We start from the raw sequence: 55,954 nt of genomic DNA on the forward strand, positions 1-55,954 counted from the left end.
TTCAACCGCAACGGCGTCCAGATCGAGCAATGCGGAGGCTGCCGGGGCATCTTCCTCGACTACGGGGAGCTGGAGGCCCTCACGCGCCTGGAATCGCAGTGGTCGCAGCCCGCCGGACCGCCTCCGGCCGCTCCGTACGGTCAAGGGGGCGGTCCCGTGCCTCAGTCGCCGCAGTCGTATCCCACGGGACCGGCCTGGGGTGCGCCGCACCACGGTCACCACGGCCATCACCGGCACGGGCACAAGCGGGGGTTCGGGCACATGCTCTTCTCGTCATGAGCCGCTTCCCGGTCGTGTACGGGCAGTGAGCATGCCGCACGGGGCCGGGAGTGACGGGAGGCCGGAGAAGCCGCGCCACCGCGTGAACGTCTCTGAGTGAACGCCTCTGACACGAGTGCCCCGGTCGTCGCCGACCGGGGCACTCGGATCTCGCTGTGGACGATACTGGGATTGAACCAGTGACCTCTTCCGTGTCAGGGAAGCGCTCTCCCGCTGAGCTAATCGTCCTCTGCTGTGGACTCCCACAGCTCTCGGAGAGCAAAAGGGCCCCGTGGGGCCTTCCGCGTGCGCGGTACTGGGATTGAACCAGTGACCTCTTCCGTGTCAGGGAAGCGCTCTCCCGCTGAGCTAACCGCGCAGTCCCTATGCCGTAGCAGAGGGAAGGGCCCTTGCGGGCCCGGTGGACGATACTGGGATTGAACCAGTGACCTCTTCCGTGTCAGGGAAGCGCTCTCCCGCTGAGCTAATCGTCCTTGGAGGTGGAGACGGGATTTGAACCCGTGTAGACGGCTTTGCAGGCCGTTGCCTCGCCTCTCGGCCACTCCACCTAGGCGGGGGTCGGTGAACCCCCACTCAGAGCGGACGACGAGATTCGAACTCGCGACCCTCACCTTGGCAAGGTGATGCTCTACCAACTGAGCCACGTCCGCAGGTTGTCGTCCGTTCTGCTTCCGCGTCCCGGCGACGTGGTGAACTCTAGCGGATATCGGTGCCAGCTCAAATTCTGTTTGCCCTCCGTGCACGCTCGTACGCACCGCCGAACTGCGACGGCGGCCTCACGAAACGCGGCCCTTGCGCCCCGTCGCGGCCGCGCGGCACGGCCGGCCCGGACGGCCGCGACGGGGCGCAAGGGCCGGGTCCCTGCCGTCGGCCCACCGCTGGGATCACGCCATGATCGACCCGGTTCGGGGTGATCGCGGAGGCGAAGCCGAAGGCTTTCGCCTGCTCAAGGTAGCGTCGGAGGCGCGGCACAGGACGGGGCGATCGGAGGAGAGGCCCATGAGGATCTGGCTCGACGGCGGGCTCCAGGACGTCGACGGCGCACGCGTCTCGGTGCTCGACCACGGACTGACGGTCGGCGACGGCGTCTTCGAGACGATCAAGGTCACTGACGGGCGGCCCTTCGCGCTGACCAGGCACATCGACAGGCTCGGGGTCTCCGCCCGAGGCCTCGGCCTGCCGGAGCCCGACCGCGACGAGGTGCGCCGCGCGTGCGAGTCCGTCACCGAGGCGGAGCCCCTGGCGCTCGGCCGGCTGCGGGTCACTTACACCGGAGGGACCTCACCGCTGGGGTCCGAGCGGAGCGGGGCCCGGCCGACCCTCGTCGTCGCCCTCGCGGAAGCCGCACGGCGCCCCGACTCCACCGCGGCGGTCACGGTCCCCTGGACGCGCAACGAACGCGGAGCGCTCGCCGGCCTGAAGACGACGTCATACGGCGAGAACGTGCTCGCCCTATCCCGAGCCCACCAACATGGAGCCAGCGAGGCGGTGTTCGGCAACACGCGCGACAGGCTGTGCGAAGGCACCGGCACCAACGTCTTCGTCGTCCTCGACGGCCAACTCCACACTCCGCCGCTGGAGTCGGGGTGCCTCGCGGGCATCACCCGGGCGCTCGTGGCGGAGTGGGCCGGAGCACGCGAGACCGACCTGCCCCTGGACTCCCTCGAGCAGGCCGAGGAGATCTTCTTGACCTCCTCGCTCCGCGACGTCCAGGCCGTGCACCGCATCGACGGCCGCGAACTGCCCGGCGCCCCGGGGCCCGTCACCGCCAAGGCGATGCGCCTCTTCGCGGAGGGTTCCGCCGCCGACATCGACCCGTGAGCCGGTGAGCGCCCCGGAACCCGCGGCCGATCCGGTGACGCCGGGCGCCGCGCGCGGGTAGAACTCGACCGTGACCACCACGCTGCGCCCCAGGGGCCCCGAGCAGTTCGACGCCGAAGGCGTCCGCTCCCGCTGCTACGACATCTGCGTCAACAGCCGACCCGTCGGCTCCCTGGAGCTGAGCACCGACCCGCAGAAGGGGCCCACGACGGGCCGCGTCGTCCGCCTCGCCGTCGACGAGGGGGAGCGGCGGCGCGGACGGGGCGCGGTCGCGGCTCTCTCCGCCGAGGAAGTGCTCCGCCGCTGGGGCTGCAACCGCGTGGAGACGAGCATTCCCGCCGATGCGCACGCCGCCCTCGGTCTGACCGGGAGCCTGGGCTACCAGGAGCGCGGCCGCAGCATGCTGAAGGAGCTCCGCGACAGGCCGCGGCTGCCGCCCGGCAGCGAGGACCGCGCGATGACGCAGGCGGAGTTCCCCGCCTGGCGCGAGCGCGGGCAGCCGCTGCAGCAGCGGCTCCTGGCCGAGCGGGGCGTACCCGCGCACGAGGTGGTTCGCAGAGCGGCGGAGTCCTTCGACGGTCTGCTGCCCCAGGGCGCCGCCACCCCGACCGCCGCCCTCCGCGTGCTCGTCCACGACGGAGAGGAGGTCGGCGTCGTGTGGGTCGAGCTCGAACACAGCCCCCATAGGGACGCCGGCGCCTACGTGTACGAGGTCGAGGTCGACGAGGCGCACCGGGGCCGGGGGCACGGCCGTTCGCTCATGCTGGCCGCCGAGCGCGAAGCCCTCGACGCCGGAGCCGGAGTCCTCGGACTGCACGTCTACGCGTATAACACCCCGGCGCTGAACCTGTACTCCTCACTCGGCTACCGCCCGGTGGAGCTCCACTTCTTCAAGCCGCTGCTGTGAGCGTTCAGTTACGCCCGCTCTCCAGCAGACCGTCTGCGATCTCCTCGATCTGCTCCCGTAGCCCTTCCTGGCTCTTCCCGCCGTCCAGCCGGCGGCCCGCGATGACATACGTGGGCGTGCCCGTCACGCCGATCGCCTTCCCCTCGGCCTGGTCGGCGTCGACCATCAGCAGGTGGCGCCCGTCGATGAGCGCGGTCTCGAACTCATCGGCGTCCAGGCCGAGTTCGCGGGCGACGTCGAGCAGCAGGGCCTCGCCCCGCGAGGCCAGTTCGGCGTGGCGCTCCAGCACGGCGGCGGCGAACTCGTCGCCTTTGCCCTGCTCGTACGCCTCCTCGGCGGCCTGGGCGGCGGCGTAGGCGTGCTTGTGCTTCTCCAGCGGGAAGTGCCGCAGTCGGATCTCCAGCCGCTCCCCGTACCGCTCGCGTAGCGCGTCCAGGTCGTGCTGCGCCTTGTGGCAGTCGGGGCACTGAAGCTCGCACCAGTAGTCGAGCACGGGGCGGGAGGCGGCGTCGTCCATGAGGACAGTCTCTCAGCCGCGAGGACCGCCCCGGACCCCGAGATCTCCCTGAATCGGGCTGCAGGCATGGCTTCTCACCTGCTGCTCGTAGCAGACTGGAGGCATGCTCACCACGACCGTCTGCGCCGCGCTCTCGGCGGCCGGCCTGGCCGTCGCCTTCCTGACGGCCTTCCGGCGGCGTTTCGCCGCCGCCACCCGCATCGCCGCGATCGCGCTGGTGCCGATCGGACTGGCGATGGCCGGTCTCGTCGGCCTGGGCGGGAAGATCGTCAGGGCGGTCGGCAGCTGGGCGGCGGACCTCGTGCTGAACCCCACGGTCTGGGCCGGCTTCGCGGTGCTGGCGGTCGCCTTCGTGCTGTATGTCATCGGGCGCGTGGCCGGGCGCAACAGCCCCAGCCGCAAGGAGCGCCGGGCCGCGGCCCGTGCGGAGAGGTCCCAGGCGGCTGCCTCCGGCACCGCGGGCGCGCCCGCCCTCGGGGGCCCGCCGGCGTCCACGGCCGGCAGGACGGGCACGGGCAGCGGCCGTGAGCCCGCCGCTCAGGGGAAGAAGCCCGGCTCCGACGCCGGAGGGGAAGACTTCTCCGATATCGAGGCGATCCTCAAGAAGCACGGAATCTGACCTCCTCGACCTGTTCACGAGCTGGGCTTCCGCTCCGGCCGGCGAGGCCGGGGCTCCGGTCACCGATCACGCGGTCGATCTTGCATCCGTCTACGGCGGCGGAGCCCTCGGAGCCCGTTGCGTAGGGCGTTCGGTGAGTCAAGGACGCGTATCCGGCGGCAAGGTGGCGGGCCGGGTACGGAACCGCCGACGAAGCCACACTTCCGGAAGCCGTGGTCAGAGCCCGGCCGCGGGCACCGCCGGCGGTTCGGGGGGCGACGGCCGGGGATGCGCAGGAAAAGCGTCGTGGATGAGACACTGACGCAGCCCCCGAGAGAGGCCGCGGCAGCTACCCACGCCGCAGGATCTCCCGGGGCGGGTTCATGGGAGACGCCCGGACGACGAGGCCCTCCCATCGACCCGGAGACACCCTGGCAACACCCGACGCCAGGGGCACGGTTCCCGAACCTGGGTGAAACGGCCCGTAGAGACCCAGGTCGACGCCCTGACGTCAGGCTTCTCGATATCGAGGCGATCCTCGAGGAGCACGGGCTCCGACACCCCGCCCCCACGCTGCACGTACGCAAGACCGGCCGCCTGTACCACGTCTGCCGCACGAGTATCGGAAGTCTCGGCAACTCCACCGTCACGTGGGCGTGTTGACCTTCATCAGGGTTGCCGGCTGCGTCATCATCACCGCGAGATGGACATGACGCCGAATTTCCCGGCCGAGCTCGAAGAGCCGCCCTCCGCGCCCGCCGCGACCGCCCCTGCCGTCCCCGTCCTGCACGACTTCCAGGACCACCAGCGCGAACTGACGCAGCTGGCCGAGGCGAAAGGCTGCCTCTACGCGATCTCCCAGCCGCCGCTGATGCTTTTCCTGGCGGTGATCGCTCTGCTCCTGGCCGTCACCGGGGTCTACGACCTCTTCCTGCTGTGAGCGGGCCGCGTACGGACCGCGACGCGACAGCTCAGTTGCGAGCGGTCTGCGCGGACTCCCGCTGCCGTGCGCGGTAGGCGGCCACGTGCAGCCTGTTGCCGCACGTACGGCTGTCGCAGTACCGCCGCGAGCGGTTGCGGGAGAGGTCGATGAAGGCCCGCCCACAGCCTGGCGCGGCGCATCTGCGCAGCCTGTCGCGCTCCCCGGCGACGATGATGAAGGCGAGGGCCATCCCGCCGTCGGCGGCGAGGTGGTCCGCGGCGGAGGCACCCGGCGCGAAGTAGTGCACGTGCCAGTCGTAGCCGTCGTGGTCGGTCAGCTGCGGCGTGGTGCCGGCCTCGGCCACCAGCGCGTTGACCAGCTCCGCAGCCGTACGGGCCTCCTCGGCGGCGAAGACCTTCGCGAACCGCTCCCGCACGGAGCGCACCGCCTCCAGGTCGCGCTCCGTGAGCGTTCCCAGCCCGCTGAGGCTGTGGCTCTCGACGTAGGCCGTGAGATCGCCCACGGAGACGAGCTGGTCGGGCCGGTCGCCCTCAGCGGCGGTGTTGATCAGATCGACCACGTCGTCGAGGGCGCACCGGGTGTCGTGGTTGATCTGCACGGGTCGCTCCTCGGGTTCTGCCCTGCGGTTCCGGTGGGCAGAGACTAGCGCCTGCACGGCACGACGACGCCGCCATCGCCGAGGCCTCCCGGTTGTGCTGGGAGGTCCCGGCGGTGACGGCGTCGTACGTGCCGATCACGGCCGAGGGAGGCGCAGCCGTCGCCCCGAGTCGGACGGCTGCGCGGACAGGTGGGCGGCTCAGCTCTCCGCGAGGATGTGGGAGAGCTCTGTGTCGAGGTCGAAGTGGCGGTGCTCGGTGCCGGGCGGCACGGCCGCGTCGGTTCGCTTGAGGAAGGACTCCAGGGCCCGCGCCGGGGCCTCGAGCAGAGCCTCGCCCTCAGGACTGCTGAGAGCGATGCAGACCACGCCCTGGCCGTGACTCCTCGACGGCCATACACGGACGTCACCGGTGCCTGTGGGGCGGTGCAGCCCCTCGGCGAGGAGATCGCGGGCGAAGACCCACTCGACGGTCTCCTCGGCGCCGGTGTGGAAGGTGGCGTGGACGGCGTAGGGATCGGCCGTGTCGTACCGCAGCCCCGCGGGTACCGGCAGTGATGACTCGCTCGAAACAACGAGGCGCAGGTGCAGCTCGCAGCTGACCGTGGTGTTCATAAGCGCCAGGGCCTTTCGCTCAGTGTGCGCTCGGGGGTTCGCACGTCGGCGAAATCGACATGCCACGTACTCGTCGGTTGTAAACCCCTCTGACCGTTTTGCCAGTAATGCAGCCCTTGATATGGCCTGTCGCCTTTCTGGGCTGTACGGCTATTCCGGTGACCCCCGGCGCGTCGGTTAGGTTGGCACCATGTGCGCAGAGCGTGACGAGAAGCCTTTGGGGTCTCGTGCCCCGAGGTTCATCAAGGCATCGCGGCCTCTCCACCTCAGCTGGCGCGTGGTGATCTTCGTGCTCGGGCTGGCGGTCGTGGGCGGCGGCATCGTGCTGCTTCCGCTGCCGGGTCCGGGCTGGCTGATCATCTTCGCGGGCATCGGTCTGTGGGCCACCGAGTTCTCCTGGGCGCAGCGCGTGCTGCGCTGGACGAAGCGCCAGGTGAGGGAGTGGTCGCACTGGTGGAAGGTCCGCCGCGAGGAACGGAGGCAGCTCAAGCGGGAGGCCGGGCGGCGGTGACGGTCCGCTCCGCCGCCCGGGTCATCGGCACCCGCTGACATGCGGTAATCTTGTGCGCGCAGCGGGCGATTAGCTCAGCGGAAGAGCGCTTCGTTCACACCGAAGAGGTCACTGGTTCGAACCCAGTATCGCCCACTTCCCGCGGATCATGCCGGGGTGCGAGCCGAAAGGCAGCACCCCGGTTTTTCGTATGCGCATACCTTCGGCCGTGCCGCATTCCGTCGGCAGGTCCTCTTCCGTTTTCCCGAGGTCTCCCCGTGGACGGAATTCGCCCCGGGCGGCGAGAACTTGGGAATGGTCTCCGTGCCGAATGGGCGAACCGGCGGTGTGCGGCGGAAATTGGGGAGGGGGCTCGTGATGGGGCCGCCGGATCTGCCGCCGCGAGCGGGGGAGTGGGTTGCGGACCCGGAATGCGGGGGACTGGAGCGCCCATGGACTCGAAGCTGTACAGGTTCCGGTTCCGGAGCGTGTGGCGCCTTTCCGCACCGCCTGAGCGGGTCTTCGCGGTGCTCGAACGAGGTGAGGAGTACCCCGCGTGGTGGCCGCAGGTGAAGGAGGTCCACGACTCGGAGGGCGGGCCGGACGAGGAGGGGAGAGCGCGTATCCGCTCGTTCCTCCCGTACGACCTGTGGATCACGGGCCGGGGGACGCGGCGCGATCCGGTTGCCGGGGTCCTGGAGATGGAGATCGGCGGCGATCTGGCGGGCTGGGCGCGCTGGACGGTCGGACGCTCCTCCGTCGGACGGGGTGGGAGCACCGCCGTCTACGAGCAGCAAGTGGAGGTGCGGAGGCCGCTGCTGAGGCTGCTGACGCCGCTGGGGCGCCCCCTTCTCCGGGCCAACCACGCGTGGATGATGCGGGCCGGCCGGCGGGGCCTGCAGCGGCGGCTGGGAAGGGGTTTGGATGATGGCTGAGCGGCACTGTATGGTTCTGCCCGTGCCGCGAGCGGGCGATTAGCTCAGCGGAAGAGCGCTTCGTTCACACCGAAGAGGTCACTGGTTCGAACCCAGTATCGCCCACGTGATGCGTAAGGCCGGTCCGTCAACCGACGGGCCGGCCTTCGCCGTTGGCAGGCGCGGCTTCGCGGGCCGTCCCGGGCCGCTCAACCGGCGGTCATGGGCCGCAGCGGCCACGCGGGGTAGCTCTTCGACCGCGTGCACGGCGCGAACCAGGCGGCGGAACCGCGGGCCTCGCCGGCGTACCAGACGGCCTGCAGCGCGTGCAGCACCGGAGGCGTGAGCCGTCCCAGCTGGGGAGCGTAGCGGCGGCCGAGCGCCCGTACGAGCGCCAATGTTGCGACGGCCGTGGGTCCGGGGTCGGCGAGGGGTTCCGCAAGAGGGTCGGTCTCCGGGTCGCGCTGCAGCGGGACGCCGTAGTCGGCACACAGGTCGGCAAGGCGTCGGCGGCCACCGGTGCTGTTCAGCCGGCGATCGAGGAGCACGGGATCGACGACGCACAGGCTGCGGTGGCCGAGGTAGGCGGTCAGGGGCCGGTTCCGGTGACGTCTCAACTCGCGGTCGAGCAGCGTCAGATCGTAGGGAGCCTGCGCGACGGCGAGCGGCCCGGCGACGGCCCCGGCGAGGTTCCTGGCGACCGCCTCCACGACGGGCCCGGCCGGTGCGCCGGGCGTGGAAGGCCAGCTGTGCACCTCGGCGTGGGCGTGCGGCGCCTCCTGCACGGCGAGCGCGGCGGCCGTCAGTGCGTCGTGTTCGGGGTCGGGACCGCCCTGCGTGCCCGCGCCGGGCAGGTCCGGCTGCCTGGCACGTACGGTCAGCGCGACGAGCGGCCCTTCGTACCACGGCGTCATGGCACCACTTCCCGTCCGTGGGAGCGTCCTCGCAGCTGATACCGCAGAGTGGCCCGGGTCAACCCCTGCTACCGGTACCGGATCACCGGCGCGCTCCGGAGAGCGGGAAGAAGCCGGGCGGAGCGTGCGGGAGCGAGCGGAAACCGTTTCGCGGAGCGGGGCGCGGGCTCGGTACGATTCGAGCGTGCCCGGCACTCGCCGGCGCACCCCAGTTAAGAGTCAGGAGAGACCGGTGACCGACGTCCGTGTGATCATCCAACGCGATTCCGAGCGGGAAGAGCGCGTGGTGACTACGGGCACGACGGCCGGCGCTCTCTTCGAGGGCGAGCGCTCCGTCATCGCCGCCCGCGTCGCCGGTCAGCTCAAGGACCTGGCGTACGAGATCGCGGAGGGCGACGAGGTCGAGCCGGTCGAGATCTCCAGCCCTGACGGGCTCGACATCCTGCGGCACTCCACCGCGCACGTCATGGCGCAGGCCGTGCAGGAGCTGTTCCCCGAGGCGAAGCTCGGCATCGGCCCGCCTGTCCGCGACGGCTTCTACTACGACTTCGACGTGGCCGAGCCTTTCACCCCGGACGATCTGAAGCTCATCGAGAAGAAGATGCAGCAGATCCAGAAGCAGGGGCAGCGCTTTTCCCGCCGCGTCACGAACGACGAGGACGCCCGCGAGGAGCTGGCGGACGAGCCGTACAAGCTGGAGCTGATCGGGCTGAAGGGCTCCGCCGCCGAAGCCGCCGAGGGCGCCTCCGCGGAGGTCGGCGCCGGTGAGCTGACCATCTACGACAACCTGGACGCCAAGTCGGGCGAGCTGTGCTGGAAGGACCTGTGCCGCGGTCCGCACCTGCCGACGACCCGGGCCATCCCCGCGTTCAAGCTGATGCGCAGCGCCGCCGCGTACTGGCGCGGCAGCGAGAAGAACAAGCAGCTGCAGCGCATCTACGGCACCGCGTGGCCGACCAAGGACGAGCTGAAGGCGTACCTGGAGTTCCTCGCCGAGGCCGAGAAGCGCGACCACCGCAAGCTGGGCGCCGAGCTCGACCTCTTCTCCATCCCGGAGGAGCTGGGTTCGGGGCTGGCCGTCTTCCACCCCAAGGGCGGCGTCGTACGCAAGGTGATGGAGGACTACGCGCGGCGACGGCACGAGGAGTCCGGCTACGAGTTCGTCAACACCCCGCACATCTCGAAGGAGCAGCTCTTCGAGACCTCGGGGCACCTGCCGAACTACGCGGAGGCGATGTTCCCGCCGCTGGAGTTCGACGGGCAGAACTACCGGCTGAAGGCCATGAACTGCCCGATGCACAACCTGATCTTCAAGGCGCGGGGGCGTTCGTACCGCGAACTGCCGCTGCGGCTCTTCGAGTTCGGGACGGTCTACCGCTATGAGAAGTCGGGCGTCGTCCACGGCCTGACCCGTGCGCGGGGGTTCACGCAGGACGACTCGCACATCTACTGCACCAAGGAGCAGATGGCGGACGAGCTCGACAACCTGCTGACCTTCGTGCTGAACCTGCTCCGCGACTACGGCCTCAACGACTTCTACCTGGAGCTGTCCACCCGCGAGGAGGGCAACTCCAAGTTCATCGGCGAGCCGGAGGAGTGGGAGGAGGCCACCCAGGCGCTGCGGGAGGCCGCCGGCAAGCAGGGCCTGGAGCTGGTGATGGACCCGGGGGGTGCCGCCTACTACGGGCCGAAGATCTCCGTGCAGGCCAAGGACGCCATCGGCCGGACCTGGCAGATGTCCACCCTCCAGGTCGACTTCCAGCAGCCCAAGCGGTTCGGCCTGGAGTACACCGCGGCCGACGGCTCGCGGCAGCAGCCGGTGATGCTGCACCGCGCGCTCTTCGGCTCCATCGAGCGCTTCTTCGCCGTCCTGCTGGAGCACTACGCGGGGGCGTTCCCGGCGTGGCTCGCCCCCGTGCAGGCGGTGGGCATCCCGATCGGCGACACGCACGTGCCGTATCTGGAGGAGTTCGCCGCAGAGGCGAAGAAGAAGGGCCTCCGCATCGAGGTCGACTCCTCTTCGGACCGGATGCAGAAGAAGATCCGCAACGCCCAGAAGGCCAAGGTCCCCTTCATGATCATCGCGGGGGACGAGGACGTCTCGGCCGGCGCGGTCTCCTTCCGCTACCGGGACGGCTCCCAGAAGAACGGGGTGCCGCAGAACGAGGCGGTCGCGGAGCTGCTGGACGCCGTCGAGCGCCGCGCGTAGGCCCGCGGCGGCGCCGCCCCGGGGCCGCCGTTCCCCGCCCCGTTCCCGACGTGCGCTGAGCGGGGCCCCAGGGTCACCCTGGGGCCCCGCGCCGTACCGCGGAAGTTCTATGCTGGCCCGCATGACGAGCGAGCCGGAACAGCAGATCGGGGTCGGAACGCCGGACGCGTTCCAGCGCCTGTGGACACCGCACCGCATGGCCTACATCCAGGGTGAGAACAAGCCCACCGGCCCCAACGCTGAAGACGGCTGCCCCTTCTGCACCATCCCCGCCAAGAGCGACGAGGACGGCCTCGTCCTGGCCCGTGGCGAGCACGTCTACGCGGTGCTGAACCTCTACCCGTACAACGGCGGGCACCTCATGGTCGTCCCGTTCCGCCACGTCGCCGACTACCCGGACCTGACGGCGGAGGAGACCGGTGAGCTCGCGGAGTTCACGAAGGACGCCATGAGGACGCTGCGTTCCGTGTCCGGCGCGCAGGGCTTCAACATCGGGATGAACCAGGGCTCCGTCGCGGGCGCCGGCATCGCCGCCCACCTGCACCAGCACATCGTCCCGCGGTGGGGCGGCGACACCAACTTCATGCCGGTCGTCGGACACACCAGGGTGCTGCCCCAACTCCTCGGCGAGACGCGCAGGATGCTCGCCGACGCGTGGCTCGGGAAGAGCTGACCGGCCCGCGACGGGAGGCCGCCGGCACGTACGCGTGTGCCCCGGACCCCGCGGGTCCGGGGCACACGCGCGGGCGTCAGGCGTCGTAGGCGTCGGCCTGCTTCGGTTCCGCTCCCTGCACCTGTCCGCTGAGGACGAGCGAACGGGCGCCGAACGCCTCGGTGTTGCAGCCGTTCTCCTCCAGCACGCGCATCGCCGCGGAGTGCACGACGCGCAGCACTGGGGTCGCCGCGCGGAGGGCGTCGTCCGCCATGAAGCGGTGCCGCCAGGGCTTGTCGGCCCAGGCGTGGCGCAGCCCGAACGGTTCGGGGAGCGTGAGCTTGCCGCCGAGGAAGTCCATCACCGGCGGGAACCACGTGAAGGGCGCCCGCGCCGCGAGCCTGACGACCTCCGGGGCCTCCACCAGCGGCAGGCTGACCTCCTTGGTTTCCCAGAACCGCACGCTCTTGGAGACCTCCTTGGTCTTCGCCTTTGGCTTCGTGGTGAACAGCGGGTGGACCGGGCCCAGCGCATGGCCGGTGACCTCGATGCGCAGCGTGTGGTGCAGCACCGTCACCGTGATGAGCAGGGTGATCACCAACTGGCCGTCCCAGAGCACGAACTGGACGCCCAGGTAGTGCCGGTTGCCGCTGCCGAACTGCTGCTCGTTGCAGATGCGCTGTATCTCGAAGTCCTTGATGCGGTAGCCCTCGACCTCCTGGCCTTCGGGCCGCTTGACCTCCGAGGCGCCCTCACCGATGGGGGAGACGATCCAGTGGCGTATGGAGGGCCGGGGGAAGCCGCCGGTGTGCAGGGGGCCGCGCTCCAGCATGCGCAGCTGGTCGGAGATCGCGCGGATCACGTCCCAGCTGCGGAAGGGGTTGATGTCGCCTCCGGGGTCCGCCGGCACGAGCTCCTCCGCGAGCTGCCAGCTTCCCCAGCGGGTGCCCATGCCCAGTATCCCCTTGGGGCCCGCGTAGTAGACCAGGTTGCTGGCCTGCTCGGCGCTGAGCTTCGCCAGCCCCAGACGGATGCGCTCGGCGCCCGCGTCGTTCGGGTCCTGCGGGACCGCCTCGGGGATCTTCGCTCCGACGCCGCCGCCTCCCAGCAGCTGCTCCCACTGGCCGCGCAGCATCTTCGCGGAGCGCTCGCACACCTGCTTCGCCCACAGCCAGCCGACGACCGGTGCGATCAGCATGCCCCGGAGGTAGAGGGCCAGCAGACCGGTGAAGGGCAGCTTGAGGACGAACAGGACCGCCAGCCCGCCCAGCGCCACCATGGCCGCGACGCCGAACGCGCCGACCCGCTTGTTCTGGGACCCGGCGAGGGCCCGGCGCAGCTGGAAGGCGAGCAGCCAGAGAAGGGTGCCGGGGAGGAAGAGCACCCCGAAGATCGACATGATGACGGTGAGCCGGGTGTCGCGGTCCTTGCGGATCCTGGTGGCCGCGAGGCAGTGCTCGACGACCGTCTGCGGTTCGATGCCGAAGGACTGGATGAGCGCCTTGCGGGCGCCGCCGAGCAGCCGTACCTGCACCGCGCGGGAGAAGGCCTCTCCCAGGTTCGGCTCGAACAGCGACAGGCGGGGCGCCTTGACCTTGGCACCGTCGTTGGCCGCGATCAGGTCGGTGACGGGGCCGTCGCGGTAGGCGGCCGACGCGAGCGCCTGAGTGGCGGCCGTCTGGCCTCCCGAGCCCGAGAGCGGCACCTGGGCTCCGGGACTGAAGTCCGACGCGGCCTCGATCCCTTCGAAGTCCTCGAATCCGGCCACTGAGCCCCCACTTCGCTATGCCTCGCCTTGCGCGTGCCCCCACGGCCGCATGTCCGCGACGCTGCCGTGCCCACGTGCGTGCCGACCACGGCACATTCCCAACTACCGTGGCCGGCACACTTATTCACGCGCCTTTTCCCAGCGTAGCGGTGATCAGCCGCCGTTCTGGGCCGCTTCCAGGATCTTGCTCGCCAGTTGCTGCGGCATCGGTTCGTGGCAGGCGTAGGAGCGCGTGAAACGGCCCGTCCCGTGGGAGAGCGAGCGCAGCTCCACGGCGTAGCGGCTGATCTCGATCTCGGGGACCGACGCCCGTACGAGCGTGTGGCCTTCGGACGCCTGCTCCGTGCCGGAGACCTTCCCGCGCCGTCCGGACAGGTCGCTCATCACCGATCCGACGTACTCGTCCGCCACCGTCACGCCCAGCTCCGCGACGGGCTCCAGCAGATGGATGCGGGCCTTCGAAGCGCAGTCGCGCAGCGCCAGGGCGCCGGCCATCTGGAAGGCGGCGTCGGAGGAGTCCACCGAGTGCGCCTTGCCGTCGTGCAGCGTCGCGCGGAAGTCCACGAGGGGGTGGCCGGCGGCGACGCCCTTGGCGGCCTGCGCCCTGATGCCCTTCTCGACGGAGGGTATGAACTGCCGCGGCACCGCGCCTCCGACCACCTTGTCGACGAACTCGATGCCGGAACCGCCGGGCAGCGGCTCCACGGTGATCTCGCAGATCGCGAACTGGCCGTGCCCACCCGACTGTTTGACGTGCCGTCCGCGCCCCGACGCCTCCTCGGCGAAGGTCTCCCGCAGGGACACCTTGTGCGGCACGGAGTCGACGTTCACGCCGTACCGGCTGCGCAACCGCTCCAGGGCGACGCCCATGTGGGCCTCGCCGAGGCACCACAGGACGAGCTGACCGGTGCCGGAGTCGTGTTCCAGCCGCATCGTGGGGTCCTCGGCGACGAGCCGCGCCAGGCCCTGCGAGAGCTTGTCCTCGTCCGCCTTGCTGTGCGCCTGGATGGCGACAGGCAGCAGCGGATCGGGCATGGCCCACGGCTCCATCAGCAGCGGATCGTCCTTGCCGGACAGGGTGTCGCCGGTCTCCGCGCGCGACAGTTTCGCCACGCAGGCGAGATCCCCGGCGACCGCCTTCGACAGCGGCCGCTGCTGCTTGCCGAAGGGCGCCGACAGGGTGCCCACCCGCTCGTCGACATCGTGGTCCTCGTGGCCGCGGTCCTCCAGCCCGTGGCCGGAGACGTGGACCGTCTGATCGGGGCGCAGCGTGCCGGAGAAGACCCGGACGAGCGATACGCGCCCCACGTACGGGTCCGAGCTTGTCTTGACGACCTCCGCCGCCAGCGGCCCCTCCGGGTCGCAGGTGAGTGCCGGCCGGGGCTTGCCCTCGGGCGTGGTGACGGCGGGGATCTCTCGCTCCAGCGGCGTCGGGAAGCCTCCGGTGATCAGCTCCAGCAGCTCGACGGTGCCGAGCCCTTGCGTGCTGCCGCCGGCGGCCGGCGCGGCGGCGAGCACGGGATGGAAGACGCCTCGGGCCACGGCCTTCTCCAGGTCCGTGATGAGGGTCTTGATGTCGCAGTCGCCGCCTTCGAGGTACCGGTCCATCAGGGACTCGTCCTCGCTCTCGGCGATGATCCCCTCGATGAGGCGGCCCCGGGCGTCCTCGATCAGCGGCAGCTGGGCGGGGTCGGGGTCGCGCTCGGTGCGCTTTCCCGACGAGTAGTCGAAGATACGCTGTGAGAGCAGCCCGATGAGGCCCTGTACGGGCGCGTGCCCGTCGGCTCCCTGCTCGCCGCGCAGCGGAAGGTAGAGGGGGAGGACGGCGTCGGGGTCGTCGCCGCCGAAGACCCGCCGGCAGGTGTCCACCATCTCCTCGAAGTCGGCGCGTGAGGCGTCGAGATGGGTGACCACGATGGCGCGCGGCATACCGACGGCGGCGCACTCGTCCCAGACGAGGCGGGTGGCGCCGTCCACACCGTCCGCGGCCGAGACGACGAAGAGGGCCGCGTCCGCTGCCCGCAGACCGGCCCTCAACTCCCCGACGAAGTCGGCGTATCCAGGAGTGTCCAGTACGTTGATCCGGATGCCGTCCCACTCGACAGGCACCAGGGAGAGCTGCACCGAACGATGTTGACGGTGCTCTATCTCGTCGTAGTCCGAGAGCGAGGCGCCGTCCTCGACCCTGCCCGCTCTCTTCACCGCCCCGGAAGCAAGGGCCAGCGCCTCGACGAGGGTGGTCTTGCCCGATCCGCTGTGGCCGACCAGTACCACGTTGCGCAGTTTGGACGGATGGCCGGCCGCCACCGCCCTGCCGGCGGCTCCGGGGTGTGCACTCGCTTTGTCGCCCATGTGTCCCGCCTTCCGGTCGACACTTCCGGGTCCGTCGCGGTGACCGCGGTACTTCGAGCTTTCCACCGCTGCCAGCATGCGTCCATACGTGACGCAGGGGGCGATTCGGACCTGGGCGGGAGCAGCGCAGCAGGGGCCGGAACGGCCTTCCGGCAGCAGCGGACGCGGTGGCGGCACCTCACCGTCCGCCGCCATGCCGCTCACGATGCGCAGCCGTGGAGCGCACGCGGCGAGGACGGTGCGACGCAGCGTCACCGGGGGTGCCGACCGGGCGGCTGGAGGTCTCCCCGGGGAAGGCGCAGCAGCAGCGAGGGCGGTCTCCCGGGCGGCCGGCCCGCAGGGCGCCCGTCCGTGCGGCCCCGAGGCTGCGGGTCCGTGGACTTGAGCCCTCGCGAGGCTGACTACGATGGGCTCCCCGGTGGCCCGAATCCGTCACCGGGAGCCGTCGAACTCCGGGACAACCATGCTGAACAAGTACGCGCGTGCGTTCTTCACGCGTGTCCTCACTCCGTTCGCCGCCCTGCTGCTGCGCCTGGGAGTGAGCCCCGACACGGTCACCCTGATCGGCACCGGCGGGGTGGTGGCGGGCGCGCTGGTCTTCTACCCGCTGGGCGAGTTCTTCTGGGGCACCGTCGTCATCACGCTCTTCGTCTTCTCCGACCTCGTCGACGGCAACATGGCGCGGCAGCTCGGCCGTTCGAGCCGCTGGGGCGCCTTCCTCGACTCCACACTCGACCGCGTCGCGGACGCGGCGGTCTTCGGCGGTATCGCCCTGTGGTACGCGGGCGGAGGAGACGACGTGCTGATGTGCGCCGTCGCCATCTTCTGCCTGGCCAGTGGGCAGGTCGTCTCCTACACCAAGGCCCGCGGCGAGAGCATCGGGCTGCCGGTCGCCGTCAACGGCCTGGTGGAGCGGGCGGAACGGCTCGTCATCACGCTCGTCCTGACCGGATTCTCCGGGCTCGCCAAGTTCGGCGTGCCGCACATCGAGATCCTCCTTCCCGTCTCGCTGTGGATCGTCGCGCTCGGCAGCCTCGTGACGCTGGGGCAGCGGGTCGTGACCGTCCGCCGGGAAGCCGCGGAAGCCGCCGAGGCAGAAGGGACGGGCACGGCGTGACCGCCCGCGAAAAGCTGACGGACTCCCTGTACGGCCTGGGCTGGGCCTCCGTGCGCAGGCTTCCCGAGCCCGCCGCGGCGGCCCTGGGGCAGCGCATCGCGGACACCGCCTGGAAGCGGCGCGGCCGGGGTGTGCGCCAGCTCGAGGCGAACCTCGCCCGCGTGGTGCCCGACGCGACTCCGGAGCGACTGCACGAGCTGTCCCGCGCGGGCATGCGCTCCTACCTGCGGTACTGGATGGAGGCCTTCCGCCTGCCCTCGTGGAGCGAGGAGCGCATAAGGGGGAGCGTGCGGATCACCGATCTGCACCGGCTGACGGACGGCATCGCGTCCGACAGGGGCGTCATCCTCGCCCTGCCCCACCTGGCGAACTGGGACCTGGCCGGCGCGTACGTCACCGCCGGTCTCAAGACCCCCTTCAGCACCGTCGTGGAGCGGCTGAAGCCCGCCTCGCTCTTCGACCGCTTCGTCGCCTACCGCGAGAGCCTGGGCATGGAGGTGCTGCCGCACTCCGGCGGCACCGCCTTCGGGACGCTCGCACGGCGGCTGCGGGAGGGCGGCCTGGTGTGCCTGGTGGCGGACCGCGACCTGTCCGCGTCCGGTGTCGGCGTCACGTTCTTCGGTGAGCGCACGCGCATGCCGGCCGGGCCCGCCCTCCTCGCGCAGCAGACCGGTGCGCTGCTGCTCCCCGTCACCCTCTGGTACGAGCGGCCGCCGGTCCTGCGGGGACGCGTGTACCCGCCCGTCGAGGTGCCCGCGGACGGCACGCGCCAGGAGAAGACGGCGGTGATGACGCAGGCCGTGGCGCGCTGCTTCGAGGAGGGCATCGCCGAACACCCGGAGGACTGGCACATGTTGCAGCGTCTGTGGCTCTCCGACTTCCCGCAGCCGGACGGCTCCGGCGGTACGGGAGAGGCCCGTGCGGCGGGCGCGGCCGACACGGGGGGCGACGGCGTCGCGGCGCCGTCGAAGGAGGACCGGGAGGCATGAGGATCGGGATCGTCTGCCCGTACTCGTGGGACGTGCCCGGCGGCGTCCAGTTCCACGTCCGCGACCTCGCGGAGCATCTGACGGGCCTCGGCCACGAGGTGTCCGTGCTGGCCCCCTCGGACGACGAGACCCCGCTGCCGCCGTACGTCGTCTCGGCGGGACGTGCCGTGCCCGTGCCGTACAACGGCTCCGTCGCCCGGCTCAACTTCGGCTTCCTCTCCGCGGCGAGGGTGCGGCGCTGGGTGCACGACGGCCGCTTCGACGTGCTGCACATCCACGAACCCGCCACACCCTCCCTCGCGTTGCTCGCCTGCTGGGCGGCGGAGGGCCCCATCGTCGCGACGTTCCACACCTCGAACCCCCGCTCCAGGGCGATGATCGCGGCCTACCCGATCCTGCAGCCCGCGCTGGAGAAGATCAGCGCACGCATCGCGGTGAGCGAGTACGCCCGGCGGACCCTGGTCGAACACCTCGGCGGGGACGCGGTCGTGATCCCCAACGGCGTGGACGTCGACTTCTTCGCCCGCGCCGAACCCAAGGCCGAGTGGCAGGGCGGCACGATCGGCTTCATCGGCCGTATCGACGAGCCGCGCAAGGGACTTCCCGTCCTGATGGAGGCCTTCCCGCGCATCCTGGAGGCGCTGCCGGAGACCAGGCTCCTCGTCGCCGGACGCGGTGACGAGAAGGAAGCGGTCGAGGGGCTGCCCGCACCCATGCGCGAGCGAGTGGAGTTCCTCGGCATGATCAGCGACGAGGACAAGGCGCGGCTGCTGCGCAGCGTCGACCTGTACGTGGCGCCGAACACCGGCGGGGAGTCCTTCGGCATCATCCTCGTCGAGGCGATGTCCGCGGGGGCGCCCGTCCTGGCCAGCGATCTGGACGCCTTCACGCAGGTGCTCGACGGGGGAGAGGCGGGAGAGCTCTTCGTGACGGAGGACGCCGGAGGCCTCGCCGAGGCCGCGGTGCGGCTGCTGGGCGACGGGGCGCGGCGCGAGGAGCTGCGCGCATACGGCAGCAGGCACGTACGCCGCTTCGACTGGGACACCGTCGGCGCCGACGTCCTCGCCGTCTACGAGACGGTCGCCGACGGAGCCGCCGCGGTGGCCCCCGACGAGCGCATCGGACTGCGTGTCCGCTTCGGGCTGGCCGCGCGGGACTGAAGCCCGGTCGGACAGCCGTCCCGAGGGACGTACGACGCCATTCGCCAGACAGGATCTAGAAGAACGCCGGAGCGATGCCCACCACGACCACTCTGATCCTCCTCGCCGTCGCCGTGCTCCTGATCGGCGTCTACCTCAGTTGGACGGCGGGCCGTCTGGACCGGCTGCACGCCCGTATCGACGCCGCCAAGGCGGCCCTCGACGCGCAGCTGCTGCGCCGCGCCTCCATCGCACAGGAACTGGCGACCGCCGGCGTGCTGGACCCGGCGGCCTCGATGGTCCTCTACCAGGCCGCGCACGACGCCCGGCAGGCCGAGGAGGACCAGCGGGAGGTCGCCGAGAGCGAGTTGAGCCAGGCGCTGCGTGCCGTGTTCGACGAGAGCGCCCAGGTCGACGCCGTGCGCGCGGCGCCGGGCGGGGAGGACGCGGCCGGCGAGCTGGCGGCCGCGGTGCGGCGGGTGCCGATGGCGCGGCGCTTCCACAACGACGCGGTACGGGCCGCGCGGGCACTGCGCCGCCACCGCACGGTCCGGTGGTTGCGTCTGGCGGGTTACGCGCCCTTCCCGCTTGCGTTCGAGATGGACGACGAGCCGCCGCCCGCCCTCGCGGACAGGGGCAACGGGGCTCCCTGACAGCCGGCTTGGGACGGGACGCGCGGGCGCGGAGGCCGGCGCGCAGGGCCGGCATGTGCGAGGCGGCATCGGGTGCGGCGGCTGCGTCGTGCAGGCCACTGCAGCGGAATTGGCCCTTTTCCAAGGCCACCCCTTTCGGTGACCGTGTATTCAGCGGACCTACCATGGTCCTGTCGTACTTTCGCGTCGAGTGAGGTCATAGCGTGTCCACCCCGTCTTCCGAGTCCCCCGTCACCCCCGCCCCGGGGCCCGAGACCGGCACCGCGCGCGTCAAGCGCGGCATGGCCGAGCAGCTCAAGGGCGGCGTGATCATGGACGTCGTGACGCCCGAGCAGGCGAAGATCGCCGAGGACGCGGGCGCCGTCGCGGTCATGGCCCTCGAGCGGGTCCCCGCCGACATCCGCCAGCACGGCGGCGTCGCGCGGATGTCCGACCCCGACATGATCGAGGGGATCATCGAGGCCGTCTCGATCCCCGTGATGGCCAAGTCGCGCATCGGCCACTTCGTCGAGGCGCAGATCCTGCAGGCCCTCGGCGTCGACTACATCGACGAGTCCGAGGTCCTCACCCCGGCCGACGAGGTCAACCACAGCGACAAGTTCGACTTCACGACGCCCTTCGTCTGCGGTGCCACGAACCTCGGGGAGGCGCTGCGCCGTATCGCCGAGGGCGCGGCCATGATCCGCTCCAAGGGCGAGGCGGGCACCGGCAACATCGTCGAGGCCGTCCGCCACATGCGGCAGATCAAGGGCGAGATCGGCAAGCTCAGGGCGCTCGACAACCACGAGCTGTACGCCGCGGCGAAGGAGCTGCGCGCGCCGTACGAGCTGGTGAAGGAGGTCGCCGAGCTGGGCAAGCTGCCCGTCGTGCTCTTCTCCGCCGGCGGCGTCGCCACCCCAGCCGACGCGGCTCTCATGCGTCAACTGGGCGCCGAGGGCGTCTTCGTGGGCTCCGGGATCTTCAAGTCGGGCGACCCGGCGAAGCGTGCCGCGTCCATCGTGAAGGCCACCACCTTCTACGACGACCCGAAGATCATCGCCGACGCGTCCCGCGGCCTCGGCGAGGCGATGGTCGGCATCAACTGCGACACGCTGCCCGAGGGCGAGCGCTACGCCTCGCGCGGCTGGTAGCAGCCCCGCGGGTCATCCCGCCGTCGAGCCGGCACCCGGTCCCGCCCGCCGCACCGTCCTCGGCCGGGGCCGGTGCCGGCCTCACCGCAGCAGCATCCGTACGAGAGGCATCAAGCCGTGAGCACTCCCAAGGTCGGCGTCCTCGCCCTCCAGGGCGATGTACGCGAACACTTCGCCGCGCTCTCCGCTGCCGGCGCCGAGGTGAGTGCCGTGCGGCGTCCCGAGGAGCTGGCGGACGCCGACGCACTGGTCCTCCCCGGCGGCGAATCGACCACGATGTCCAAACTGGCCATCGCCTTCGGCCTGATGGAGCCGCTGCGCGAGCGCGTGCACGCGGGCATGCCCGCCTACGGCTCGTGCGCAGGGATGATCATGCTCGCCGACAAGATCCTCGACCCGCGCTCGGGCCAGGAGACCGTCGGCGGCATCGACATGATCGTGCGGCGCAACGCCTTCGGGCGGCAGAACGAGTCGTTCGAGGCTCCGCTGGAGGTGCGCGGCGTGGAGGGCGGCCCTGTCGAGGGCGTCTTCATCAGGGCGCCGTGGGTGGAGTCGACCGGTGCGCGGGCCGAGGCGCTGGCCGTCTACGACGGGCATCCCGTCGCCGTACGCCAGGGCCGCCTGCTGGCGACCTCCTTCCACCCCGAACTCACCGGAGACCACCGGGTCCACGCCCTCTTCGTGGACATGGTGCGCGACGCCCTCGACTGATCACGCCGGGACGCCGTACGGGGAGTGCATGCGAGCCCGGGCCGCGGAAGCGGGGGCGAACGGGGCGGAACGCGGGGCGGTCAGTGCGCTGAGCCGCTGACGGTAGGATCTCCGCGTTGGTTCATGTCGGTGACGTCGAAGGAGCGAGGCTGTGTCCGGCCACTCTAAGTGGGCAACCACCAAGCACAAGAAGGCCGTGATCGATGCCAAGCGCGGCAAACTCTTCGCCAAACTGATCAAGAACATCGAGGTCGCCGCCCGCACGGGCGGAGCCGACCCCGAGGGGAACCCGACGCTCTACGACGCCATCCAGAAGGCCAAGAAGAGTTCGGTGCCCAACAAGAACATCGACAGCGCGGTGAAGCGGGGCGCCGGCCTGGAGGCGGGCGGCGCCGACTACGAGACGATCATGTACGAGGGCTACGGCCCGAACGGCGTGGCAGTGCTCATCGAATGCCTCACCGACAACCGCAACCGCGCCGCGTCGGACGTGCGTGTCGCCATGACGCGCAACGGCGGCTCCATGGCCGACCCCGGCTCCGTCTCCTACCTCTTCAACCGCAAGGGCGTCGTCATCGTCCCGAAGGGGGAGGACGGGCTCTCCGAGGACGACGTGCTCGGCGCGGTGCTCGAGGCCGGGGCCGAGGAAGTCAACGACCTGGGCGAGAACTTCGAGGTCATCAGCGAGGCGACCGACCTCGTCGCCGTCCGCACGGCGCTCGTGGACGCCGGGATCGACTACGAGTCGGCCGACAACAGCTTCCTGCCCAGCGTGCAGGTGCCGCTGGAGGAGGAAGGCGCCCGCAAGATCTTCAAGTTGATCGACGCGCTGGAGGACAGCGACGACGTGCAGAACGTCTTCGCCAACTTCGACGTGGCGGACGACGTCATGGCCAAGGTCGACGCCTGACGGCGCACTCGGCCCCTTCCGGCGCCTGAGGCTCCGGCCGCCCGAGCGGGGAGGCCGGAGCCGGAGCATGACCCGTCCGCCCGCCGCGCGTTCGTCCGCTGCCCCGCCCTCCGGCGAGGGGTTTCACCTGCCCGCTCCGCTGCGGCCCCCGCGGCGTTGTCGGTACCTGCCGATAGCCTGTGGGGACTGTCGGCAGAAGGCCTTGAAGACCCGAAGGCGAACGAGGAGGACCTGGGTGCGTGTGCTCGGTGTCGACCCGGGACTGACCCGCTGCGGGATCGGCGTCGTCGAAGGCGTCGCCGGGCGGCCCCTGACGATGCACGCGGTCGGGGTCGTACGCACGCCAGCGGACCTGGAGATCCCCGCACGCCTCGTCCTCATCGAGCGGGGCGTGGAGGAATGGCTGGACGCGCACAGTCCGGAAGCGGTCGCCGTGGAGCGGGTGTTCAGCCAGCACAACGTGCGTACGGTGATGGGCACGGCTCAGGCCAGCGCCGTCGCCATGCTCTGCGCGGCGCGCCGGGGCCTGCCCGTCGCACTGCACACGCCGAGCGAGGTGAAGGCGGCGGTCACCGGCTCGGGAAGCGCGGACAAGGCGCAGGTCGGCGCCATGGTCACCAGGCTGCTCCGGCTGGACGCCCCGCCGAAGCCCGCCGACGCGGCCGACGCGCTCGCGCTCGCCATCTGCCACATCTGGCGCGCACCGGTGCAGCAGCGGCTCAACCGCCTCCAGCAGGCCCACGCGAAGCACGCCGCGGGCCGGGCGTCCGGCTCCGGTGCGCAGGGCGGCAACGGACAGGCCGCCGCACGCTCGACTGCCGCCGCAGCGGCGGCAGACGCCTCCACCCGAGCTCCGAAAGGCACCAGCCGATGATCGCCTTCGTCTCCGGACCTGTCGCCGCGCTGGGGCCGGACACCGCAGTGATAGAGGTCGGCGGCGTCGGCATGTCGGTCCAGTGCACGCCGGACACGCTGGCGCAGCTGCGCGTGGGCAAACACGCCAGACTCGCCACGTCCCTCGTCGTCCGCGAGGACTCGCTGACGCTCTACGGCTTCGCGGACGACGACGCGCGCCAGACCTTCGAGTTGCTGCAGACCGCCAGCGGCGTCGGCCCCCGGCTCGCGCAGGCCATGCTCGCCGTGCATTCGCCGGACGCCCTGCGCCTGGCCGTCGCCGAAGGAGACGAGAAGGCGCTGACCGCCGTGCCGGGCATCGGCAAGAAGGGTGCGCAGAAATTGCTGCTGGAGCTGAAGGGCCGCCTGGGCGAACCCGTTCCGGGCGCCGGCGGCCAACTCGCCGCCCGGGGCGGGACGTCGGCTCCCGGCGGAAGCTGGCGCAACCAACTCCACGCGGCGCTCGTCGGGTTGGGGTACGCCACTCGCGAGGCCGACGAGGCGGTGACCGCCGTCGCACCGCAGGCGGAGGCCGCGGCTGCCACCGGGACGGAGCCGCCCGTACCGCAGTTGCTGCGCGCGGCCCTGCAGACGCTGAACCGGGCGCGGTGAACCGGGCGGGACGCCCTTCGCGGGGCGGACGGATCAGGCACGTGCACACGCGGATGCGGCAGAGGCGGACGTCATGAGCAAGGGCGCAAACGAGGAGTACGCGGCGGGTCGGGGCGCCGGGGCGGAGGCCGGAGCAGACCGCCTCGTCGGCCCCGAGGCGGACAGCGAGGAGAGCGCAGTCGAAGCGGCCCTGCGCCCGAAGGAACTGGGCGAGTTCATCGGCCAGCCCAAGGTGCGCGAGCAGCTCGACCTCGTACTCAAGGCCGCCCGGCAGCGCAACGGCACGGCCGACCACGTACTGCTCTCGGGCGCACCGGGGCTGGGCAAGACGACCCTGTCCATGATCATCGCGGCGGAGATGGCCGCGCCGATCCGCATCACCTCCGGTCCGGCCATCCAGCACGCGGGCGACCTCGCCGCGATCCTCTCCTCGCTCCAGGAGGGCGAGGTGCTCTTCCTCGACGAGATCCACCGGATGTCCCGCCCCGCCGAGGAGATGCTCTACATGGCGATGGAGGACTTCCGCGTCGACGTGATCGTCGGAAAGGGCCCCGGAGCCACGGCGATCCCCCTGGAACTGCCGCCGTTCACCCTCGTCGGCGCCACGACCCGTGCGGGCCTGCTGCCGCCGCCGCTGCGCGACAGGTTCGGCTTCACCGCGCACATGGAGTTCTACGAACCGCACGAGCTGGAGCAGGTCGTGCACCGCTCGGCCCGGCTGCTCGACGTCGAGATCGACGCGGAAGGCGCAGCCGAGATCGCCGGGCGCTCCCGGGGCACGCCCCGCATCGCGAACCGCCTGCTGCGCCGCGTCCGGGACTACGCCCAGGTCAAGGCCGACGGCTCCGTCGACCGGGACATCGCCTCCCGGGCCCTGGGCGTCTACGAGGTCGACGAGCGGGGCCTGGACCGGCTCGACCGGGCCGTGCTGACCGCTCTGCTGAAGCTCTTCGGCGGCGGCCCCGTCGGTCTCTCCACGCTTTCCGTCGCGGTCGGCGAGGAGCGTGAGACGGTTGAGGAAGTGGCCGAGCCGTTCCTCGTACGCGAGGGCCTGCTTGCCCGTACTCCGCGGGGCCGCATCGCCACACCGGCGGCATGGGACCACCTGGACATGCCGAGGCCCCCGCAGAATCCGCCGCAGTCACCGGGCGGAACGGGACAACAGGGGTTGTTCGGAGCGTGACCGGGCAGATACTCGCGCGCTCAGGAACCCCAGTGCCATGCTTGACGTTGTTCCATCGGCGAGGGCTCGCTTAGACTCCGCCGACGTCGTTCCTCGTAGGTGCGGCGCGCCCACCCCGAAATCTTGGCCGCTGAGACGCGGTCGTGTGAAGGACATTCTTCCGCCGTGAATATCGTTACTCTCCTCCCCTTCATCGTGCTCATCGGGGCCATGTTCCTGATGACCCGGTCCGCAAAGAACAAGCAGCGTCAGGCCGCCCAGATGCGGGACTCGATGCAGCCCGGCACCGGCGTCCGGACCATCGGGGGCATGTACGCCACCGTCAAGGAGATCCGCGATGACACGGTCCTCCTCGAGGTTGCTCCCGGTACGCACGCGCTCTTCGCGAAGAACGCCGTGGGCGCCGTCCTGGAGGCCGACGAGTTCGACCGGATCGTGAACGCCACTCCGGACGACCTCGAGATCGGGAAGTCCGTCGTTCCGGACGACGCCTCTTCTCTGACCTCGGACGACTCCTCCTCCGACGACGCGAAGGTGGACTTCGCCAAGTCCGAGGCCGACGACGACGCCGACGACACCGCCGAGAGCGGTTCGAAGGACGCCGCGGCCACGACGGACGAGAAGTCCGGTGACGTCAAGCGCAAGGGCGAGTCCGGCTCGGAGTAAGGTCGGCGCCGCCGGGCCGGTGACCGGGCCCGGCGGCGGAGCATGTCCGAAGACCACTTGTGCGCCGCGTGGCGGCCCGACTCGACTCCTGGGCCGGCACCGGCGGTTGGGACAGGAGAGACGAGAAGGTGGCAGCACCGAAGAAGGGCCGCAGGAGCCCGGGCGCCCACGGGAAGCCGGGGCGCTCGCTGATTCTGATCCTGCTGGTCTTGGGGGGTCTGACCGGGGGCATGTTCCTCTCCGGGCACACCACTCCCCGGCTCGGCATCGACCTAGCCGGGGGCACGAGCATCACGCTCGAGGCCAAGAACCAGCCCGGCAAGGCCGACGCGATCAACCCGACCAACATGAAGACCGCCGTGGGCATCATCGAGCGGCGCGTGAACGGTCTGGGCGTCTCCGAGGCCGAGGTCCAGACCCAGGGCGACCGGCACATCATCGCCAACATCCCCCGGGGGACGAACGAGAAGCAGGCCCGTGAGCAGGTCGGCACGACCGCCAAGCTGGCCTTCCGTCCCGTTCTGACCTACGCGCCGTCCACGCCGCAGCCCAAGCCCTCGCCCCCTGAGTCGGGCGGCAAGAAGGACGGTAAGGGCGACAAGGCCGAGGAGGGCGACAAGGGCGAGCAGGGCCGTGCGGTGACGGACGACCTGCGCGCCGCGCCCGCGGACGACGACAAGCCCTCTCCCAAGCCCGACCAGACGAAGCCCCCCACGACCCCGCCGCAGCAGCAGCAGCCTCCGGGCGTCACCCCGGAGTTGGCCAAGAAGCTCGCGAAGGCCCAGTGCAACACCAAGGAACAGCGGGCCAAGACGAGTGAGCAGGCCGCGGCGACGGAGCCGGACAAGCCGATCATCGCCTGCGACGCCAAGCAGAAGCTCAAGTACGTGCTGGGCCCCGTCGGGGTCGACGGGAAGAACGTCACCGACGCCAAGGCCCAGTTCGACCAGAAGCGCGGCCAGTGGATCGTCACCATGTCGTTCGACGACAAGGGGTCGAAGAACTTCGGCGACACCACCGGCGAGCTGAGCAAGAAGCAGCAGCCGCAGAACCAGTTCGCGATCGCGCTGGACGGTGAGGTGGTCTCCGCCCCGTCCGTCGACCAGCGGCTGACGGCGAACGCCGAGATCTCCGGCAGCTTCACCCAGGAGTCCGCCGAGGAACTCGGCAACATCCTCAGCTACGGCGCCCTTCCCCTGACCTTCGAGGAGTCGGATGTCACGACGGTGACCGCGGCCCTCGGCAGCGATCAGCTCAAGGCGGGGCTCATCGCGGGTGCCATCGGCCTCGCCCTGGTGATCATCTATCTCGTGGCGTACTACCGGGGGCTGTCGTTCATCGCGATCCTCAGCCTCCTCGTCTCGGCGGTGCTCACCTACACGCTCATGTCGCTGCTCGGTCCGGCCATCGGATTCGCGCTGAACCTGCCCGCGGTCTGCGGTGCGATCGTGGCGATCGGTATCACCGCGGACTCGTTCATCGTGTACTTCGAACGCATCCGGGACGAGATCCGCGAGGGCCGCACGCTCCGGCCCGCCGTCGAGCGGGGCTGGCCCCGCGCGAGGCGCACGATCCTGGTCTCCGACTTCGTGTCGTTCCTCGCGGCGGCGGTGCTCTTCATCGTCACCGTCGGAAAGGTGCAGGGCTTCGCGTTCACGCTCGGCCTCACCACGCTTCTCGACGTCGTCGTGGTCTTCTTCTTCACCAAGCCCCTGATGACGGTGCTGGCCCGGGGGAAGTTCTTCTCCAGCGGCCATCCCTGGTCCGGCCTGGACCCGACGAGGCTCGGTGCCAAGCCGCCGCTGCGCCGCGGCCGCCGCTCGTACGCCGTCAGCACCGACCCGAAGGAGGCATGAGATGTCGCGACTCGGCAACCTCGGTGCCCGGCTCTACCGCGGCGAAGTCGGCTACGACTTCGTCGGCAAGCGGATGTTCTGGTACGGCGTCTCGATCCTCATCACGATCACCGCGATCGTCGGCCTCGGCGTCCGCGGGCTGAACATGGGCATCGAGTTCGAGGGCGGCGCCGTCCTCACCACGCCGAAGACCTCGGCGTCGGTGGCGCACACCACCGAACTCGCGGAGAAGACCTCCGGCCACACCGCCATCGTCCAGCAGCTGGGCAACGGCGGCATGCGCATCCAGATCGCGGGTCTGGACACGGCCAAGTCGACGCAGGTCAAGGAGGAGATCTCCGGTGAGCTGAAGGTCGACCCGAACAAGATCGACACTCAGCTCGTCGGCCCGAGCTGGGGCGAGCAGATCGCCAACAAGGCCTGGCTGGGCCTGGGGATCTTCATGGTCCTGGTGGTGATCTATCTCGCCATCGCCTTCGAGTGGCGGATGGCGCTGTCCGCCCTGATCGCACTGATCCACGACATCACCATCACCGTCGGCGTCTACTCCCTCGTCGGGTTCGAAGTCACGCCGGGCACGGTGATCGGTCTGCTCACCATCCTCGGCTACTCGCTCTACGACACCGTCGTCGTCTTCGACGGCCTGCGAGAGGGCAGCCGGAACGTCACCAAGCAGACCCGCTACACCTACAGCGAGATCGCCAACCGCAGCATCAACTCGACTCTGGTGCGCTCGATCAACACCACCGTCGTGGCGCTGCTGCCGGTCGCCGGCCTGCTGTTCATCGGCGGCGGTCTGCTCGGCGGCGGCATGCTCAACGACATCGCGCTCTCGCTCTTCGTGGGCCTGGCGGCCGGTGCGTACTCCTCGATCTTCATCGCGACCCCCCTCGTGGCCGACTTCAAGGAGCGCGAGCCGCAGATGAAGGCCCTCGCCAGGCGCGTGCGGGCCAAGCGTCTCAAGGCCGAGGAGCGCGGCGGAGCGGAGGCGCAGGAGGACGCCGAGGAGCACGACCACGAAGGCGGTGCCCCGCAGGACGGCGGCGACCCCGCGCCGCAGGGCGCGGCCGCCGGCGTCGTCGGGCCCCGCGGCGGACGTGAGGCCCCCGGCCCGCGCCCCCAGCGCCGTCAGCCCGCGTCCCGCGGCCGCGGCGGCCGTAACCGGCCCTCCGGAAAGCGCAGGTGAGCGAAGTGACGGGAATGAGCGAGGCCGCCTCACCGGTCTCGGCCGAGGAGCGGGAGCTGCTCCTGAGCCGCATCCGGGACGTGGCGGACTACCCGCTGCCGGGCGTGATGTTCAAGGACATCACCCCGCTGCTGGCCGATCACCAGGCGTTCACGGTGCTCACCGACTCCCTGGCGCGTATCTGCACCGAGCGGGGCGCCACGAAGGTCGTCGGCCTGGAGGCGCGCGGCTTCATCCTGGGCGCCCCCGTGGCGGTGCGGGCGGGCGTCGGGTTCGTCCCCGTGCGCAAGGCGGGCAAGCTCCCCGGGGCGACGCTCGCGCAGTCCTACGAGCTGGAGTACGGGACCGGCGAGATCGAGGTCCACGCGGAAGACCTGGACGCCGGGGACCGCGTGCTGATCGTCGACGACGTACTGGCCACGGGCGGCACCGCGGAGGCGTCCCTGCAGCTGGTCCGCCGGGCAGGCGCGCAGGTCGCCGGGTTCGCGGTGCTGCTGGAGCTGGGCTTCCTCGGGGGCAGGGAGCGGCTCACCCCGTCCCTGGAGGACGTCCCGCTGGAGGCGTTGGTCACGGTCTGACCACGAGAGACCGGTACAAGGCGGTCACCCGGTACGTTGCTCGCACGAGCGCCGGGTGGCCGCCTCCGTCATGCCTGCCCATGCGGCCGTGGGCGAGGGGACGGCGGGGGTCGATACCATGGCAGTCCGACCTGGGGTCCACCGAGGAGTGCATTTGCCAGACGAGGCCCAGCCGCTGAAGTCGGCACAGCCGCGAGACGCCGAGCCCGGCGGGCCCGGCGCGGCTGCCGCGGCCACGCACGAGGCGGGCCGGGACGTCGCGGAGGGCAGAGCGGCCGCCGCGGGCGGTGCCGGGCGCCCGGACGGCGCCCCGTCCGGGGGAGCCCCCCAGCAGGGCACCGCGGTCGACGACGGTGCCGCCCGCAGCCGGGCAGAGGCCGAGCACTCGGAGCGTACGCAGCGCGACGTCCGCGCCGAGCGGGCCGAGGCCGCCCAGAGGGCGCAGAGCGAGCGAGTGGCGCCCGCCCGTGCCGTCTCGGGGGTCTCGGGCCGTTCCGGTTCCTCGAACCGCGTACGGGCGCGTCTGGCGCGCCTCGGAGTGCAGCGCTCCAGCCCCTTCAACCCCGTTCTCGAGCCGCTGCTGCGGATAGTGCGCGGCAACGACCCCAAGATCGAGTCGGCGACGCTGCGCCAGATCGAGCACGCCTACCAGGTCGCGGAGCGCTGGCATCGCGGCCAGAAGCGCAAGAGCGGCGACCCGTACATCACGCATCCCCTCGCGGTGACCACGATCCTCGCCGAGCTCGGCATGGATCCGGCGACGCTCATGGCCGGCCTGCTGCACGACACCGTCGAGGACACCGAGTACGGCCTGGACACGCTGCGCCGCGACTTCGGCGAGCAGGTGGCCCTCCTCGTCGACGGCGTCACGAAGCTCGACAAGGTCAAGTTCGGGGAGGCGGCGCAGGCCGAGACCGTGCGCAAGATGGTCGTCGCCATGGCCAAGGACCCGCGGGTGCTGGTCATCAAGCTCGCCGACCGGCTGCACAACATGCGCACCATGCGCTATCTGAAGCGCGCCAAGCAGGAGCAGAAGGCCAGGGAGACGCTGGAGATCTTCGCTCCGCTCGCGCACCGGCTCGGCATGAACACCATCAAGTGGGAGCTGGAGGACCTCGCCTTCGCGATCCTCTACCCGAAGATGTACGACGAGATCGTGCGGCTCGTCGCCGAGCGGGCCCCGAAGCGGGACGAGTACCTGGCCGTCGTCACCGACGAGGTGCAGGCCGACCTGCGGGCCGCGCGCATCAAGGCCACCGTCACGGGCCGGCCGAAGCACTACTACAGCGTGTACCAGAAGATGATCGTCCGCGGCCGCGACTTCGCGGAGATCTACGACCTGGTGGGCATCCGGGTCCTCGTGGACACCGTCCGCGACTGCTACGCCGCGCTGGGCACCGTGCACGCCCGCTGGAACCCGGTCCCCGGCCGGTTCAAGGACTACATCGCGATGCCCAAGTTCAACATGTACCAGTCGCTGCACACGACGGTCATAGGGCCCGGCGGCAAGCCCGTCGAACTGCAGATCCGCACGTTCGACATGCACCGCCGGGCCGAGTACGGCATCGCCGCGCACTGGAAGTACAAGCAGCAGGCCGTCGCCGGTGCCTCCAAGGTCCGTACGGACATCCCGAAGGGCACGGGAAAGAACGACGAGCACGTCAACGACATGTCCTGGCTGCGGCAGCTGCTGGACTGGCAGAAGGAGACCGAGGACCCGGGGGAGTTCCTCGAGTCCCTCCGCTTCGACCTGTCGCGCAACGAGGTCTTCGTCTTCACGCCCAAGGGCGACGTGATCGCCCTCCCCGCCGAGGCGACTCCCGTCGACTTCGCGTACGCCGTCCACACCGAGGTCGGGCACCGCACCATCGGCGCCCGCGTCAACGGCCGTCTCGTGCCGCTGGAGTCGACGCTCGACAACGGCGACACCGTCGAGGTCTTCACGTCGAAGGCCTCGGGCGCCGGGCCGTCGCGTGACTGGCTGAGCTTCGTCAAGTCACCGAGGGCGCGGAACAAGATCCGGGCCTGGTTCACCAAGGAACGCCGCGACGAGGCCATCGAGCAGGGCAAGGACTCCATCGCACGCGCGATGCGCAAGCAGAACCTGCCGATCCAGCGCATCCTGACGGGCGACTCGCTCGTCACGCTCGCACACGAGATGCGCTACCCGGACATCTCCGCCCTCTACGCCGCCATCGGCGAGGGCCACGTCTCCGCTCAGAGCGTGGTGCAGAAGCTCGTCCAGTCGCTCGGCGGTGAGGACGCCGCCAACGAGGACCTTGCCGAGACCGCTCCGCCCATGCCGGCGGCGACGCGCCGCGCGAAGCGCAGGGCCAACTCCGATCCGGGCGTCGTCGTCAAGGGAGTCGACGACGTGTGGGTCAAACTCGCGCGCTGCTGCACGCCTGTGCCCGGCGATCCGATCATCGGCTTCGTCACCCGCGGCAACGGCGTCTCCGTGCACCGCACGGACTGCGTCAACGTCGACTCGCTGACCAAGGAGCCCGAGCGGATCATCGACGTGGAGTGGGCGCCGAGCCAGTCGTCGGTCTTCCTCGTCGCCATCCAGGTGGAGGCGCTCGACCGCTCCCGGCTGCTGTCGGACGTCACACGCATCCTCTCCGACCAGCACGTCAACATCCTCTCGGCCGCCGTCCAGACGTCCCGCGACAGGGTCGCCACCTCCCGCTTCACCTTCGAGATGGGCGACCCCAAGCATCTCGGGCACGTGCTGAAGGCGGTGCGGAGCGTCGAGGGCGTCTACGACGTCTACCGCGTCACGTCGGCCCGCCGGCCGTCCTGACGAGCCTTCGCCGGCCCGGCCGCAGCCATCGCGCGGGCAGGGCCGGGCGTGACAGCGGTGTGCCGCCCGCACGACATGTGCGGGCGGCACACCGGTCGTCCGGTGACGGGCCCGCGCGGGGCCCGCCGTGACGTCAGCCCCCGAACTCCTGCAGGCCCTTGAGCGCTTGGTCCAGCAGCTCCCGCCGCCCGGCCAGCTCCTTCTCCAGCTTCTCGGCCTTCGCCGTGTTGCCCGCCGCCCGCGCCTGCTCGATCTGCTTCTCCAGCTTGTCGACGGCGTCCTGCAGCTGGCCGGCCAGACCCGTCGCGCGGGCCCGCGCCTCAGGGTTCGTACGGCGCCACTCGGCCTCCTCGGCCTCCTGGATCGCCCGCTCCACCGCGTGCATCCGGCCCTCGATCTTCGGCCTCGCGTCCCGCGGCACGTGGCCCACGGCGTCCCAGCGCTCGTTGAGCGCCCGGAACGCGCCGCGCGCGGCCTTCAGATCGGTGACGGGCAGCAGCTTCTCCGCCTCGGCGGCCAGCTCCTCCTTGCGCGCCAGGTTCTCCCGCTGCTCGCTGTCGCGCTCGGCGAACACCTCGCTGCGGGCCTGGAAGAAGACGTCCTGGGCGCCGCGGAAGCGCTGCCACAGGTCGTCCTCGTGCTCCCGCTGGGCGCGCCCCGCGGCCTTCCACTCCTGCATGAGGTCCCGGTACTTGGCCGCCGTCGGCCCCCAGTCGCGGGAGTCGGAGAGCGCCTGCGCCTCGGCGACCAGCTTCTCCTTGCGCTGCCGCGCCTCCTCGCGCTGCGCGTCCAGCTGCGCGAAGTGCGCCTTGCGGCGCTTGGAGAACGCCGAGCGGGCATGCGAGAAGCGGCGCCACAGCTCGTCGTCCGTCTTGCGGTCCAGCCGGGGGAGGCTCTTCCAGGTCTCGACCAGAGCACGCAGCCGTTCACCGGCCGCACGCCACTGCTCGCTCTGCGCGAGCTCCTCGGCCTCCGCGACCAGCTCTTCCTTCGAACGGCGCGCCTGCTCGTTCTGCTTGGCCTTCTCCGCCTTGCGCTGCTCGCGGCGCTCCTCGACCACCCCCGCGAGCGTGTCGAGCCGCTTGCGCAGCGCCTCCAGGTCGCCCACGGCGTGGTGGGCGTCCACCTGCTCCCGCAGGTGCTCGATGGCGGTGCCGGCGTCCTTGGCGGACAGGTCGGTGGTCTTCACACGGCGCTCGAGGAGGCCGATCTCCACCACCAGGCCCTCGTACTTGCGCGTGAAGTAGGCGAGTGCTTCCTCGGGAGAGCCTGCCTGCCACGATCCGACGACCTTCTCGCCGTCGGCTGTACGCACGTACACGGTCCCCGCCTCATCGACGCGGCCCCACGACGGGTCGCTGCTCACAGCGCCTCCTCCACATGATGCCCGGACTGGTTGTGAAGCCGCCCCCGGCATCGTCCACAGATCTCGTCACTTGCCAACATAGGCGAACCCCTGCCGCGCTGTCCGCATGCGGACGGAGCGAAATTCAGCAGCCCGCGAAGCGCGGCAGGGCGCCTGCCGGGGACACCGCGCGCTGCCGGTGCCCCCGGATCCCGCCGATCAGTTCTTGCTCACCGTCGCCTTCTCGATCACGACCGTCGCGTTGGGCGGGGTGTTCCGCGTCTTGGGGTCGGGCGTGGATCCGGCCTTGGCGACCTTCTTCAGCACGTCCATACCCTCGGTGATCTTGCCGAAGGGCGTGTAGTCCGGGGGCAGCGTGCTGTCTTCGAAGACGAGGAAGAACTGGCTGCCGCCGGTGTCCCTGCCCTTCTTCGTCCGGGCGTCGTACCGGTTCGCCATGGCGACCGTCCCCGCCGGGTACGTGCCGCCCTTGAGGCGGGAGTCCTTGAGGTTCTCGTCGGGGAGGGTGTACCCGGGGCCGGACTTGCCCGTGGCCGTCGGGTCTCCGCACTGCAGGACGTGGATGCTCTCGTCGACGAGGCGGTGGCACTTCGTGTGGTCGAAGAACTTCTCACGGGCGAGGAAGTCGAAGCTGTTCACGGTGCGCGGTGTCTTGGCCGCGTCCATCTCGAACGCGATGTCCCCGCACGTCGTGGCCAGCTTCATCGAGTACTTCGCCGACTCGTCGACGGCCTGCTCCGGCTCCTTCTTCCACTTCTTCCCGTTCGGCTTGCCCTTGGACGGCTTCTCGCACGGGTCGTAGGACTTGCTGGGGGAGGGGGACGGCGTGCCCTGCTTGCCGGCGTCCTCGTCCTTCTCGTCCCGGTTCAGGCCGCCGGTCACCGCGTAGGCGACGGCAGCGCCGAAGACGAGCACACCCACGACCGCGAGTGCGATGTTCCGCAGCCGGGCTCTGCGGCGCCGCGCGGCCCGGCGTTCCTGCTGGCGCAGGTACTTCTCACGGGCGAGCTGCCTTCTTCGCTGATCACTGCTGACCACCGGGTCGTCTCCTTCAGGGTGCGTGCGATGAGTGCGTACGTACCAGAGTCCGGCCGTACCGTATACGGGTTCGCGGCGCCCGCGCCGCCGCCGGTAGGCTGTGACCAGCTTGATCGGCGAAGAACTACCTCTTCGCCGTGACCGATTGCCGGACGACAGAAGGACGATCGTGCTCGTTGCGGGGTTCCCCGCCGGGGCCTGGGGGACCAACTGCTATCTGGTCGCCCCCGCCGCCGGCGAGGAGTGCGTGATCATCGACCCTGGCCACCAGGCCACCGAAGGCGTCGAGGAGGCCGTCGCCAAGCACCGGCTGAAGCCTGTCGCCGTCGTGCTCACCCACGGCCACATCGACCACGTCGCCTCCGTCGTGCCGGTCTGCGGAGCGCACGACGTTCCCGCCTGGATCCACCCCGCCGACCGCTACATGATGAGCGACCCCGAGAAGGCGCTCGGCCGCAGCATCGGGCAGCAGCTGATGGGAGAGCTGACCGTCGGCGAGCCTGACGACGTCGAGGAGCTGACCGACGGAGCGACGCTGCGCCTGGCCGGGCTGGAGCTGACCGTCTCGCACGCCCCGGGCCATACCAAGGGGTCGGTGACCTTCAGGATGCCCGAACAGGCCGACGTTCCGCCGGTGTTCTTCTCGGGCGACCTGCTCTTCGCCGGCTCCGTCGGACGCACCGATCTGCCCGGGGGCGACCACGAGGAGATCCTGCAGTCGCTGGCGCGCGTGTGCTTGCCGCTGGAGGACGAGACCGTGGTGCTCTCGGGGCACGGCCCCCAGACCACCATCGGCCAGGAGCGCGCCACCAACCCGTTCATGAGGCAGGTGGCCGCCGGGCCGGGAGGCGCCGCGACGGGCGCCTCCCCCCGACGAGGATTGTGACGAGACCTTCCGTGAGCACCTTCAAGGCCCCCAAGGGCACCTACGACCTGATCCCGCCGGAGTCGGCGGACTTCCTCGCCGTGCGCGAGGCGCTCTCCGCGCCGCTGCGGCGCGCGGGCTACGGCTACACCGAGACCCCCGGCTTCGAGCAGGTCGAGCTCTTCGCGCGCGGCGTCGGGGAGTCCACCGACATCGTGACCAAGGAGATGTACACCCTCACCACCAAGGGCGGCGACGAACTCGCCCTCCGCCCCGAGGGCACCGCATCCGTCCTGCGCGCGGCTCTGGAGGCCAGCCTCCACAAGAGCGGCAACCTGCCCGTGAAGCTCTGGTACTCGGGCTCGTACTACCGCTACGAGCGCCCGCAGAAGGGCCGCTACCGGCACTTCTCGCAGGTCGGCGCCGAAGCGATCGGCGCCGAGGACCCGGCGCTCGACGCCGAGTTGATCATCCTCGCGCACGACGCGTACCGGTCGCTCGGGCTGCGCGGCTTCCGCATCCTGCTCAACTCCCTGGGAGACAAGGAGTGCCGGCCGGTCTACCGCGCCGCGCTCCAGGAGTTCCTCCGCCGTCTCGACCTCGACGAGGACACCCGCCGCCGCATCGACATCAACCCGCTGCGCGTCCTCGACGACAAACGGGAGAGCGTGCAGCGCCAGTTGACGGACGCGCCCATGATGCGCGACCACCTCTGCGAGGGCTGCAAGTCCTACCACGAGCAGGTGCGCGAGCAGCTGACGGCGGCGGACGTCCAGTACGAGGACGACCCGCGTCTCGTGCGCGGCCTCGACTACTACACGCGCACCACCTTCGAGTTCGTGCACGACGGCCTCGGCTCCCAGTCGGCCGTCGGAGGCGGAGGACGCTACGACGGCCTGTCGGAGATGCTCGGCGGGCCGCCGCTGCCCTCTGTCGGCTGGGCCCTCGGCGTGGACCGCACGGTCCTGGCGCTCCGGGCAGAGGGCGTCGAGCTGCAACTTCCCTCCTCCACGGACGTGTTTGCGGTGCCGATCGGCGAGGAGGCGCGGCGTGCACTCTTTCGGGTGGTCACCGCCCTTCGCCGGGAGGGCGTCGCCGCCGACTTCGCGTACGGCGGCAAGGGCATGAAGAACGCCATGAAATCGGCCAACCGCTCCGGCGCCCGCTACGCGCTGCTGGCAGGCGAACGGGATCTGGCCGAATCGGTGGCGCAGCTCAAGGACTTGCAGAGCGGCGAGCAGACCGCAGTGCCGCTCGATCGAGTGGTCTCCGAGGTGCGCGCGAAACTCGCCTGAGCGCAAACACCTTGGTGCACAATGAGCGGCACACGGGGCAGACCAGGACCGGACGACGGGATACAAGGGCTATGACCATGACGGCACCCCTCGACGAAGCTCGCACGGACGCGGACGAGCCCTCCGGGGGTGCCGTCGGCGCGAGCCGCGCCTTCGCCGTGATGCTGGTGATCACAGGGCTGGCGGGCATCCTCGCGTCCTGGGTCATCACGCTGGACAAGTTCTCCCTGCTGAAGGACCCGGACTTCGACCCCGCGTGCAGCCTCAACCCGATCGTCTCCTGCGGCAGCGTCATGAAGAGCGAGCAGGCGGAGGCCTTCGGCGCACCGAACCCGATGATCGGGCTCGTCGCCTACGCCGTCGTCGTCTGCGTCGGCATGAGCCTGCTCTCCCGCGCGCGGTTCCCCCGCTGGTACTGGCTGACGTTCAACGCCGGCACGCTCTTCGGCGTCGGCTTCGTCACCTGGCTCATGTACCAGTCGCTGTACAACATCAACGCCCTGTGCCTGTGGTGCTGCCTGGCGTGGGTCGCCACGATCGTCATGTTCTGGTATGTCACGGCGCACAACGTCCGCAACGGCTTCCTGCCCGCTCCGGCGGTGGTGCGCGGCTTCGTCGAGGAGTTCCCGTGGGTGCTGCCGGTACTGCACATCGGGGTCATCGGCATGCTGATCCTGACCCGCTGGTGGGACTTCTGGACCAGCTGACGGTCCGCGGTCGGGGCCGGGGCAGGAGGCCGGCCCGGGCGCCCGGCCCGGCTGTCACACCCGTGACTTAGGGTTTCGGGCGTGGAACCCGACCTGTTCACCGCAGCCGCCGAGGAACGCCAGGCCCAGGACCCCACGGCCAGTCCGCTGGCCGTGCGCATGCGCCCCCGCACCCTGGACGAGATCGTCGGCCAGCAGCATCTGCTGCGCCCCGGCTCCCCACTGCGCCGCCTCGTGGGCGAGGGCGTCGGAGGCCCGGCAGGGCCTTCCTCCGTCATGCTGTGGGGCCCTCCGGGCACGGGCAAGACCACGCTCGCGCACGTCGTCAGCAGGGCCACAGACAAGCGCTTCGTGGAGCTGTCGGCCATCACGGCCGGGGTGAAGGAGGTGCGGTCCGTCATCGAGAGCGCCCGGCGCTCCTCGGGCGCGTACAGCAAGGACACGGTCCTCTTCCTCGACGAGATCCACCGCTTCAGCAAGGCCCAGCAGGACTCGCTGCTGCCCGCGGTGGAGAACCGCTGGGTCACCCTGATCGCGGCGACGACGGAGAACCCGTACTTCTCGGTGATCTCCCCGTTGCTCTCCCGGTCGCTCCTGCTCACCCTCGAAGGCCTCACCGACGACGACGTGCGGGCGCTGCTGCGCCGTGCCGTGGCCGAGGAGCGCGGCCTGGGCGGCGCGGTGACGCTTCCCGGCGAGTCGGAGGACCACCTGCTCCGTATCGCGGGCGGCGACGCGAGGCGTGCGCTTACGGCGCTGGAGGCGGGAGCGGGCGCCGCCCTCGCCAAGGGCGAGAGCGAGGTCGGCCTGGCCACGCTGGAGGAGGCCGTCGACCGCGCCGCGGTGACGTACGACCGCGACGGCGACCAGCACTACGACGTGGCGAGCGCGCTCATCAAGTCCATCCGCGGCTCGGACGTGGACGCCGCGCTGCACTATCTGGCGCGCATGATCGAGGCGGGGGAGGACCCGCGGTTCATCGCGCGCCGCCTGATGATCTCCGCCAGCGAGGACATCGGCATGGCGGATCCGCAGGCGCTGCAGACGGCCGTCGCGGCGGCCCAGGCCGTCGCCATGATCGGTTTCCCGGAGGCCCGCATCACGTTGGGTCAGACGGTCGTCGCCCTCGCGCTGGCCCCCAAGTCGAACGCCGCCTATCTGGCCATCGACGCCGCGCTGGCGGACGTACGGGCGGGTCTGGCGGGGCCGGTGCCCGCTCACCTGCGCGACAGCCACTACAAGGGCTCCGCGAAACTGGGCCACGGCGAGGGCTACAAGTATCCGCACGACCTTCCGGGCGGGATCGCCGCCCAGCAGTACGCCCCGGACGCCGTCCACGGCAAGCGCTACTACGAGCCGACGCGGTACGGCGCCGAGGCCCGCTACGCCGAAGTCGCCGAACGGGTACGGGAGAGGCTGCGCGGTGCGGGCCCGCCGCCGGGCGAGCACTGAGTCCGACAGCGCGCCCGGCCTGCCTCCCGCGCGGCACGGCCCCTCGTCGGACGCGACGCCCCTGCCCTACTGGCTGCCGGGCCGTTCCGCGGCGGTCTCGAAGAGCAGCCGCATCGCCTGCCGCAGCCGCGCAATGCCGTCCACGGGATCGGGGAACTCGAAGCGGGCGTCGAAGTAGGCGTCGCTCCTGAAGCCCTCCAGACCGCAGAAGCGCACCCGCATCCCGTAGCGGTCCACGGAGAGCGGCACCGCGCATCCGCCGGCGGCCGCACAGGCCGCCTCGCGGTCGCCGAGGAGACCGCACAGCCCGCGCATCTGCTCTGAGTGGGAGGCGGCCAGGTGCTGCAGCAGTTCCGCCTCGTGCGGCGCGAGCGGGTCGGGCGCGGCGGCGGCGAAGTCGTCCGGCTCTACCTGCTCCGCGCCCCACAGATCGTCGACGAAGGCCTCCCCGACCTCCAGGCGCAGCAGCGTCCAGGCGGGGTCGGAGGGCATCGGCCCGGCGGGGTGGCGGTCGGCGACGAGCCGCGCGCAGGCGGCCCGCTGCTTGTTCCGTACGGGCGTGAGCCAGCCGGCGATCCAGGCCCGGCCGCGGATGCGGTGGGGGACCGCCACCGGCGCGACGTCCGTGATCTCCATCACCGCGGTCACCTCGTCGCCCGCCGCGTGCTCGACGAGCTGGGCGGCCGGAGAAGCCGCGGGTACCAGCAGGACCACGTCGCCGTCGGGGGTGACGGCGCGGGCCTCCGGGCTCCCGGATCCGGGCGGAGTGTCCTGTTGCGACCGGATCGAGGGAATGTCCAGCGCGGCCGATACGCTGGATTCCACGAGGGTTCGTACACGCTCTGCGGCAGTTGGAGCCGCGGCGTCTTCCACGGGACGCGGCTGTTCCCGTCCGGCGTCGGAGCCGGGCAGGGGAATCCCAGGTCGAAACATGCGTTCTCCTCCGCTAAGGTAAGGCTCACCTAACTTACATGGAGGTCCGTTCAGTGAACCAGTCGCGTCCCAAGGTCAAGAAGTCGCGTGCCCTCGGCATCGCGCTGACCCCGAAGGCCGTCAAGTACTTCGAGCAGCGCCCCTACCCGCCGGGCGAGCACGGCCGGGGCCGCAAGCAGAACAGCGACTACAAGGTGCGGCTGCTGGAGAAGCAGCGGCTCCGCGCGCAGTACGACATCAGCGAGCGGCAGATGGTCCGCGCGTACGACCGCGCCCGCAAGAGCGGCGGCAAGACCGGTGACGCGCTCGTCATCGAGCTGGAGCGCCGCCTCGACGCGCTGGTGCTGCGGTCGGGGATCGCCCGCACCATCTACCAGGCTCGGCAGATGGTCGTGCACGGCCACATCTCGGTGAACGACCGGAAGGTCGACAAGCCCTCGTTCCGCGTCCGTCCTGACGACGTCGTGAAGGTCCGGGAGCGCAGCCGCGGCAAGCACCCGTTCCTGGTCGCGCGTGAGGGCGGCTACGCACCCGACGGGGAGACCCCGCGTTACCTGGAGGTCAACCTCGAGGCGCTGGCCTTCCGCCTGGACAGGGAGCCCAACCGCAAGGAGATCCCGGTCGTGTGCGACGAGCAGATGGTCATCGAGTACTACGCACGCTGAACCCCGGAGTCCGCCGGGCCGCGCCGTGCGCTCCGCCGCTCGCGGTGCGCCGCCCCTGACTCGCCGGCACAGCCCGCCTGCCTCCCGCCGAACCTCCCGTCCGGCGGCGGCACGGCGGGCTGCCGCGTTCCCGGCGGCGCTCCCGCGGGCTCGCGACGGCCTCGACTGACCGTCGCGGTACGCCGGTTGACGGCTCCAGCAACAAACCCGGCAGCCGCCGTAGGCCAGTTGACCGCCCCGGGCGGGGGCGGCGCGGCACGGCGCCCGGCCATGGCGGCCGCCCCGCGGGCGCCCCTCCGTGCTGCGGGAATGCGGTACGGGCGACAGCTCCCGTCGCGATAAGGTCGGAGTATCCGCCGCCGCGCGGGCCCGGCTTCCACGGCGTGGAGCGGTCAGGGCGGCGGCCGACCCCGAAATGACCCGAGGGAAGCGGTGCAGCGTGTCCGGTGGTGAAGTGGCCGGTCTCCTGGTGGCCGTCTTCTGGGCGATTCTGGTCTCGTTCCTCGCCGTTGTGCTGGTGAGGCTCGCGCAGACGCTCAAGGCGGCGACCAAGCTGGTGACGGGCGTGACAGAGCAGGCCGTTCCTCTGCTCGGTGAGGCGTCCGCGACAGTGCGCTCGGCTCAGACCCAGCTCGACCGCGTGGACGCGATCGCGACGGACGTGCAGGAGGTCACCTCCAACGCCTCGGCGCTCTCCTCCACCGTCTCCACCACCTTCGGCGGGCCGCTCGTGAAGGTCGCTGCCTTCGGCTACGGCGTGCGGCGCGCGCTCGGCCGCAAGAAGGACCCGTCCTCCCCGCCGTCCGACCCGCGCAAGGTGGTCCTCGGCCGCACGCTCCCCGCGGCGCGGCGGGGCGGCCGCAAGCGCGGAAGGAGCTGATCACCCGTGTTCCGCCGTGCATTCTGGTTCACCACCGGCGCAGCCGCAGGTGTGTGGGCGACCACCAAGGTCCAGCGCAAGCTCCGTTCGCTCGCGCCGGACGCGCTCGCCGTCCGGGCGGCCGACAAGGCCGTCGACACCGGCCACCGACTCAAGGAGTTCGCACTCGACGTCCGTGCCGGAATGGCCCAGCGCGAGAGCGAGTTGAACGACGCCCTGGGGCTCGACGCCCCGCCGGACGGTGAGTCCGCGGGCCTGCTTCCCGGCCGGCCCCCCGGCCACCAACTGGGCCCCGCGCAGCAGCCGGGGCGCACACGACCGTACGACCGAAACGAGGACCACTGATGGAGTCGGCTGAAATCCGCCGCCGCTGGCTGCGCTTCTTCGAGGAGCGGGGGCACACCGTCGTGCCGTCGGCGTCACTGATCGCGGACGACCCGACGCTGCTGCTGGTCCCCGCCGGCATGGTGCCCTTCAAGCCGTACTTCCTCGGCGAGGTCAAGCCGCCCTTCGCGCGCGCCACCAGCGTCCAGAAGTGCGTGCGCACGCCGGACATCGAAGAGGTCGGCAAGACCACCCGTCACGGCACGTTCTTCCAGATGTGCGGCAACTTCTCCTTCGGTGACTACTTCAAGGAAGGCGCCGCCCAGTTCGCGTGGGAGCTGCTGACCACCCCGCAGGACAAGGGCGGTTACGGCCTGGAGGCGGAGCGGCTGTGGATCACGGTCTACGAGGACGACGACGAGGCGGAGCGCATCTGGCGTGACGTCGTCGGCGTCCCCGCCGAGCGGATCCAGCGCCTGGGCAAGGACGAGAACTACTGGGACATGGGCGTCCCGGGCCCCTGCGGTCCCTGCTCGGAGATCAGCTACGACCGCGGCCCGGAGTTCGGCCCCGAGGGCGGCCCCGCCGTCAACGACGAGCGCTACGTCGAGCTGTGGAACCTCGTGTTCATGCAGTACGAGCGCGGTCCCGGCGAGGGCAAGGACTACCCGATCGTGGGTGACCTGCCCAGCCAGAACATCGACACCGGGCTCGGCTTCGAGCGCCTGGCGATGGTCCTGCAGGGCGTGCGCAACATGTACGAGATCGACACCTCGCGCATGGTGCTGGACAAGGCCACGGAGCTGACGGGCGTCCGCTACGGAGACGCCGAGCAGACCGACGTCTCGCTGCGCGTCGTGGCCGACCACATCCGCACCGCCATCATGCTCATCGGCGACGGCGTCACCCCCGGCAACGAGGGCCGCGGCTACGTGCTCCGCCGCATCATGCGCCGTGCCATCCGCAACATGCGCATCCTCGGCGCGAGCGGTCCCACCGTCGCCGAGCTGACGGACACCGTCATCAAGGCCATGGCGCCGCAGTACCCGGAGCTGGAGACCGACCGCAAGCGCATCGAGACGGTCGCGCTCGCCGAGGAGGCGGCCTTCCTCAAGACGCTGCGCTCCGGCACCAACATCCTCGAGGCCGCCGTCAGCGACACCCAGGCCGCCGGAAGCGACGTGCTGCCGGGCGAGAAGGCCTTCCTGCTGCACGACACCTGGGGCTTCCCGATCGACCTCACCCTGGAGATGGCCGCCGAGCAGGGCCTCTCCGTCGACGAGGCCGGCTTCAGGCGCCTCATGCAGGAGCAGCGGGAGCGCGCCAAGGCCGACGCGAAGGCCAAGAAGCAGGGCCACGCCGACCTGTCGGCCTACCGCCGGATCGCCGACGCGAGCGGCACGACGGACTTCACGGGCTACCAGCACACCGGCAACGAGGCGTCCGTCGTCGGACTCCTCGTCGACGGTGTCTCCTCGCCCGCCGCCCACGAGGGCGACGAGGTCGAAGTCGTCCTGGACCGCACGCCGTTCTACGCCGAGGGCGGCGGTCAGCTCGCCGACACGGGGCGCATCCGGCTGGAGAGCGGCGCGGTCGTCGAGGTCCGCGATGTGCAGCAGCCGGTCACGGGCGTCCACGTGCACAAGGGCGTCGTCCAGGTCGGCGAGGTCACCGTCGGCTCCGGCGCGTACGCGGAGATCGACGCGGACCGCAGGCGCTCCATCGCCCGCGCCCACAGCGCGACCCACCTCACGCACCAGGCGCTGCGCGACGCCCTGGGGCCGACGGCCGCCCAGGCCGGTTCGGAGAACTCCCCGGGACGCTTCCGGTTCGACTTCGGTTCGCCGGCGGCCGTTCCGGGGACCGTCCTCACGGACGTCGAGCAGAAGATTAACGAGGTTCTCGCCCGCGAACTGGACGTCAACGCCGAGTACATGGGCATCGACGAGGCCAAGAAGCAGGGAGCGCTGGCCGAGTTCGGCGAGAAGTACGGCGAGCGCGTGCGCGTCGTGACCATCGGCGACTTCTCCAAGGAACTGTGCGGCGGCACCCACGTGCACAACACCGCCCAGCTCGGCCTCGTGAAGCTGCTCGGGGAGTCGTCCATCGGTTCCGGCGTGCGCCGTGTCGAGGCCCTCGTGGGCGTGGACGCCTACAAGTTCCTCGCCCGCGAGCACACGGTGGTCTCGCAGCTCACCGATCTGCTCAAGGGCCGCCCCGAGGAGCTTCCCGAGCGGATCTCCTCGATGGTCACGCGTCTGAAGGACGCCGAGAAGGAGATCGAGCGGTTCCGTGCCGAGAAGGTGCTCCAGGCCGCAGCGGGCATCGCGGAGGGCGCCACGGACGTCCGGGGGGTGGCCCTGGCAGCCGCCCAGGTTCCCGACGGCACGGCCGCCGACGACCTGCGCACGCTCGTGCTGGACGTCCGCCAGCGCATCACCGGAGGCCGGCCCGCCGTCGTCGCGCTGTTCGCCGTGACGAACGGACGTCCGCTCACCGTGATCGCCACCAACGACGCGGCCCGGGACCGCGGGCTCAAGGCGGGCGACCTGGTGCGCGGCGCGGCCAAGGCGCTCGGCGGCGGAGGCGGCGGCAAGCCCGACGTCGCGCAGGGCGGCGGCCAGAACCCCGAGGCCGTGGGCGAGGCCATCGCGACCGTGGAGCGGCTGGTGGCAGAGAGCGGCCCGGCCTGATGAGGAGGGGCCGCCGCCTCGCCGTCGACGTCGGTGACGCACGCATCGGCGTGGCCTCCAGCGACCCCGACGGGCTGCTGGCGACCCCGGTGGAGACGGTGCCCGGGCGTGATCTCCCGGGCGCGCACCGCCGGTTGGCTGCGCTGGTGTCGGAGTACGAGCCGCTCGAGGTGGTCGTCGGGCTTCCGCGTTCCTTGAAGGGGGGCGAGGGCCCGGCGGCCGCCAAGATCCGTGGCTTCGCGGAGGAGTTGGCGAGGAAGATCACACCGGTGCCGGTGCGGCTCGTCGACGAGCGTTTGAGTACAGTCACGGCGGCACAGGGCATGCGCGCGTCCGGCGTGAGCTCCAAGAAGGGCCGCTCCCGCATCGATCAGGCTGCGGCGGTGGTCATTCTGCAAAGCGCCCTGGAGACTGAACGGATGTCAGGCAGTCCGCCCGGCCAATGCGTCGAAGTGGTTGTCTGATCGCGATACGGTAACGTTCCCGCGACACGGCAGCCGCCGGGAGGCTCGCGCACCGCCGGGTGCGCGGGCGTCCTGCTTCATCTGTGTTCGGAGCGGCTGCCGTCCGGCAGATCTAGGGGATCGATGACTGAGTATGGCCGGGGGCAAGACGTCCCACCGTGGCATCCCGACGACCCGCTGTTCGGGGACCCGGGGTGGGAGGGACGCCGCCGCGAGTACCAGAGCGACGGGGACACCTACCCGGGCCAGTACACAGGCCAGCACCCCGACCCGTACGGCACGGGCAGGCATCAGGTACCCCAGCAGCAGGGCTACTACCAGCAGCAGCCGCAGAACTTCCAGGGCCAGGGACACGGCCAGCACCAGCACCAGCACTACGGTGACGGCGGAGGCGGCTACGACGGCGGCCCGCACGGCGGTCCCTACGACCCCGGTTACGGCATGGGCGCGACCGACCCTCGCGGCATGCAGCCCGTGGCCGACCCCTACGACACGGGCGCCCAGCCCGGCTACTACGCCGCTCCGGGCGGCTACCCTCCCGGCCACCCCGGCCAGCAGGGCCAGCAGGGCCAGCAGGGCCAGCAGGGCGGCCCCGGGCAGTTCACGGGCCCCGGGCGGCAGGCCGGCCCCGGTGAGTTCCACGGCGGCCCGGGCGGGCAGCCACCCGGCCCGGAAGCCGATCCCGAGACCGGCTGGGACCCCGGACCCGACCAGGGCGAGCACGCCTTCTTCTCCGACCAGGACGACGACGGCGACGACTCCGACCGCAAGGAGAGCCGCGGCAGCCGCAAGGGCAGCGGAGAGAAGAAGAAGCGCAACGGCTGCGCGTGCCTGGCCGTCTCGCTCGTCCTCGTGGGCGGCGTCGGAGCGGTCGCCTACTACGGGTACGACTTCTACCAGACCCATTTCGCCCCGGCGCCGGACTTCTCCGGGAGCGGTTCCGGCCAGGCGCAGGTCAAGATCCCGGACGGCGCCTCCATCGCTGACATGGGCGACGCCCTCCAGAAGGCGGGCGTGACGAAGAGCGCCGGCGCCTTCGTCGAGGCTGCCGAAGCCGACTCCAAGGCCAACGGGATCCAGCCGGGCACGTACAGCCTGCGCAAGGAGATGTCGGGCGCGGCGGCGCTGAAGCTGATGCTCGACCCCGCCAGCCAGAACGGTCTGATCATCTCCGAGGGCCTTCGCGCGAAGAAGATCTACGAGCTCGTGGACAAGAAGCTCGGCGAGCCGGCGGGGACGACGCAGAAGGCCGCGAAGAAGGCGAAACTGGGACTTCCCGCGTTCGCGGAGAACAACCCGGAAGGGTTCCTCTTCCCCTCGCGCTACAGCGTCGGCGAGGAGAGCGACCCGGCGGACGTGCTGCGCGAGATGGTGCAGCGGGCGAAGGCCGAGCACAAGAAGGTGAACCTGGCGGCCGAGGCCAAGAAGGTGGGCAAGACGCCCGAGGAGATCATCGTCATCGCGTCGCTCATCCAGGCGGAGGCGCAGCAGGACGACGAGTTCGGCAGGGTCTCGCGAGTGATCTACAACCGGCTGGAGAAGAACATACTTCTTCAGTTCGACTCGACGATCAATTACGCCAAGGGCCGCTCCTCGCTGGAGACTTCGGTCGAGGACACGCGGTTCGACTCGCCGTACAACACCTATCTCAACCGCGGGCTCCCGCCGGGCCCCATCGACAACCCCGGGCACCAGGCCATCGAGGCGGCGCTCAACCCGACGAAGGGCAACTGGATCTACTTCGTCACCGTCAAGCCCGGCGACACCCGCTTCACCGACAGCAAGGCCGAGCACGACCGCAACGTGCAGGACTTCAACAAGGAACAGCGCAAGAAGAAGGAGAGCGGCGGCTGATGGAGCGGCACCACCCCGCACGGCCGGCCCCCACGGCGCCGACGGCCGTGCGGCGCGCGGCGGTTCTCGGAAAGCCCGTCGCGCACTCGCTCTCCCCGGTGCTGCACCGTGCCGCGTACGAAGCGCTCGGCCTCGAGGGCTGGGCGTATGAGCGTCACGAAGTGGACGAGAACGGCCTGGCGTCCTTTCTCGAGGGGCTCGGCGCCGAGTGGGCCGGCCTTTCGCTGACGATGCCGCTGAAGAGGGCCGTCCTTCCTCTGCTGGACGAGGTCAGCGCAACGGCGGCGTCCGTCGAGGCCGTCAACACGGTCTGCCTGCCCGGTGACGGCAGGCGCCTCGGGGAAAACACCGACATTCCGGGCATCCTGGCCGCCCTGCGGGAGCGGGGCATCGAGCACGTCGAGGACGCCGCGATCCTCGGCGCCGGGGCCACCGCGTCGTCCGCGCTGGCGGCGCTCGCCCGCATCTGCACGGGCGAGATCACGGCGTACGTGCGCAGCGAGCAGCGCGGCGGCGAGATGCGCGCCTGGGGCGAGCGCCTCGGCGTGCCCGTGCGCGTCGCCGGGTGGGCGGACGCCGCGAAGGCGCTGACGGCCCCGCTGGTCGTGGCCACCACGCCGGCGGGCGCCACGGACGCGCTCGCGGCCGCCGCCCCGTCCCGTCCGGGCGCTCTCTTCGACGTGCTCTACGCGCCGTGGCCGACTCAGCTCGCTGCTGCGTGGTCCGGTCGTGGCGGGACGGTGCTCTCCGGCCTCGACCTGCTCGTCCACCAGGCGGTGCTGCAGGTCGAGCTGATGACGGGACGCTCGCCCGCGCCGCTGGCTGCCATGCGTGCGGCGGGGGAAGAGGCGCTGCACGCGCGTACGGCGTAGCGGGGCGGCGCGGGCGCGCCCAAACATGCCGACTACCGATGCGCGCAGACCACGGCATGTTGCCGTCCGGCCTGTGGACGGACGCGGGCCGCGCTTCGCTGACGTGGCAAGATCGGGGGCAGAGCCGGAGAGGACGGCGAGGCCGCAAGGGCCCGCCCAGAGCGCCGAGGCGCGAGATCGAGGAGCACCGTTGAGCAGGTTGCGCTGGCTGACGGCGGGGGAGTCGCACGGCCCCGCACTGGTGGCGACGCTGGAAGGACTCCCTTCCGGCGTGCCGGTCACCACCGACATGGTGGCGGACGCGCTGGCACGGCGGCGGCTGGGGTACGGACGCGGCGCCCGGATGAAGTTCGAGCGCGACGAGGTCACCTTCATCGGCGGTGTCCGGCACGGGCTCACCCTCGGATCACCGGTCGCGATCATGGTGGGCAACACCGAGTGGCCGAAGTGGGAGCAGGTCATGGCGGCCGATCCCGTGGATTCCGAGACGCTCGCCGGCCTGGCCCGCAACGCACCGCTGACACGCCCGCGCCCCGGTCACGCCGATCTCGCCGGCATGCAGAAGTACGGCTTCGACGAGGCCCGTCCCGTACTGGAGCGGGCGTCCGCGAGGGAGACGGCGGCGAGGGTCGCGCTGGGCACGGTCGCGCAGTCGTACCTCAAGGAGACGGCCGGGATCGAGATCGTCTCCCACGTGGTCGAACTCGGCGCGGCCAAGGCCCCCTACGGACTCGTGCCGCAGCCCGGCGACGTGGAGCGGCTGGACGCCGACCCCGTGCGCTGCCTCGACGCCGACGCGAGCAAGGCGATGGTCGCCGAGATCGACCAGGCACACCAGGACGGCGACACCCTCGGCGGTGTGGTGGAAGTGGCGGCGCACGGCGTCCCGGTGGGGCTCGGCTCCCACGTCCACTGGGACCGCCGCCTCGACTCGCGGCTGGCCGGGGCGCTCATGGGCATCCAGGCCATCAAGGGCGTGGAGCTGGGCGACGGATTCGGCCTGGCGCGCGTCCCCGGCTCGAAGGCGCACGACGAGATCGTGCCCGGCGAAGGCGGTCTGCGGCGCAGCTCGGGGCGTTCCGGCGGGACCGAGGGAGGTCTGTCCACCGGTGAACTCCTGCGCGTGCGGGCCGCGATGAAGCCGATCGCGACGGTGCCGCGCGCGCTCGCCACAGTCGACGTGGCGACGGGTGAGGAGACCCGCGCACACCACCAGCGCTCCGACGTGTGCGCCGTGCCCGCGGCCGGGATCGTCGCCGAGGCGATGGTCGCGCTGGTGCTGGCCGACGCGGTGGCGGAGAAGTTCGGGGGCGACAGCGTCCGCGAGACGCGCCGGAACGTGAAGGGCTTCCTCGACGGGCTGGAGATCAAATGACCGGGCCCGCAGTGATCCTCGTCGGCCCGATGGGCGTGGGCAAGACGACCGTCGGCGAGGTGCTGGCGAAGCGGCTGGGCGTGGACTGCCGCGACACCGACCAGGACATCGTCGAGTCGGCCGGCAAGCCGATCTCGGAGATCTTCCTCGACGAGGGGGAGGAGCACTTCCGCGAGCTCGAACGCGTCGCCGTGCGGAAGGCACTGTCCGAGCACACCGGCGTGCTGGCGCTGGGCGGCGGAGCCGTACTCGCCCCCGAGACCAGGGAGTTGCTGGCCGGAGGCCCCGTCGTCTTCCTGGAGATGGACGTGGCGGAGGCGGTGAAGCGCGTGGGCCTCGACGCGCCCAGGCCGCTGCTGATGATGAACCCCCGCAAGCAGTGGCGTGAGCTGATGGACGCGCGCCGTCCCCTCTACACGGAGGTCGCCCGCGCCGTCGTCGGCACCGGGGACCGCACCCCGGACGAGGTCGCCGACGAGATTTTCGACGCCCTGGAGCTGAAGCCCTCATGACCAGCACGACTCCGGCGCCCACCCGCATCACCGTGGGCGGCTCCGCCGGTACGCAGCCCTACGACGTGCTCATCGGCCACCGGCTGCTCGGCGAACTGCCCGGCCTGATCGGCTCGTCGGCGAAGCGCGTCGCCGTCCTGCACCCCGAGGCGCTGGCCGAGACAGGCGGCGTGCTGCGTGAGGACCTGGAGTCGCAGGGCTACCAGGCCATCGCGGTGCAGCTGCCGAACGCCGAGGAGTCCAAGACGGCCGAGGTCGCGGCGTACTGCTGGAAGGTCCTCGGCCAGACGGGCTTCACGCGCAGCGACGTCATCGTCGGAGTCGGCGGTGGCGCGACGACGGACGTCGCGGGTTTCGTCGCCGCTACCTGGCTGCGCGGGGTGAGCTGGGTCGCCGTCCCGACGACGGTCCTGGGCATGGTCGACGCCGCTGTCGGCGGCAAGACCGGCATCAACACCGCCGAGGGCAAGAACCTGGTGGGCGCCTTCCACCCGCCGGCCGGTGTGCTCTGCGACCTCGCCGCTCTGGAGTCGCTGGGCGTGCACGACTACGTCGGCGGCCTCGCGGAGGTCGTCAAGGCGGGGTTCATCGCCGACCCGGTCATCCTCGACCTCATCGAGGCGGATCCTGAGGCCGCCCGTTCGCCCGAGGGCCCCCACACCGCGGAGCTGATCGAACGCTCCGTGAAGGTCAAGGCGGAGGTCGTCTCGGCAGACCTGAAGGAGTCCGGCCTGCGCGAGATCCTCAACTACGGTCACACGCTGGCCCACGCCATCGAGAAGAACGAGCGGTACGAGTGGCGGCACGGCGCCGCGGTCTCCGTCGGCATGGTCTTCGCGGCCGAACTGGGCCGCATCGCGGGCCGGCTGGACAACGCCACCGCCGAACGGCACCGCACCGTCCTGAAATCGCTCGGCCTGCCCGTCACCTACCGCGGCGACCAGTGGCCGAAGCTGCTGGAGACGATGCGGGTCGACAAGAAGTCCAGGGGAGACATGCTGCGCTTCATCGTCCTCGACGGACTGGCCAAGCCGTCCGTGCTGGAGGCTCCGGACCCGGCGATGCTGCTCGCGGCGCACGCGGAGATCGCCGCATGAGCCGCCCCGTACTCGTCCTCAACGGCCCCAACCTCGGCCGTCTCGGCTCCCGCGAACCCGACGTCTACGGATCGACGTCCTACGCGGGCCTGGTGGAGCGGTGCACGGCTCTCGGCGGGGAGCTGGGCTTCGCCGTGGAGGTGCGTGAGACCAACGACGAGGGTGAACTGATCCGCTGGCTGCACGAGGCGGCCGACGGGAAGATCCCCGTCGTCATCAACCCCGGTGCGTTCACGCACTATTCGTACGGAATGCGGGACGCCGCCTCGCAGCGGACCGCACCGCTCATCGAGGTGCACATCTCCAACCCGCACGCGCGGGAGGAGTTCCGGCACACGTCGGTCATCTCCGCCGTCGCGAGCGGGACGATCGCGGGATTCGGCATCGGCAGCTACGAACTCGCGCTGAGGGCGCTCTCGGACGAACTCTGAGCGCCCGCGGAGCCCGTGGGCACCGTACGCACTCCTCGACCGTTCTACCGGAAAAGGAACCGACGGTACGGTCCGGTACTGTCACACCATCATGGCGCTGCGGGGGCAGCGCCGCCGGAGCGAGATGGAGTTGGGGAGCGGATGCAGCAGTACGGGGCGCACCAGCCCGGCCCTGCGCCGGACTCCCACCTGGGGTTCCACAACGGTCAGCGCCCCCCGCACCCCGGACAGGCACCGCCGCCCCCGCCGCAGCAGCCGGGCTGGCCCGGTGGCCACGCCCAGCAGCCGCCGCCACCGCGCCCGCACGCGCAGCCCCCGGTGCCGGGGCCGCCGGCCGCACCCGTACCGCCGCCGCATGCTCCTGGCGGGCCGCCTCCCGGGCAGCCGCCCGTCCCCGGTGCGCCGCCGCCCGTGCCCACGGCCCCGTCGCGGCTCCCGGACGGACGGCGCGCGAGCGACATGGACGTGCCCCCGTCGGAGACCACAGGGCACATCACGCTCTCCCGAGGCGCTCCCGTCGAGATCCCCGCGCCCCATGCCGACCCCGCCCAACTCGACGCGACACGTGCCGCGGTGGCCGTACTGCTGATCGGCCCGGCCGGCGCGGGAAAGTCGACGGTGGCGCGTTACTGGGCGGACCGCCGTGCGGTTCCGACCGCGCACATCAGCCTCGACGACGTCCGTGAGTGGGTCCGCTCCGGCTTCGCCGACCCGCAGAGCGGATGGAACGACCACTCCGAGGCGCAGTACCGGCTCGCGCGCCGGACCTGCGGATTCGCGGCCAGGAACTTCCTGGCCAACGGGATCTCCTGCATCCTCGACGACGCCGTCTTCCCCGACCGCCCGGTGGTGGGCCTCGGGGGCTGGAAGAGGCACGTCGGACCCGGCATGATCCCGGTGGTGCTGCTGCCCGGGCTGGAGATCGTCCTGGAACGCAACGCCGCACGCAGCGGCAACCGGCGTCTGAGCGACGAAGAGGTGGCCAACATCCACGGCCGCATGGCCGGCTGGTACGGCTCGGGCCTGCCGATCATCGACAACTCCCGTCAGGACGTCGCCACCACCGCCCGGATGCTCGACGACGTCGTCGCCCGCAGCCTTGCGAGCCCGCCGCGCTGGTGAGGCCCGCCCGGACGGGGTGACGGCCGGGGCGCCCGGCTCGGGGGCTGTCCGCGGTTCTCGTCCCGTCCCCCGGCACTCCGCTTCCGTTCGGACCCACTTCGTTCCAGACGCTCGGCACCGTTCCCGGCGCGCTCGTTCCGGGTCGGTCGCCCGCACGGCCCCGCAGGAACTGCTCCCTCGGCGCGGGCTCCGTACGCTCGGCTGTATGTCCGAGGTCCACGTGGCTCGACGCGCCCTGCTCCGCGAGCGTTGCGCCGCCAACTCAGCGCAGGCCGGTCACGCCGACGCGCTGCTGGTCACGCGACCCGCCAACATCCGCTACCTCACCGGCCGCCCGCCCGAAGGGGCAGCGCTCCTGCTCGGCGCTGACGGCACGGACACCCTGCTCGGTCCGGCCGCCGCCGACCCCTCGCACCGCCATACGGGCAGCCGGCCCGCCGACGAGCTGCGTACCGTCGCCATCCAGTCGCCGGACGGCGACACGGCAGTGGCCGCCGCCGACCTCGCCGCTTCGGCCGGGGCCCGCAGCCTGGCTGTCGAGGAACACCATCTGACCGTCGCCCGCTACCGGGCCGTCGATTCGGTGGCCGGGCTCCACCTGGCGCGGCTGGCCTGCCCCGTCGAGGCACAGCGGGTCGTGAAGGACCAGGAGGAGATCGCCGCTCTGCGCACCGCCGCCGAGATCACCGATCAGGCGCTCGGCGAGCTGCTGGAGTCGATCCTCGTGGGACGCACGGAACGCCACCTCGCTCTCGAACTGGAACGCCGGCTCATCGACCACGGAGCCGAGGGCTCCGCCTTTCCGACCTCCGTGGCCACCGGACGCAACTCCGGTCTGGCCCATCACCGGCCCACCGACAGACGCGTGGAGGAGGGCGACTTCCTCTCGGTGCGGCTGGGTGCGCGGTACCACGGCTACTGCTGCCAGATCGGCCGGACTTTCGTCATCGGGACAGCCCCGGACGACTGGCAAGTCGAACTGTACGACCTCGTCTTCGCCGCCCAGCGGGCAGGCCGTGAGGCGCTCACACCGGGTGCTGCCTGCAGTGACGTCGACCGCGCCACCCGGCAGGTACTGGACGGAGCGGGGCACGCGGAAGCGCTGGGTTCCGCGACGGGGCACGGGGTGGGTCTGGAAATCGGTGAGGACCCTCGGCTGTCACCTGGGGCCATGGGTAAACTCGACGCTTGTGTGCCGGTCACCATCGAGCCCGGGGTCCATCTACCGGGCCAGGGCGGTGTCCGGATCGACGACACGCTCGTCGTCCGCCCAGCGGCGGACGGCGGACCCGAGCTACTCACCATCACGACCAAAGAGCTGCTCGCCCTCTAGCCCCTGACGGGCGGGAGTGCCGCGGCAGCCCTCTGGTTTCCGCAGCAGCAGTCTCAGGAGATTCCGCAACCGTGGCATCCACGAACGACCTCAAGAACGGCATGGTGCTCAAGCTCGACGGCGGCCAGCTCTGGTCCGTCGTCGAGTTCCAGCACGTCAAGCCCGGCAAGGGGCCCGCCTTTGTCCGTACGAAACTGAAGAACGTCATGTCCGGCAAGATCGTCGACAAGACGTTCAACGCGGGCACCAAGGTCGAGACGGCGACCGTGGACCGACGCGGAATGCAGTTCTCGTACAAGGACGGCGAGTACTTCGTCTTCATGGACATGGAGACCTACGACCAGATCCACATCACCCCGGAGATCGTCGGCGACACCGCCAACTACCTCCTGGAGGGGTTCGAGGCCACGGTCGCCATGTACCAGGGCGAAGCGCTCTTCGTCGAGCTGCCCGCGGCGGTCGAGCTGACCATCGAGCACACCGAGCCGGGAGTCCAGGGCGACCGCTCCACCGGCGGCTCCAAGCCCGCGCGTCTGGAGACGGGCTACGAGGTCGGTGTGCCCCTGTTCATCACCACGGGTGAAAAGATCAAGGTCGACACCCGCTCCGGCGAGTACCTCGGCCGGGTGAACAGCTAACCGTGGCTGCCCGTAACAAGGCCCGTAAGCGTGCCTTCCAGATCATCTTCGAGGCGGACCAGCGCGGGGTCGCCGCGACGGACGTCCTCGCCGACTGGATCCGGCACGCCCGGACCGACGACCGGCAACCGCCCGTCGGCGAGTACACGATGGACCTCATCGAGGGGTACGCGCAGAACGCCCCACGCATCGACGAGCTCATCTCGACCTACTCGGTGGGCTGGACGCTGGACCGGATGCCGGTGGCAGACCGGTGCATCCTGCGTCTGGCTGCCTACGAGCTGATCTGGTCCGAAGAGGTGCCCGAGGCCGTCGTCATCGACGAAGCCCTGGCCATCGCCAGGGAGTTCTCGACGGACGACTCGCCTCCGTTCATCAACGGCCTGCTCGGCCGCCTGCAGGACCTCAAGCCGACGCTGAAGCGCTGACCGAGTCGACGGCCTCCGCACGGACACCACCGGAGCGGAGGCCCGTGAGGACACAGAAAGCCGCCGCCCGTGACCGGCCCCTTCCGGGGCCGTCACAGGCGGCGGCACGTTTCTTCGGCCCCCGAGGGCCGGATCACACTCGCACGTCGGGCGGAGGAAGAGAGCTCACGCGTCCTCGTGGGCCACGGCGCGGCGCGCGTCGGCGTCGAGCACGCCCCAGCTGATGAGCTGCTCGGTCAGCACCGAGGGGGACTGGTCGTAGATGACGGCGAGCGTGCGCAGGTCGTCCTGGCGGATGGAGAGGACCTTGCCGTTGTAGTCGCCGCGCTGCGACTGGATCGTGGCCGCGTACCGCTGGAGCGGGCCGGCCTTCTCGGCCGGGACGTGAGCGAGCCGCTCCAGGTCCAGCACGAGCTTCGGCGGGGGCTCCGCGGCGCCACCCGGAGTGGTCCCCGGAAGCAGTTCCTGGACGGGCACACCGTAGAAGTCGGCCAGCTCGGCGAGGCGCTGAACTGTGACGGCGCGGTCTCCGCGCTCGTACGAACCGACCACGACCGCCTTCCAGCGGCCCTGGGACTTCTCCTCGACACCGTGTAGGGAGAGGCCCTGCTGGGTGCGGATGGCCCGGAGCTTCGCTCCGAGCTGCTTGGCGTATTCGCTGGACATATCGCTCCCCGCGTACGAGAAAGTGGTAACTCACTGTGAGGTTACGCAGCGTAATGTCCGCCGTCAAGCCGAACGCCGAGTAGCTTTGCCGAGGTGAGCGGAACGCGGCCTTCCAGGAAGCGGCGGGGCGGGGTCCGAGACTCGTACGGCCCCCTGCTACCGTTTGGGTGACAGCTCAGACGTCCTTTAAGGCCCGTCCCGTGAGGCGGGGAAGGAGGTCCTTTCCGCATGGACTCAGGCAACAAGGGTGCCGCCGCAGGCCGCCCCGTACTCGAGGCGCCCGACATCGCGCGCGTCCTCACCCGCATCGCCCACGAGATCGTCGAACGCGCCAAAGGCGCCGATGACGTGGTGCTTCTCGGAATCCCCACCCGCGGTGTCCATCTCGCCGAGCGCCTCGCGGCGAAGCTCGGGGAGATCACCGGCCGTCCGGTCCCGCACGGCTCGCTGGACATCACGATGTACCGAGACGACCTCAGGCTCGGCCCCGCCCGGACGCTCGGGCACACCGAGATCCCCGGCGACGGGGTGGACGGACGGCTCGTCGTGCTCGTCGACGACGTCCTCTTCTCCGGTCGCACGATCCGTGCCGCGCTGGATGCGCTGGGTGACATCGGACGCCCCCGCGCCGTCCAGCTCGCCGTGCTCGTCGACCGCGGTCACCGCGAACTCCCCATCCGCGCCGACTACGTCGGCAAGAATCTGCCGACCTCGCTGCGCGAGACGGTCAAGGTCCGGCTCATCGAGGAGGACGGCCGCGACGGCGTGCTGCTCGGTGCCGCCGCGGCCGCCGGCGACCCGTCCGCGGCCGAGGACGCCGAGACCGTCCGTTCCGCGCCGTCCGCCCCGGGGCGCGCGGAGCGCTGAGGCGGTCCGGCACGGTTCCGGGGTGCCCGTCCGCGCCGCCCGCCGCTTCGGCCTGCCCCGCCCCGACGTCCCGGCC

The 55,954-nt window shown here is 70.9% G+C and carries 54 protein-coding genes, 7 tRNA genes and 1 pseudogene (1 of these 62 running past the window's edge); 46 read left to right on the forward strand and 16 right to left on the reverse strand.

The window, feature by feature from the left end:
• On the forward strand, nucleotides 1-279 hold the 3' portion of the coding sequence (locus tag IEY56_RS00750; RefSeq protein ID WP_189035068.1) for a TFIIB-type zinc ribbon-containing protein. It extends 36 nt beyond the left edge of the window; 279 of the gene's 315 nt are visible here — the last part of the coding sequence; its start codon lies beyond the left edge, outside the window; its stop codon occupies nucleotides 277-279.
• 156 nt (nucleotides 280-435) lie between these two features.
• On the opposite strand, the gene IEY56_RS00755 is transcribed toward IEY56_RS00750, so the two are convergent.
• From IEY56_RS00755 to IEY56_RS00775, 5 genes are all read right to left on the reverse strand, one after another.
• Nucleotides 436-507: transfer RNA gene (locus IEY56_RS00755), tRNA-Val, on the reverse strand.
• A gap of 58 nt (nucleotides 508-565) precedes the next feature.
• Nucleotides 566-637, reverse strand: a tRNA-Val gene (locus IEY56_RS00760).
• Nucleotides 638-680: 43 nt separating this feature from the next.
• Nucleotides 681-752 (reverse strand) — tRNA-Val (locus tag IEY56_RS00765).
• 1 nt (nucleotide 753) lies between these two features.
• Nucleotides 754-827: transfer RNA gene (locus tag IEY56_RS00770), tRNA-Cys, on the reverse strand.
• Between the two features lie 29 nt (nucleotides 828-856).
• Nucleotides 857-929: transfer RNA gene (locus IEY56_RS00775), tRNA-Gly, on the reverse strand.
• A gap of 349 nt (nucleotides 930-1,278) precedes the next feature.
• Between IEY56_RS00775 and IEY56_RS00780 the strand changes: the two genes are divergently transcribed.
• Both IEY56_RS00780 and IEY56_RS00785 read left to right on the forward strand, forming a co-directional pair.
• The gene (locus tag IEY56_RS00780; protein WP_189035069.1) at nucleotides 1,279-2,100 is read left to right on the forward strand and encodes an aminotransferase class IV; all 822 of its coding nucleotides are present in this window, start codon (nucleotides 1,279-1,281) and stop codon (nucleotides 2,098-2,100) included.
• 70 nt (nucleotides 2,101-2,170) lie between these two features.
• Complete coding sequence (locus tag IEY56_RS00785) at nucleotides 2,171-3,007, forward strand: GNAT family N-acetyltransferase (protein WP_189035070.1); 837 nt, start codon at nucleotides 2,171-2,173, stop codon at nucleotides 3,005-3,007.
• A gap of 4 nt (nucleotides 3,008-3,011) precedes the next feature.
• Here IEY56_RS00785 and IEY56_RS00790 read toward each other — a convergent pair whose 3' ends face one another.
• The gene (locus IEY56_RS00790; protein ID WP_189035071.1) at nucleotides 3,012-3,524 is read right to left on the reverse strand and encodes a DsbA family protein; all 513 of its coding nucleotides are present in this window, start codon (nucleotides 3,522-3,524) and stop codon (nucleotides 3,012-3,014) included.
• A 103-nt stretch (nucleotides 3,525-3,627) separates the two neighbouring features.
• Here IEY56_RS00790 and IEY56_RS00795 point away from each other — a divergent pair, with 103 nt between their 5' ends.
• Entirely contained in the window at nucleotides 3,628-4,143 is a 516-nt protein-coding gene (locus tag IEY56_RS00795) for a hypothetical protein (RefSeq protein WP_189035072.1), read from the forward strand.
• A gap of 682 nt (nucleotides 4,144-4,825) precedes the next feature.
• Nucleotides 4,826-5,062: a hypothetical protein gene (locus IEY56_RS00800; RefSeq protein WP_189035378.1), complete on the forward strand. Its 237-nt coding sequence runs from the start codon at nucleotides 4,826-4,828 to the stop codon at nucleotides 5,060-5,062.
• A gap of 31 nt (nucleotides 5,063-5,093) precedes the next feature.
• Here the strand turns inward: IEY56_RS00800 and IEY56_RS00805 are convergent, their stop codons facing one another.
• Together IEY56_RS00805 and IEY56_RS00810 are read right to left on the reverse strand one after the other, a co-directional pair.
• Nucleotides 5,094-5,663, reverse strand: coding sequence for a CGNR zinc finger domain-containing protein (locus IEY56_RS00805; protein ID WP_189035073.1), 570 nt, complete (start codon nucleotides 5,661-5,663; stop codon nucleotides 5,094-5,096).
• A gap of 198 nt (nucleotides 5,664-5,861) precedes the next feature.
• A complete protein-coding gene (locus IEY56_RS00810) occupies nucleotides 5,862-6,275 on the reverse strand; it encodes an SsgA family sporulation/cell division regulator (protein WP_003959770.1) in 414 nt (137 codons plus the stop codon).
• A 190-nt stretch (nucleotides 6,276-6,465) separates the two neighbouring features.
• On the opposite strand from IEY56_RS00810, the pseudogene IEY56_RS00815 reads away from it, so the two are divergent.
• The 4 genes and pseudogenes from IEY56_RS00815 to IEY56_RS00830 all read left to right on the forward strand — a co-directional run.
• A pseudogene (locus IEY56_RS00815) lies at nucleotides 6,466-6,762 on the forward strand (TIGR02611 family protein); the annotation flags it as partial.
• Nucleotides 6,763-6,849: 87 nt separating this feature from the next.
• A tRNA-Val gene (locus IEY56_RS00820) sits at nucleotides 6,850-6,921 on the forward strand.
• Nucleotides 6,922-7,217: 296 nt separating this feature from the next.
• A complete protein-coding gene (locus IEY56_RS00825; protein WP_189035075.1) occupies nucleotides 7,218-7,700 on the forward strand; it encodes an SRPBCC family protein in 483 nt (160 codons plus the stop codon).
• Nucleotides 7,701-7,733: 33 nt separating this feature from the next.
• Nucleotides 7,734-7,805: transfer RNA gene (locus tag IEY56_RS00830), tRNA-Val, on the forward strand.
• Between the two features lie 83 nt (nucleotides 7,806-7,888).
• Here the strand turns inward: IEY56_RS00830 and IEY56_RS00835 are convergent.
• Entirely contained in the window at nucleotides 7,889-8,593 is a 705-nt protein-coding gene (locus tag IEY56_RS00835) for a 3'-5' exonuclease family protein (protein WP_189035076.1), read from the reverse strand.
• Between the two features lie 232 nt (nucleotides 8,594-8,825).
• Here IEY56_RS00835 and thrS point away from each other — a divergent pair, with 232 nt between their 5' ends.
• Both thrS and IEY56_RS00845 read left to right on the forward strand, forming a co-directional pair.
• Nucleotides 8,826-10,802, forward strand: a complete 1,977-nt coding sequence (gene thrS / locus IEY56_RS00840; protein WP_189035077.1) for a threonine--tRNA ligase — start codon at nucleotides 8,826-8,828, stop codon at nucleotides 10,800-10,802.
• A 109-nt stretch (nucleotides 10,803-10,911) separates the two neighbouring features.
• The gene (locus IEY56_RS00845; protein ID WP_189035078.1) at nucleotides 10,912-11,475 is read left to right on the forward strand and encodes an HIT family protein; all 564 of its coding nucleotides are present in this window, start codon (nucleotides 10,912-10,914) and stop codon (nucleotides 11,473-11,475) included.
• A 76-nt stretch (nucleotides 11,476-11,551) separates the two neighbouring features.
• Here the strand turns inward: IEY56_RS00845 and IEY56_RS00850 are convergent, their stop codons facing one another.
• Both IEY56_RS00850 and IEY56_RS00855 read right to left on the reverse strand, forming a co-directional pair.
• Entirely contained in the window at nucleotides 11,552-13,222 is a 1,671-nt protein-coding gene (locus IEY56_RS00850) for an AbeC-like domain-containing protein (protein WP_189035079.1), read from the reverse strand.
• 153 nt (nucleotides 13,223-13,375) lie between these two features.
• On the reverse strand, nucleotides 13,376-15,574 hold the full coding sequence (locus IEY56_RS00855) for an elongation factor G-like protein EF-G2 (RefSeq protein ID WP_189035080.1): 2,199 nt from the start codon (nucleotides 15,572-15,574) through the stop codon (nucleotides 13,376-13,378).
• Between the two features lie 406 nt (nucleotides 15,575-15,980).
• On the opposite strand from IEY56_RS00855, the gene pgsA reads away from it, so the two are divergent.
• The 15 genes from pgsA (at nucleotide 15,981) to IEY56_RS00930 (ending at nucleotide 32,001) form a co-directional block, all read left to right on the forward strand.
• Nucleotides 15,981-16,691, forward strand: a complete 711-nt coding sequence (gene pgsA / locus IEY56_RS00860) for a phosphatidylinositol phosphate synthase (protein ID WP_373292011.1) — start codon at nucleotides 15,981-15,983, stop codon at nucleotides 16,689-16,691.
• On the forward strand, nucleotides 16,688-17,680 hold the full coding sequence (locus IEY56_RS00865) for a phosphatidylinositol mannoside acyltransferase (protein WP_189035081.1): 993 nt from the start codon (nucleotides 16,688-16,690) through the stop codon (nucleotides 17,678-17,680). The genes pgsA and IEY56_RS00865 overlap by 4 nt, the downstream gene beginning before the upstream one ends.
• The gene (locus IEY56_RS00870) at nucleotides 17,677-18,840 is read left to right on the forward strand and encodes a glycosyltransferase family 4 protein (RefSeq protein ID WP_189035082.1); all 1,164 of its coding nucleotides are present in this window, start codon (nucleotides 17,677-17,679) and stop codon (nucleotides 18,838-18,840) included. Before IEY56_RS00865 ends, IEY56_RS00870 begins: the two co-directional genes overlap by 4 nt.
• A gap of 74 nt (nucleotides 18,841-18,914) precedes the next feature.
• Nucleotides 18,915-19,472: a membrane protein gene (locus IEY56_RS00875; protein ID WP_045862290.1), complete on the forward strand. Its 558-nt coding sequence runs from the start codon at nucleotides 18,915-18,917 to the stop codon at nucleotides 19,470-19,472.
• 203 nt (nucleotides 19,473-19,675) lie between these two features.
• Entirely contained in the window at nucleotides 19,676-20,602 is a 927-nt protein-coding gene (pdxS, locus tag IEY56_RS00880) for a pyridoxal 5'-phosphate synthase lyase subunit PdxS (protein ID WP_189035083.1), read from the forward strand.
• Nucleotides 20,603-20,719: 117 nt separating this feature from the next.
• A complete protein-coding gene (pdxT, locus tag IEY56_RS00885) occupies nucleotides 20,720-21,313 on the forward strand; it encodes a pyridoxal 5'-phosphate synthase glutaminase subunit PdxT (RefSeq protein WP_189035084.1) in 594 nt (197 codons plus the stop codon).
• Nucleotides 21,314-21,464: 151 nt separating this feature from the next.
• Nucleotides 21,465-22,223, forward strand: a complete 759-nt coding sequence (locus IEY56_RS00890; RefSeq protein ID WP_189035085.1) for a YebC/PmpR family DNA-binding transcriptional regulator — start codon at nucleotides 21,465-21,467, stop codon at nucleotides 22,221-22,223.
• A 235-nt stretch (nucleotides 22,224-22,458) separates the two neighbouring features.
• Nucleotides 22,459-23,097 carry a crossover junction endodeoxyribonuclease RuvC gene (gene ruvC, locus IEY56_RS00895; RefSeq protein ID WP_189035086.1) on the forward strand — a complete coding sequence of 213 codons (639 nt, stop codon included), beginning with the start codon at nucleotides 22,459-22,461 and terminating at the stop codon, nucleotides 23,095-23,097.
• Entirely contained in the window at nucleotides 23,094-23,729 is a 636-nt protein-coding gene (gene ruvA / locus IEY56_RS00900) for a Holliday junction branch migration protein RuvA (RefSeq protein WP_189035087.1), read from the forward strand. The genes ruvC and ruvA overlap by 4 nt, the downstream gene beginning before the upstream one ends.
• Before the next feature lie 73 nt (nucleotides 23,730-23,802).
• Nucleotides 23,803-24,912, forward strand: a complete 1,110-nt coding sequence (gene ruvB / locus IEY56_RS00905) for a Holliday junction branch migration DNA helicase RuvB (RefSeq protein WP_189035088.1) — start codon at nucleotides 23,803-23,805, stop codon at nucleotides 24,910-24,912.
• A 165-nt stretch (nucleotides 24,913-25,077) separates the two neighbouring features.
• Nucleotides 25,078-25,578 carry a preprotein translocase subunit YajC gene (gene yajC / locus IEY56_RS00910; protein ID WP_189035089.1) on the forward strand — a complete coding sequence of 167 codons (501 nt, stop codon included), beginning with the start codon at nucleotides 25,078-25,080 and terminating at the stop codon, nucleotides 25,576-25,578.
• A gap of 128 nt (nucleotides 25,579-25,706) precedes the next feature.
• A complete protein-coding gene (gene secD / locus IEY56_RS00915) occupies nucleotides 25,707-27,434 on the forward strand; it encodes a protein translocase subunit SecD (RefSeq protein WP_189035090.1) in 1,728 nt (575 codons plus the stop codon).
• A gap of 1 nt (nucleotide 27,435) precedes the next feature.
• Complete coding sequence (secF, locus tag IEY56_RS00920) at nucleotides 27,436-28,620, forward strand: protein translocase subunit SecF (protein ID WP_189035091.1); 1,185 nt, start codon at nucleotides 27,436-27,438, stop codon at nucleotides 28,618-28,620.
• Nucleotides 28,621-28,634: 14 nt separating this feature from the next.
• The gene (locus IEY56_RS00925) at nucleotides 28,635-29,198 is read left to right on the forward strand and encodes an adenine phosphoribosyltransferase (RefSeq protein WP_189035348.1); all 564 of its coding nucleotides are present in this window, start codon (nucleotides 28,635-28,637) and stop codon (nucleotides 29,196-29,198) included.
• 154 nt (nucleotides 29,199-29,352) lie between these two features.
• Entirely contained in the window at nucleotides 29,353-32,001 is a 2,649-nt protein-coding gene (locus IEY56_RS00930; protein ID WP_189035092.1) for a RelA/SpoT family protein, read from the forward strand.
• A gap of 133 nt (nucleotides 32,002-32,134) precedes the next feature.
• On the opposite strand, the gene IEY56_RS00935 is transcribed toward IEY56_RS00930, so the two are convergent.
• Nucleotides 32,135-33,367 (reverse strand): DUF349 domain-containing protein, encoded by a 1,233-nt coding sequence (locus IEY56_RS00935; RefSeq protein WP_189035093.1) that lies wholly within the window; start codon nucleotides 33,365-33,367, stop codon nucleotides 32,135-32,137.
• A 198-nt stretch (nucleotides 33,368-33,565) separates the two neighbouring features.
• Complete coding sequence (locus IEY56_RS00940) at nucleotides 33,566-34,405, reverse strand: peptidylprolyl isomerase (protein ID WP_189035094.1); 840 nt, start codon at nucleotides 34,403-34,405, stop codon at nucleotides 33,566-33,568.
• Nucleotides 34,406-34,574: 169 nt separating this feature from the next.
• Between IEY56_RS00940 and IEY56_RS00945 the strand changes: the two genes are divergently transcribed.
• From IEY56_RS00945 to IEY56_RS00960, 4 genes are all read left to right on the forward strand, one after another.
• Nucleotides 34,575-35,291 (forward strand): MBL fold metallo-hydrolase, encoded by a 717-nt coding sequence (locus tag IEY56_RS00945; RefSeq protein WP_189035095.1) that lies wholly within the window; start codon nucleotides 34,575-34,577, stop codon nucleotides 35,289-35,291.
• A gap of 11 nt (nucleotides 35,292-35,302) precedes the next feature.
• A complete protein-coding gene (gene hisS / locus IEY56_RS00950; RefSeq protein WP_189035096.1) occupies nucleotides 35,303-36,565 on the forward strand; it encodes a histidine--tRNA ligase in 1,263 nt (420 codons plus the stop codon).
• Nucleotides 36,566-36,642: 77 nt separating this feature from the next.
• Nucleotides 36,643-37,272 (forward strand): vitamin K epoxide reductase family protein, encoded by a 630-nt coding sequence (locus IEY56_RS00955; RefSeq protein WP_229711504.1) that lies wholly within the window; start codon nucleotides 36,643-36,645, stop codon nucleotides 37,270-37,272.
• An 81-nt stretch (nucleotides 37,273-37,353) separates the two neighbouring features.
• The gene (locus IEY56_RS00960) at nucleotides 37,354-38,724 is read left to right on the forward strand and encodes a replication-associated recombination protein A (protein ID WP_189035098.1); all 1,371 of its coding nucleotides are present in this window, start codon (nucleotides 37,354-37,356) and stop codon (nucleotides 38,722-38,724) included.
• Nucleotides 38,725-38,790: 66 nt separating this feature from the next.
• On the opposite strand, the gene IEY56_RS00965 is transcribed toward IEY56_RS00960, so the two are convergent.
• Nucleotides 38,791-39,657, reverse strand: a complete 867-nt coding sequence (locus IEY56_RS00965) for a DUF2470 domain-containing protein (RefSeq protein ID WP_189035099.1) — start codon at nucleotides 39,655-39,657, stop codon at nucleotides 38,791-38,793.
• A gap of 38 nt (nucleotides 39,658-39,695) precedes the next feature.
• On the opposite strand from IEY56_RS00965, the gene rpsD reads away from it, so the two are divergent.
• The 11 genes from rpsD (at nucleotide 39,696) to aroQ (ending at nucleotide 50,824) form a co-directional block, all read left to right on the forward strand.
• A complete protein-coding gene (gene rpsD, locus IEY56_RS00970; protein ID WP_045862274.1) occupies nucleotides 39,696-40,322 on the forward strand; it encodes a 30S ribosomal protein S4 in 627 nt (208 codons plus the stop codon).
• Nucleotides 40,323-40,761: 439 nt separating this feature from the next.
• Nucleotides 40,762-41,202: a DUF948 domain-containing protein gene (locus IEY56_RS00975; protein ID WP_373292013.1), complete on the forward strand. Its 441-nt coding sequence runs from the start codon at nucleotides 40,762-40,764 to the stop codon at nucleotides 41,200-41,202.
• A 6-nt stretch (nucleotides 41,203-41,208) separates the two neighbouring features.
• Nucleotides 41,209-41,547: a DUF6167 family protein gene (locus tag IEY56_RS00980; RefSeq protein ID WP_189035101.1), complete on the forward strand. Its 339-nt coding sequence runs from the start codon at nucleotides 41,209-41,211 to the stop codon at nucleotides 41,545-41,547.
• Complete coding sequence (alaS, locus tag IEY56_RS00985) at nucleotides 41,547-44,219, forward strand: alanine--tRNA ligase (RefSeq protein WP_189035102.1); 2,673 nt, start codon at nucleotides 41,547-41,549, stop codon at nucleotides 44,217-44,219. Before IEY56_RS00980 ends, alaS begins: the two co-directional genes overlap by 1 nt.
• Nucleotides 44,219-44,683 carry a Holliday junction resolvase RuvX gene (gene ruvX / locus IEY56_RS00990; protein WP_189035103.1) on the forward strand — a complete coding sequence of 155 codons (465 nt, stop codon included), beginning with the start codon at nucleotides 44,219-44,221 and terminating at the stop codon, nucleotides 44,681-44,683. The genes alaS and ruvX overlap by 1 nt, the downstream gene beginning before the upstream one ends.
• Nucleotides 44,684-44,806: 123 nt before the next feature.
• Nucleotides 44,807-46,537, forward strand: coding sequence for an endolytic transglycosylase MltG (gene mltG / locus IEY56_RS00995; protein WP_189035104.1), 1,731 nt, complete (start codon nucleotides 44,807-44,809; stop codon nucleotides 46,535-46,537).
• Nucleotides 46,537-47,409 (forward strand): shikimate dehydrogenase, encoded by an 873-nt coding sequence (locus IEY56_RS01000; protein WP_189035105.1) that lies wholly within the window; start codon nucleotides 46,537-46,539, stop codon nucleotides 47,407-47,409. Before mltG ends, IEY56_RS01000 begins: the two co-directional genes overlap by 1 nt.
• A gap of 190 nt (nucleotides 47,410-47,599) precedes the next feature.
• A complete protein-coding gene (gene aroC, locus IEY56_RS01005) occupies nucleotides 47,600-48,784 on the forward strand; it encodes a chorismate synthase (RefSeq protein ID WP_189035106.1) in 1,185 nt (394 codons plus the stop codon).
• Nucleotides 48,781-49,296, forward strand: coding sequence for a shikimate kinase (locus IEY56_RS01010; protein WP_189035107.1), 516 nt, complete (start codon nucleotides 48,781-48,783; stop codon nucleotides 49,294-49,296). Before aroC ends, IEY56_RS01010 begins: the two co-directional genes overlap by 4 nt.
• Nucleotides 49,293-50,393, forward strand: coding sequence for a 3-dehydroquinate synthase (gene aroB / locus IEY56_RS01015; protein ID WP_189035108.1), 1,101 nt, complete (start codon nucleotides 49,293-49,295; stop codon nucleotides 50,391-50,393). The genes IEY56_RS01010 and aroB overlap by 4 nt, the downstream gene beginning before the upstream one ends.
• On the forward strand, nucleotides 50,390-50,824 hold the full coding sequence (aroQ, locus tag IEY56_RS01020; protein WP_189035109.1) for a type II 3-dehydroquinate dehydratase: 435 nt from the start codon (nucleotides 50,390-50,392) through the stop codon (nucleotides 50,822-50,824). Before aroB ends, aroQ begins: the two co-directional genes overlap by 4 nt.
• Nucleotides 50,825-50,905: 81 nt before the next feature.
• On the opposite strand, the gene IEY56_RS28205 is transcribed toward aroQ, so the two are convergent.
• Nucleotides 50,906-51,100 carry a hypothetical protein gene (locus IEY56_RS28205; protein ID WP_229711516.1) on the reverse strand — a complete coding sequence of 65 codons (195 nt, stop codon included), beginning with the start codon at nucleotides 51,098-51,100 and terminating at the stop codon, nucleotides 50,906-50,908.
• 42 nt (nucleotides 51,101-51,142) lie between these two features.
• Between IEY56_RS28205 and IEY56_RS01025 the strand changes: the two genes are divergently transcribed.
• The 4 genes from IEY56_RS01025 (at nucleotide 51,143) to nusB (ending at nucleotide 54,345) form a co-directional block, all read left to right on the forward strand.
• Nucleotides 51,143-51,946, forward strand: coding sequence for an AAA family ATPase (locus IEY56_RS01025; RefSeq protein ID WP_373292018.1), 804 nt, complete (start codon nucleotides 51,143-51,145; stop codon nucleotides 51,944-51,946).
• A gap of 205 nt (nucleotides 51,947-52,151) precedes the next feature.
• Nucleotides 52,152-53,279, forward strand: coding sequence for an aminopeptidase P family protein (locus IEY56_RS01030; protein WP_189035111.1), 1,128 nt, complete (start codon nucleotides 52,152-52,154; stop codon nucleotides 53,277-53,279).
• Nucleotides 53,280-53,350: 71 nt separating this feature from the next.
• Entirely contained in the window at nucleotides 53,351-53,917 is a 567-nt protein-coding gene (gene efp / locus IEY56_RS01035) for an elongation factor P (protein WP_045862262.1), read from the forward strand.
• 2 nt (nucleotides 53,918-53,919) lie between these two features.
• Complete coding sequence (gene nusB / locus IEY56_RS01040) at nucleotides 53,920-54,345, forward strand: transcription antitermination factor NusB (protein ID WP_045862261.1); 426 nt, start codon at nucleotides 53,920-53,922, stop codon at nucleotides 54,343-54,345.
• Between the two features lie 165 nt (nucleotides 54,346-54,510).
• On the opposite strand, the gene bldD is transcribed toward nusB, so the two are convergent.
• Nucleotides 54,511-55,011: a transcriptional regulator BldD gene (bldD, locus tag IEY56_RS01045; protein ID WP_028431622.1), complete on the reverse strand. Its 501-nt coding sequence runs from the start codon at nucleotides 55,009-55,011 to the stop codon at nucleotides 54,511-54,513.
• A gap of 228 nt (nucleotides 55,012-55,239) precedes the next feature.
• Between bldD and pyrR the strand changes: the two genes are divergently transcribed.
• Nucleotides 55,240-55,878, forward strand: a complete 639-nt coding sequence (pyrR, locus tag IEY56_RS01050) for a bifunctional pyr operon transcriptional regulator/uracil phosphoribosyltransferase PyrR (protein ID WP_229711437.1) — start codon at nucleotides 55,240-55,242, stop codon at nucleotides 55,876-55,878.
• The last annotated feature ends 76 nt before the right edge of the window (nucleotides 55,879-55,954 follow it).

It is taken from the genome of Streptomyces daqingensis, assembly GCF_014645895.1.
In the GTDB taxonomy this organism is placed as follows: Bacteria; Actinomycetota; Actinomycetes; order Streptomycetales; family Streptomycetaceae; genus Streptomyces; species Streptomyces daqingensis.

Bases quoted from the DNA above. Each gene is read 5' to 3' on its own strand.
- IEY56_RS00825 (WP_189035075.1), top strand. From the start codon at position 7,218: ATGGACTCGAAGCTGTACAGGTTCCGGTTCCGGAGCGTGTGGCGCCTT.
- IEY56_RS00870 (WP_189035082.1), top strand. From the start codon at position 17,677: ATGAGGATCGGGATCGTCTGCCCGTACTCGTGGGACGTGCCCGGCGGC.
- IEY56_RS00810 (WP_003959770.1), bottom strand. From the start codon at position 6,275: ATGAACACCACGGTCAGCTGCGAGCTGCACCTGCGCCTCGTTGTTTCG.
- IEY56_RS01030 (WP_189035111.1), top strand. From the start codon at position 52,152: ATGTCCGAGGTCCACGTGGCTCGACGCGCCCTGCTCCGCGAGCGTTGC.
- pyrR (WP_229711437.1), top strand. From the start codon at position 55,240: ATGGACTCAGGCAACAAGGGTGCCGCCGCAGGCCGCCCCGTACTCGAG.
- ruvX (WP_189035103.1), top strand. From the start codon at position 44,219: ATGAGGAGGGGCCGCCGCCTCGCCGTCGACGTCGGTGACGCACGCATC.
- IEY56_RS00965 (WP_189035099.1), bottom strand. From the start codon at position 39,657: ATGTTTCGACCTGGGATTCCCCTGCCCGGCTCCGACGCCGGACGGGAA.
- mltG (WP_189035104.1), top strand. From the start codon at position 44,807: ATGACTGAGTATGGCCGGGGGCAAGACGTCCCACCGTGGCATCCCGAC.
- IEY56_RS00845 (WP_189035078.1), top strand. From the start codon at position 10,912: ATGCTGGCCCGCATGACGAGCGAGCCGGAACAGCAGATCGGGGTCGGA.
- IEY56_RS01010 (WP_189035107.1), top strand. From the start codon at position 48,781: ATGACCGGGCCCGCAGTGATCCTCGTCGGCCCGATGGGCGTGGGCAAG.
- IEY56_RS00835 (WP_189035076.1), bottom strand. From the start codon at position 8,593: ATGACGCCGTGGTACGAAGGGCCGCTCGTCGCGCTGACCGTACGTGCC.
- IEY56_RS00855 (WP_189035080.1), bottom strand. From the start codon at position 15,574: ATGGGCGACAAAGCGAGTGCACACCCCGGAGCCGCCGGCAGGGCGGTG.
- bldD (WP_028431622.1), bottom strand. From the start codon at position 55,011: ATGTCCAGCGAATACGCCAAGCAGCTCGGAGCGAAGCTCCGGGCCATC.
- IEY56_RS00780 (WP_189035069.1), top strand. From the start codon at position 1,279: ATGAGGATCTGGCTCGACGGCGGGCTCCAGGACGTCGACGGCGCACGC.
- IEY56_RS01000 (WP_189035105.1), top strand. From the start codon at position 46,537: ATGGAGCGGCACCACCCCGCACGGCCGGCCCCCACGGCGCCGACGGCC.
- secF (WP_189035091.1), top strand. From the start codon at position 27,436: ATGTCGCGACTCGGCAACCTCGGTGCCCGGCTCTACCGCGGCGAAGTC.
- IEY56_RS00955 (WP_229711504.1), top strand. From the start codon at position 36,643: ATGACGGCACCCCTCGACGAAGCTCGCACGGACGCGGACGAGCCCTCC.
- ruvA (WP_189035087.1), top strand. From the start codon at position 23,094: ATGATCGCCTTCGTCTCCGGACCTGTCGCCGCGCTGGGGCCGGACACC.
- ruvB (WP_189035088.1), top strand. From the start codon at position 23,803: ATGAGCAAGGGCGCAAACGAGGAGTACGCGGCGGGTCGGGGCGCCGGG.
- IEY56_RS00800 (WP_189035378.1), top strand. From the start codon at position 4,826: ATGGACATGACGCCGAATTTCCCGGCCGAGCTCGAAGAGCCGCCCTCC.
- IEY56_RS00875 (WP_045862290.1), top strand. From the start codon at position 18,915: ATGCCCACCACGACCACTCTGATCCTCCTCGCCGTCGCCGTGCTCCTG.
- IEY56_RS00790 (WP_189035071.1), bottom strand. From the start codon at position 3,524: ATGGACGACGCCGCCTCCCGCCCCGTGCTCGACTACTGGTGCGAGCTT.
- rpsD (WP_045862274.1), top strand. From the start codon at position 39,696: ATGGAGGTCCGTTCAGTGAACCAGTCGCGTCCCAAGGTCAAGAAGTCG.
- aroB (WP_189035108.1), top strand. From the start codon at position 49,293: ATGACCAGCACGACTCCGGCGCCCACCCGCATCACCGTGGGCGGCTCC.
- IEY56_RS00925 (WP_189035348.1), top strand. From the start codon at position 28,635: ATGAGCGAGGCCGCCTCACCGGTCTCGGCCGAGGAGCGGGAGCTGCTC.
- pgsA (WP_373292011.1), top strand. From the start codon at position 15,981: ATGGGCTCCCCGGTGGCCCGAATCCGTCACCGGGAGCCGTCGAACTCC.
- IEY56_RS00795 (WP_189035072.1), top strand. From the start codon at position 3,628: ATGCTCACCACGACCGTCTGCGCCGCGCTCTCGGCGGCCGGCCTGGCC.
- aroQ (WP_189035109.1), top strand. From the start codon at position 50,390: ATGAGCCGCCCCGTACTCGTCCTCAACGGCCCCAACCTCGGCCGTCTC.
- alaS (WP_189035102.1), top strand. From the start codon at position 41,547: ATGGAGTCGGCTGAAATCCGCCGCCGCTGGCTGCGCTTCTTCGAGGAG.